We start from the raw sequence: 57671 nt of genomic DNA, 5'->3' as shown, positions 1-57671 counted from the left end.
CTGCTGGTGGTGCGCCGTGACGTCGAGCCGCACCGTGGCGGTCTCGCCCTGCCCGGCGGCTTCATCGACATGGGCGAGTCCTGGCAGCAGGCGGCCGTCCGGGAGCTCCGCGAGGAGACGGGCGTCGTCGTCGAGGCCGACGACATGCGGCTCTTCGACGTGCTCAGCGCTCCCGACGGCACGGTGCTGGTCTTCGCCCTCGGGCCGCGTACCGGCTCGGCCGGCCTCCCGCCGGTCGTCGCCACGGCCGAGACGTCGGAGTGGCTGCTGATCGACGGACCGCGGGAGCTGGCGTTCCCGCTGCACACCCGGATCGTCTCGGAGTTCTTCCGGTCGCGCCGAGAAGCGTGACCGCGAGCGGTCAGGACGGGGTCCAGTACTTCTGGAGGATCCTCTCCAGCCGCCGTACCACCGCAGTCCATGTGCCGGGCAGCGTGTAGCGGTCGGCGCGGTGGCCTCGGTACGCCAGCGTGTATTTGATGAAGTCGGCTCCCGGCGGCCGCGCCTCGGAGCGGCCGACGCGCAGATGCCTCAGGTCCGCGCGCAACCCGCGCATCTCACCGCCGGTGAGGCATCGGGCCACGGCCGGTCCCGTACGGCGGCTGAGCCGGACGCATCCGTCGGTGTACACGGTCACGCGGTCGTCGAGGCCCGCGAAGCCGCCCTGCTCGCGGAGCTGCACCAGGACCTTCTTCTGCGTGGTCACCGCCTGCGCCGACGACGTCATGGACGCCCCAAGAACCAGGACGAGTGCCGCCAGAAGCGCGATTCGCCACATCCTCATACTTCTATGACGTACCGGATCGGCGATCGGCTCACGCCCGCGTGTCACGGAACGCGAATCGGCCCACAAGTCAAAAGGTGGGGCTTGCCTCACCTTTTTCTGGGATGTCCTGGTCATGTCGTCGAGCGGTACCGATCTCTACGGTTGACGCATGACCACTCCCTGGGACCGGATCCGCGATCACTGGTCGGCGCGGACCTGGCTCCGCACCATCCACGTGACGACGGGTGTCCCGATGGCGCTCCTGACCGCGGGAGCGATCTCTGGACTGGCCGTGGCGTCGGTCGCGCTGATCTGGACGGTCGTCGTCCCCCTGGTCGCGCTGCTGGTTCTCACCCGGGTGGTCCCGCTGTTCACCTGGCTGCAGCGTTCCCGGTTCGCCGCCTTCCTCGACCTGGACATCCCCCCGATGCCGCGTATCCCCCGGAACAGGAACCCGCTCAGGAGGCTGCTCGCGGACGCGCGGTCGAGCGGCATGTGGCGGCAGATCGCCTATCACCTGGTGGTCGCACCGCTGGTCGGCGGAGTGGGGTTCCTCGGCGGTGTCGTCTCGTGGTCGGCGTGCCTGGTCGCGGCCGTCGTCGCCGTACAGCTCCAGATGGCGGGCGGAGGATGGATCGCCGCGCTGCCCGCGGCGGGCGCGCTGCTGCTGTTCGTGGTGGTGCCGTGGCTGCTCCGGGGCATCACCGCGCTCGACGCGGTCGCGGCCAGGTCACTGCTCGGCCCCAGCCGGAACGACGAGCTGGCCCGGCGGGTGGAGACGCTGCGGGAGAGCCGGGCCGAGGTGGTCGAGGCCGCCGACGCGGAACGCCGCCGGATCGAACGCGACCTGCACGACGGCACACAGCAGCGGCTCGTGTCACTCGCGCTGAACCTCGGCATGGCCCGTGCCACTCTCACCGACCTGCCCGAGCCCGCCCGCCAGGTGATCGTGCGGTCACACGAGGACGCCAAGCAGGCGTTGAAGGAGCTGCGCGACGTCGTCCAGGGGCTGCACCCGGCCGTACTGAACGACCAGGGCCTGGACGCGGCGCTGTCCGGTCTCGCGGCGCGGGCCCCCTTCCCCGTACGGCTCAGCGTCGACGTGTCCGAACGCGCCTCTCCCGTGATCGAGGCGGTGGCGTTCTTCGTCGTCTCCGAAGCGCTGACCAACATCGCCAAGCACGCGCGGGCCTCCGGCGCCGACGTCGCGGTACGGCGCGACGGCGACGTGCTCCGCCTCGTCGTACGCGACGACGGCCGCGGGGGTGCCGAGCCGTCCAAGGGGTCGGGCCTGCGCGGCCTCGCGCAACGGACAGGATCGGTGGACGGGACCCTGCGCATCGAGAGCCCGAGCGGTGGTCCGACGACGATAGAGGTGGAGCTGCCGTGCGTGTAGTGCTCGCCGAGGACTCGGTCCTCCTCAGGGAAGGGCTCGTCTGGGTCCTCGGGTCGGCCGGCATCGAGGTCGTGGCGGCGGTGGCCGACGCCGAAGGGCTGCTGCGTGCGGTGGACGACCACGAACCCGATCTCGTCGTCACCGACGTGCGGATGCCGCCGTCGCACACCGACGAGGGCCTGCGCGCGGCGCTGCTGCTGCGGCACCGGCGGCCCGAGCTGCCGATCCTCGTGCTCTCGCAGTACGTCGAGGAACGCTACGCCACCCGGTTGTTGTCCATGGCGACGACCGGCATCGGCTATCTGCTCAAGGACCGGGTGGCCGACGTCGCCGAGTTCCTGGACTCGCTCCGGCGGGTCGCCGCCGGCGGCACGGCCCTGGACCCCGAGGTGGTCGCCCAGCTGTTGCTGCGCCGGCACAGCGATCCGCTGGACCTGCTGACCCGCAGGGAGTACGAGGTGCTCGCGCTGATCGCGGAGGGACGGTCCAACGCCGGCATCGCCGAGGCCCTCGTCGTCTCCGAGAGCGCGGTCGGCAAGCACATCAACAACATCTTCGCCAAGCTCGGCCTCTCCGGCGTCGAGAAAGACCACCGCCGGGTGCTGGCCGTACTGCGATTCCTCAAGATTTGAGAAACGACATGATGCGAAGAAAGGTGCGTACCGGGTGGATCGCCGCCGGTGCGGCGCTGACCGTGTTCGCGGTGGCCGGGATGGCGCTGGCGGCCTGGTCGGAGATCCGCGTCCCCCGCGACTACGACTTCTCCTTTCCCGGCTCCTACGACTCGTCGGTCCTCGACGAGAGCAGGACCGAGACGAGGACCGTGACGTACGCGATCACGACGCACCGGATCACCGTGGACGTACGGGGGGCGGTCACCGTGCGGGTCGCTCCCGGCGACGCCGGGAGTCTCACCGTCCGGCGGGAGACCACCTGGCGCGGCGAGGCGCCCTCGACGCACGAGACCTGGGAGTCCGGGAAGACGCTGCGCCTCGCCGTCACGTGCGGGAAGAGCCTGTGGCAGGCCGAGTCCGACTGCCGGACCGACGTCGCCCTGAGCGTGCCGCCGGATGTCGACGTCCTGGTGACGACACCCGAATGGACCATGCCGTGCCCACCCGCCGCGGCCGTGCTGACCTGCGGACCCGCGTCACGCGACCCGTCTCCGGAAGCCACCCGATGAGGTCGGCGTTCACGCGAGATCGGCCTTCACGTGCGGGAACCGCGCCGTGCCACACCTCCACGCGGGTACGCGCTACCGCAATAGCGGTCATTCGTAATGATGGGCACCGGCCGGTCAGTAATGGGGTAAGTTACCCGATCATGGATCGGCCGTTCGTGCAGGCGCCGCCGTACCGGAGGGCGTCCGCGAGCCGTTGGGCTGGAGGTCGAAGGGCGTGAACGCGGACAGAGCCGCGTGGGAACAGCGCAGCGCACTACGGGTGGTCTCCCCTGTCGCGCCGCGCAAGCTGGCGAAGGTTCCCTTCGTCGAACTGGCGGACGGGCGGCTGCAGGGCGTCGTGTCGAGCGGTTCGGACATCGAGCGGGTGTACGTCTCGTCGTTCACCGCCGGGACCCACGCGTACAGCTGCAGCACCAACAACAACCGGCCGTGCGGCGCCCTGCCGTCGGGCAGCTCGCCGTGCAAGCACCTGCACCTGCTCGCCGCCGAGGCCGTGCTGCAGTACGGCCTCGATCGGGTGGCCCGCTACCTGCGCGTCGACGTCGGCGACGGCGCGTCGTCCGGCGCCGACCTGGTGAGCCGCATGGACGGCCAGGTCGAGCGCGCTCCGGCGGCCATGGTGTTCAGCCGCTTCCTGCGCCACCTGAACTACCTTGAGGTGCCCGACACGACCGTGCCCATCCCCGAAATGCACTGGTTCCCGGCGTTGGGGGCGGTCCGCTGATGATTGGCGTGCAACTCGCCGAACTGCTCGACGCTCCCCTGCCCGGGGTCGACGAGGCACTCGACCTGGTGGCGGGCTTCGACGACGCCCTCGTCCACGGATTCGCCCGGCTCGGTGAGGATCGCGCCATGGCGCTGTCCGCGCTGGCCGGCGCCCTGGCGGCCACGCCGCTCGGCGTGCGGGCGGGCGAGGCGGCCGAGAAGATCATCGCCGGTTCGGCCACCGACGAGCATCTGACCCCGCTGGCCGGCGGGCGCACCGCGTTGTTCGGCGCGGTGCACGACGCCCTGCTCACCCGCCTCGACACCGCGCTGGGACGGACCAGGGTGGCGTGGGAGGAGTCGCCGTCCACGACGGCGCCGAGCGCGGACAACCTGCTCAGCGGGTGCCGGTCCTGGCTGAACGAGCTGGCCATCACCGGGTGGCGGGGTGTCGGCCACGACCTCGTCTCCGCCGCGGACCAGACGATCGAGGCCCTGCTGGCCGTACCCGATCTGCGCCGGCAGGCGGTGCTGCTCGACGGCCTGGCGGCCGAGCTGCGGGCGTCGAGCCCGGTCGGGACGATGGATCGGCTGCCCGCCCGACGCTGGGCCGACCTGTGGACGCGCGCCCTGCTGCTGTCGCGGCCCGGCGGCGGGCACAGTGGTTCCGAGCCCTCGGGATCGGTGTCGGGACGGCTGCTGATCCTCGGCGTCGACGTCCACGAGCACGGCACCGCGGTGCAGATCCAGGTCCACGGCATCCTGGAGTCCGCCGGAACGCCGCCCCGGCTGGTACGCGCGAGCGTCGCCGCCCCGAAGGTGGACACCATCGTCGGTCCGGCCCTCTGGCGGCTGCCGCACCGGTACCCGGTGCTGCTCGGCGCGCTGGCCGAGCAGCGCAGCCTGGACATCACGGACATGCCCCTCCTGGACAGCGGCGATCTGGTGTGGCACGACGACCGGGCCGGCGCGGGCGAGCCCGCCGACCCGTTCGCCACCGCGCGGGTCCTGCTCGCCGGCGCGCTCGCCCCCGCGGTGCCTCCCCTGGACCGCCATCCGGTACGGATCTCCGAACCCGTGCTGGTGGAGGGCTACACGACGGCGACCGAAGGCGGGGCGGTCACGCTGGACCTCGGCGGGCACACCCTCGCCGTCGACGTCGACCGGCTGCCGACCTGCGGCCCGCTCACACCAGAACTGGTGGCCGCCTCCACGGCGTGCCTCGGCCTGATCCGCTGGGACGGCGGCTGGACTCTGCAGCCCCTCGCGGTGCAGGCGACGGTCAAGCGCAAGCCGGTGACGGCGCACAACGGCGACTGGGCGCTGGGCCCCACCGATCCCAAGGTGGTGAAGGCGGAGGCCAAGGCCGGTGACGCCGTCGCCGTACTGCGCGAGCGAGCCGGACGGCTCCTGAGACGATGAGCACCCCCCTGAACGACCCCCGGACCGACCCCCGGGTCAGTGCCGACGAGAACCGGCGTCAGGTGCTCTACTGGCGCCTGCTCGCGCGGCTGTTCGACCCCGAAGAGCAGCCCTCGTTGGAGACGGCCAGTGTGGCCATCGTCGACGACCTCGGGTTGCCGCCCGCGCTGCTCGATCCGTCCGTGTCGGTGGACAACCTCGTGCAGCGGTTCCCCGACCTGGGCGCCGAACTGCGGGGCCTGATGGTGCAGCAGGACGACGCCCCGGAAAGCACGCCCTCAGAAAGCGCCCCCGCGTCCCCCGAGGGTGTCGGTACGGACGAGGTACGCCGGGCGGCCCTGGTGTCGAAGCTGCTGCTCAACGTGTTCTCGACCGGGACGGGCTCCGTCACCGCCACCGAGCTGGCCCGCTGGCAGCAGGACGCCGGATGGTTCGAGCAGGCGCTCGGCTGCGAGCCGGGCCAGCTGCGCTCCCACCCCGGCGGGAACGAGCTGGCCGGTGTGCTCGCCGGGCTGGAGGGCGACCTCGTCCGCCGGATGCGGCTGCGCGAGGTGCTGGCCGACCCGGCGCTGGCGAAGCGGTTGACACCGAGCATGTCGCTCATCGAGCAGTTGCTACGGGACAAGGCCAACCTGTCGGGGATCGCGCTGGCCAACGCCAAGGCGCTGATCCGCAGGTTCGTCGACGAGGTCGCCGAGGTGCTGCGCACCCAGGTCGAGAAGACGAGCGTCGGCACCATCGACAGGTCGGTGCCGCCGAAGCGGGTGTTCCGCAACCTCGACATCGAACGCACGATCTGGAAGAACCTCACCAACTGGAGCCCCGAGGACGAGCGGCTCTACGTGGACCGGCTGTTCTACCGGCACACGGCCCGGCGGACCACCCCGGCCAAGATGATCGTGGTGGTCGACCAGTCGGGGTCGATGGTCGACTCGATGGTGAACTGCACCATCCTGGCGTCGATCTTCGCCGGGCTGCCCAAGGTGGACGTGCATCTGGTCGCGTACGACACCCGGGCGATCGACCTGACCCCGTGGGTGCACGACCCGTTCGAGGTGTTGCTCCGTACGACGCTCGGCGGCGGCACCGACGGCACCGTCGCGATGTCCGTCGCCCGGCCCAAGATCACCGATCCGCGCAACACCGTGATGGTGTGGATCTCCGACTTCTACGACAACCGATCGTTGCTGACCGACTTCCAGTCGGTGCACCGCTCTGGGGTGAAGTTCATCCCGGTCGGCTCGGTGAACAGCTCCGGGCACCAGAGCGTGGACCCGTGGTTCCGCCAGCACCTCAAGGACCTGGGCACGCCCGTGATCTCGGGCCACATCCGCAAACTCGTGTTCGAGCTGAAGAGCTTCCTCACCTAGGAGACCCGCAAGTGACCGATGACCTGCTGCGTGCCCCCGCCGAGGTCAAGTACGCCGAAGAGCTCGACTGGCTGGAGTCCGTCGACGACGGTCCCAAGCCGTTCTCGTGGCGGCTCAGCCCCCGCATGGTGCGGCTGTTCGTGCTCGGGTCCGAGCGCTCCGACGGGCTGGACCGCGAGATCTCGCAGAAGTGGTTCGGCGACCGCAGCTTCGTCGAACGCAGCATCGTGACCCTGGCGTCGGATCGCGGCCTGCTGCTGATCGGCGACCCGGGCACCGGGAAGAGCTGGCTCGCCGAGCTGCTCTCGGCCGCGATCTGCCGCACGTCGACCCTTGTCGTCCAGGGCACCGCGGGCACCACCGAGGACCACATCAAGTACTCGTGGAACGTCTCCATGGTGATCGCCCGCGGGCAGTCCCGCGAGTCGATGATCCCCTCACCGATCATGACCGCGATGGAGCAGGGCATGATCGGACGCTTCGAGGAGCTGACCCGGGCGACCAGCGACGTGCAGGACGCGCTGATCTCCATCCTCTCCGAGAAGTACGTGTCGATCCCCGAGCTGGACGACGACAGCATCGTGTTCGCCCAGCCCGGTTTCTCGATCATCGCAACGGCCAACAGCCGGGACCGGGGCGTGAACGACCTCTCGTCGGCTCTGAAGCGGCGGTTCAACTTCGTCCGGATCCCCGTGGTGACGAACCGGCGCAGCGAGGCGGAGATCGTCCGGTTCCGCACCACCGAGCTGCTGCGCCGCCACCAGATCGAGCTGGACCTGCCGCCCACGTTGCTGGACATCCTGCTGCAGAGTTTCGCCGACCTGCGCGCCGCGGCGGCGTCGGCCACCAGCGACGACGAGAAGCTGGAGTCGGCGCTGTCCACGGCCGAGCAGATCGGCGTGCTGGAGGACGCCATCCTGCACAGCCACTTCTTCGGCGACCGCACGCTGCGCGCGGAGACGCTGGCGGGATCCCTGGTGGGCTCGCTGGCCCGCCGCAGCCCGGAGGACCTGGCCATCCTGAACAAGTACTGGCACGGCGTCATCGAGCCCCGCAGCAAGCAGGACGGCGGCCCGTGGCAGGACTTCCTCGAAGGCGGCCGCCAGGCGATCGCCACACTCTCCTGACCATTCCTGGGAAGTCCCATCCGAACGGGTCGGGCTTCCCGCTCTCCTCCCCTGTCTGAACGCGGGGGTCTCCACGCTCAAGGAGATTCGATGAGCCAGGGCACCTTCGGCGCGCTGCGCGGGCAGTTGCTCGACGCCGCGGCCGCCTTCGCCGACGCTCCGAGCGCGCTGGCCGACATCCTGTCGGGCATGGTCGACGACGTCGACCGGGCGCTGGGCGAGGAACTCGAGATCTTCCCGGTGTGCCACCACTCACCGGCCTCCGCGCTGGCGATGGTGCGCCGCCTGCGCGAGAAGCAGCCCAAGGTCGTCTACCTGGAGCTGTGCGAGGACCTCAGGCCGCTGCTCGACGAACTGCGCAACTGCCGCCTTCCCGTGGCGTTGCAGGCGTTCGCGTCCGACCTCGACGGTTTCCCGCCGGGTTCCGGGCCGCTCAGCGTCGTGGCGCCCATCACCGAGGCGTCGGCCGAGTACCAGGCCATCGCGTACGCCCTCGACACGCCGGGCGTCGAGCTGGTCCTGGTGGACCGTTCGGCTGACCATGTCTTCCAGTGGCTGCCCGGCGAGCGACCCGCCGAGCCCCAGGCGGCCCCGGCCGACGACGACACCGCCGGACGCGACGAGGACGCGGCCCTGCACGGCGACGCCGTGGGCGTCGAGATCGGTGACCTGCGCCCCCGCTTCGCCGAACTCGAAGCGCACCTGCTGCACCACGGCAAGGTGCGGCACTGGTCCGAGTGGTGGGACCAGTACGTGGAGCAGCCCCTCGCAGGCGCGGACTACGACACCTACCGCCAGGTCATGGTGCTGATCGGCAGCCTGTTCCGGCGCCTTCGTCCGGCCGAGGACGACCGGTCGTCCCGTGACGAGGACCGCGAGCGCTACATGTGGACCCGGATGCGCGAGCACCTCGCCACGTCCGGCGCCGATCCGGCCGACTGCCTGTACGTGTGCGGCGCCTACCACGCGGCCAGCCGGGTCGAGCAGTTCGGGTTGTCGTCCGACGTGCCCTACGACATCAGCCCCCGGACCGGCACACGCTGGCTGTACGGACTCATCCCGTCCAGCCAGTCCGCCATCGAGGCGCAGTTCGGCCTCGCCTCCGGCTCGGTGTCGATCGCCGCGGCCACCTGGAGCAAGGCGCTGACCCGCTGGGGCGTCACGTCGTTCCGGCTCGACGGCCAGAAGGGAGCCGCGAAGCGGGCGAAGCGCGCGCCGCTGCCCGCGCCCGCCCCGCAGGGCCCGGTCACCGACCGGTTGTCCGGCTTCCTGGCGAACCCGCCCGCGCTGGACGGTCTCGACGAGGCCGAACTGCTGGGCTGGTGCGTCGACATCGTCCGCCTCGCCCGCCGCAACGGCTATCTGGCCAGCACGGCCGACGCCATCGCCGTGTTCGAGACGTCCATCCTGCTCGCCGGGATGCGCAACCGGGCCCGGCCCACGCCGTACGACTTCCAGGACGCGGCGGTCACCTGCATCGAGAAGGACGTGGTGCCCGGCCGCCGCGACGTGCGCCGCCTGTGCGAGATCCTCCTCGGCGGCGACCGGATCGGCCAGGTGGGGTACGAGGCCCTCCCGCCGCTGGCCCGCGACGTGTACGACCGGCTGGAGCCGCTCGGCGTCGACCTGGAGAAGCGCACGATCCAGCGGGCGCTGCTCGACCTCGCCGCGAACCCTGAGCTCGGCCCCTGCTCGCACCTGCTGTGGATGCTCCGCCGCCTGCTGCCGGAGGACGCGGTACGTCCCATCATGGGCGAGCGCCGGCTGGGTGAGCGGTCGATCCAGGAAAGCTGGGACCTGGCCATCGGCCGCCACCAGCGATCGATCATCGAGCTCGGCTACGAGGGCGTCACCGTCGAGCAGGTGCTGGAGCAGCGGCTGCGCCGTACCGTGTGGGCGCCCAAGGCGACCGCTGCCGTCGCGCTCGCGGCCGTGGAGGACTCCATCCTCTATCTGGGCAGCCGCCGGTTCACCGAGGAGCTCGGGGCGCGGGCCGTGGAACTGCTGTCCGCCGAGCGAACGGTGGACGACGCCCCCGACGTGCTGCGCCGGATCCGCCGCCTGTTGGCGCATTACCGGGCCACCGAGCCGGCGTTGCCGGAGTGGTGCGAGGCGTTCGTCACCGCCGGGTACGCGCATTACTGCACGCTGTTGCCGACCGCCTTCGTGGACGAGGAGACCGGGGTCCGCCAGGTGGCCGCGATGCTCGGCTTCCTGTTCTCCATGGAGAGCCTCGCGCTGGCTCTCGGCTGTGACCGCGCCCAGCTCGAACTCGCCGTACAGCAGTCGCATCCCGCGGCGCCCGCCAAGGTGGCGCTGCTGTGGGCCGCCCGGTTCCAGCTCGGCCTGATGCCGCTGGCCGAGCTGCGGGAACAGTGTGACGAGTTGCTGGCCAACCCGCTCGTGATCCCGGCGTTCCCGCTGTATCTGAGCGGGTTCGTGCAGGCGCTGGAACCGGCTCCGGCGCTGACGCCCTTCGTGGTCGAGCTGATGTCCAAGGCGTTCGGTCGGCTGCCCGACACCGTCCTGCTCCCGTGGCTGCCCAAGCTGATCACGACCCTGCGGGACCAGGCGCCCGAGCTGGTGCCGGTGCTCGTACGCGAGGCGGGCCGCACGTTCCCTGCCGCCCTGCCGGCCGTCGACGCGTGGGTGCCGCCGTGGGCGGCGCGGTCGGCGCGGCCGGCGCGGTCGGCGCGGCCGGCGCGTTCGGTCCCGGACGCGGCGCCGGGCCAGGCGCCCGCCCTGGCCGCCGGACCGGTGGCCGACCTGCTGGCCGGCAATCCGGCGGCGTGTGACGCCGTGGCCGCGCTGCTCGGGTGCGACGGCGAGTGGCGATCAACCGTCCAGGCCGGTGACGGGCCCGGTCACGGCGAGGTCGGCGCGCTGCTGGCCCTCCACCCGGAGACCGCCGACGCCGTCGCGGTCCTGTTCGATCGCCGGACGGTCACCGCGGCACGGTGACGCGGGCCCCCGGCCCGCGTTCCCCGAAATCCGGTTCCTGAGCGGCGGAAGTCGTCCGGGTCATCGTGAACCTGAGGGGTTCTCTTCCCGACTGTGCTGGGTGACGGGAGGACATGATGACCGACGAGTTGCTGGTGGTGCGCTGCCAGCTCGGCGAACGCGCGGCGTTCACCGAACTGGTGGCGGCCTGGCATGTGCCGGTGTGGACCTACGTACGGCGCATGCTCGACGCGGAGCGGGCCGACGACGTGGCCCAGGAGATCTGGCTGGCCGTGATCCGTGGGCTTCCCCGGCTGCGTGATCCGGGCAGGTTCGCGCCCTGGCTGTTCACCATCGCCCGCCGCGCGGTGACCGATCGGCTCCGTGAGGAGTACGCCAGGGCCGAGGCGCCGACGGGGGCCGGCGTCGCGGTCCTACTGGCCGGCCGTACCCACCTCGCCTTCACCGCTCTCACGGCGTTCTGCCTGGCATGGGCCGGTTACGGGGCCTGGGCGATCACCCGGCGGGCACCGCTGTTCGCCCTGGACCGGGTGATCGCCGCCTGGCTCGCGACGACCGCCTCGACCGTCATGACCGTGGTCCTGGCGGTGGCCGCCGTCCAGCGCGGGACCGGACTGGTGCCCTCACTGGTGACCGGCGCCGTCCTCGTCGTGATCGCGATCGTGCTGGCCGTACGGGCCCATGCCCACCGGGCGGCGTTGCTGCGCCGCAAGCGTGAGCTGACCGGCGGGGAATGAGCGACGGACCCCGGCGCCTCGACGTCCTTCCGCCGCCGAGCGCCGATTCAGTCGGCGAGACTCCGGCCGGCTCGCTCCGTGGTCGTGGTCAGCCGGCGCAAGGCCAGGAGTCCGCCGACGGCGGGCAGCAGGGCCAGTCCGACGGCCACGGGGGTGCGCTGCGGGTCGCGCGCCGTGGCGATGACGGTGAACAGGTAGGCGCAGCCGTGGATGGGTCCTGCCAGCGAGGAGATGGCGGGCAGGTGTGCGGTGGCGAGGTTGCCCAGCAGGACGAGGAGCGAAGCGAGTTCGACCGCGGCGGCGATGCGCAGGGGCTGTCTGGTGCGGTTCACGGTCACACTCCTGTGGTCGAGCCGGGGCGGATGATCATGAGGATCGTCACGACGGCCCAGAGCACGTTGAAGATGCCGGTGAACATGGCCAGGCGCGCCGTTGCGCCCCGCTCCACCGAGGTGCCGGCGCGGTCGAGTTCGACGAGTAGTCCCTCCTGGCCCGGGAGGACGAGCAGCGCGAGGACCCCGGCCGCGGCGGCGGTGAGCCCGATCGAGGTGATCAGCCACGCGTCGGTGAGGACGCCGAGGCTGCTGGCGGTGGCGAAGCCGAAGACCGGGACGACCAGGCCGACGACGGCGTACACGCGGCAGACGCGGTGCAGGAGCCGGGCGGAGACGAGGGAGGGGGCGTCCGGTCCGGCCGACTGGGCGCGGCGCACCGCCGCCGGGAACATGCTGGCCGCCACGGTCACCGGACCGATGGCGATGATGGCGGCCAGCACATGGACGGAGAGCAGGAACTTCGTCACCGGTCGGCTCCGGTCCCCGGGCCGCGGTCGGACCGCACGACGGCGGCCGTCCCCGCGCCGTGCGGAACCCCGTAGGGGGCGATGACATCCAGCGGGTCGAAGTCGTCGAACAAGACGAACTGCGCGCGCATCAGTGCGCTCCTCCTCAACATGCTCGGAAACGTGCAGCGCCAGGCTAGGGCGACCGGTCACCGGCTCCCATGGGCTGAATCGACAACTTCCACCGGGTTCTCGCCACCCGGTATGGTCGGTGAAAACGCCCACACCACTCCTTTGACCTGTCCGTTTGTGATTGGCGATTTCTCGCTTACCGTGTCCCCATGCACACGGTGGCGGTCCTGGCCCTGGACCATGTGGTGGCGGCCGACTTGGCGACCCCGATCGAGGTGTTCGGGCGTGCCCGCCTGGCGGACGGGCGCCGCCCGTACCGGGTCCAGGTCTGTGCGGCGACGCCGCGGGTGCCCGGCGACGCTTTCACGATCATCGCCCCGCACGGCCTCGAGGCGCTGCGCGAGGCGGACACGATCATCGTGCCGGGATGCTCGGAGCACGCCGCGCCGCCCGGCCAGGAGGTGCTCGACTCCCTGCGCGCGGCCGCGGCCGCCGGGACCCGGATCGCGTCCATCTGCGTCGGAGCGTTCACCCTCGCCGCGGCCGGACTGCTGGACGGGCTGAGCGCGACCACGCACTGGGTGGCGGCCCACCGGCTGGCCGAGATGTTCCCGCTGGTCGATGTGCGGCCTGATGTGCTGTACGTCGACAACGGCCAGATCCTGACATCGGCCGGGGCCGCCGCCGGCCTGGACCTGTGCCTGCACATCATCCGGCGGGACCTCGGCTCGGCGGTCGCCGCGGACTCGGCCCGGCTGTCGGTGATGCCGCTGGAACGGGAGGGCGGACAGGCGCAGTTCATCGTGCACGCGCAGCCGCCGATGCCCCGGGGTTCACTGCTGGAGCCGGTGCTGTCATGGATCGAGGACAACCTCGCGCAGGAGGTGACCCTGGCGGCGATGGCCGCGCGCAGCGGGCTGAGCGAGAGGACCTTCAGCCGCCGCTTCCGGGAGCAGACGGGCACCACGCCGCTGCAGTGGTTGTTGCGGGCCCGGGTACGGCGCGCGCAGTTCCTGCTGGAGACCACCGACCACGGCGTCGAGCGCATCGCCGCACAGGCCGGTTTCGGTTCGCCCACCGCCTTCCGTGAGCGCTTCAAGCGCGTCGTCGGCGTCACACCGCAGTCGTACCGCTCGTCCTTCCGGGCCGACGCCTCCTGACAGTGGCGATACGGACGCCCACGCCCCGTCGATTTATGTTCAGGCTCTTGACATAAACCGATCGCGACGCCCAAACTCGGGCGTTATCCCCGTAACCGGCGGGCCGAGCGTCGGCTCGGCATGCGTCGGCGACAACATCGGGCGTCGCGAAGGAGCCCCATGTCCGCATCCCCCCACCGTTCCCCCACCCGATCGAGGAGCCGCTCGATCGGGGTCGCCCTGTCGGCCGTACTCGCCGCGGCGATGCTCGCGCAGCCGGGCGTCGGCATGGCACGGGTGTCCCCGTCGGCCACCCCGTCCGCTACCCCGTCCGCCACACTGACGGCGACCGCCGCGGCGGCTCCGGCCAACCTCGCGCTCACGGGCACCGCCACCGCGTCGAGCGTCGAGCTCGACCGCCAGGACTTCGTCGCCGCGCACGTCAACGACGGCGACACCAATACGCGGTGGTCGTCGAAGTACCAGGACGACAACTGGGTGCAGGTCCAGCTCGCCCAACCCGCCAAGGTCGACCACGTCACGCTCACCTGGCCCAACGCCTGCGCCCGCGACTTCGCCCTGCAGACGTCGGCCGACGGCGTCACCTGGACCGACGTCACCCGGCTCCAGCGCGACACCTGCCCCCGCATCGACATCATCGACGTGAAGTCCCCCGCGCCGGTGTCCTACGTCCGCATGCGGGGCTACCAGCGGTGGGCCGCGTACGGGTACTCGATCTCCGAGTTCGAGATCTGGGACGGCCCGCCCGCGCCGCCACAGCCGACCCTCGGCCTGCTCCCGCAGCCGGTGTCGGTCCAGACGCACGACGGCACGCCGTTCACCCTGCACAAGAACACCCGCATCGTCGCGATCGGCCAGGGCGCCGACGGCCCGGCGCGGTACCTGGCCGGGATCCTGCGGCCGTCCACCGGTTACCGCCTGAACGTGGTGGGCCAGGGATGGGGTCCCGCGCCGATCGTCGTCGAGGTCGGCGCGGGCAAGGCGCCCGCAGGCCACGCGGACGAGGGATACACGCTCACCGTCGAGGCCGATCGGGTCCGGATCGGCGCCGACACGCCCAACGGCGCGCTGAACGGCGTGCAGACGCTGCGCCAGCTGTTCCCGCAGTGGGTGGAGTCCGACACCGTCGTGTCCACCGCGTGGACGGTGCCCCAGGTGACGATCAGCGACTATCCCCGCTTCGCGTACCGGGGGATGATGCTCGACGTCGCCCGCAGCTTCTACCCGATGGACGAGGTCAAGGCGTACATCGACGCGGCGGCCCAGTTCAAGGTCAACCGTCTGCACCTGCACCTGACCGACGACCAGGGCTGGCGCATCGCGATCGGCACACCGGACGACAACCCGTCCGGCATCGACTACGGCCTGCTCACCGGGATCAGCGGCGGCACCGCGATGACGTACAACGGCAACGGCCAGCAGATGGGCACCGAGCTCGGCGTCACCGGCTTCTACACCAGGGCCGACTACGCCGAGATCGTCCGCTACGCCGGCGAGAACGGCATGACGGTGGTCCCCGAGATCGACATGCCGGGCCACACCAACGCCGCGCTGCACGCGATCCCGCAGCTCAACTCCGCGGGCGCTCAGCCCCGGCCGCAGCCGGGGGAGACGACCGTGCCGCACAACGGCACCGGCTCCGTCGGCTACTCGTCGCTCGACGCCGGCAGCGACGTGACCTACGAGTTCGTACGGAACGTCCTGGCCGACATCGCCGAGATGACCCCGGGGCCGTACCTGCACATCGGCGGTGACGAGGCACATGTCACCAGCCACGCCGACTACACGAGGATGGTCGACGCCTTCACGGAGACCGTCGCGTCGCTGGGCAAGACCGTCGTCGGCTGGAACGAGTACGCCGGGACCGCGCTCCCGCGGGACGGCGCCGTCGTCCAGTTCTGGAACGGCGACAGGAACGCCGTGGCCGGCGCGGTGAACAACCGCGGCGCCAAGGTGATCCTCTCGCCGGCGGCCCACACGTACGTGCCGCAGAAGCAGGACTCGCGCCAGCCGCAGGGCGGCACCTGGGCGTGCGGCGGGGTGTGCGGGCTGGACCGCCACTACAACTGGGATCCCGGCACGTTCATCCCCAACATCACCGAGTCCAGCGTGCTGGGCGTCGAGTCGGCCCTGTGGGGCGAGTTCATCCGCCGGGTCGGCCAGGCGCAGTACTACAGCTACCCGAGGCTCATCGCCACCGCCGAGGCGGGATGGACCCCGCAGGCCCAGCGGAACTACGCCGACTTCACGACCCGCCTGTCCGCGATGGGCGGCCGGCTGACGGTCCAGGGGACGAACTTCTTCCCCACGGCCGATGTCCCCTGGCGTATGGCGGCGCTCGGTGCGCCGGTGACCGTGAAGGACGGCGCACCGGCCGGAGCCACCTGGACCGTCACCGCGCCCGGCGTCGCCTCCACCGCCCTCACGGCGATCGTCACCTGGAGCGACGGCGTGACGGAGCGGCTCACCCCGACGACCACCCGTGAGGCGAGCATCCCCGAGATGCGGATCAACGACGCGTTCACCGTGGTGTCCGACCGCGCCTTCGGCGGTCCGGGAACCTACACCGGCACGCTCTCGATCGGCGTACCCGGCCGGGCACCGGTCGAGGGGACGCTGACGGTCACCGTACGCGACGCCGCCTGACGCAAGTCGCTCTCCTCCGGTCACCCACCCCGATCGCCCGCCCCCGGTCACTCTCCCCGGGGGCGGGCGATCTCAGCGCTCGTCGACGACCTGGCCGTTCAGGGCGGTGCCGTCCTTGGTGAGGGCCATGGTCAGCGGCGCCTCCGGGAAGGTGGGGAGGGCGGCGAGCGCGGCGCCCAACTGCTCGGCGGTCTCCCAGTGCCAGGTGTCGGTGTAGGTGCCGTCTTCGAGCCGGATCAGCACGACGTGGGTGAGCCCGGGGTGCCCCTCCCGGACGGTCGCGATCAGCGAGCTCCGGCGGGCCAGGAACTCCTCCAGGTCGGCGTCGGCGACGGAGTAGCGGTGCGAGCGGACGACGGACATGTCGGTGTCTCCTTCTGCGCGTGGGGTTCGCGGCTTACCAGCTGCCGGCGATCTGCCGGATCGGGGCGTTCAGGCGGTTGAAGAGGTTGGTGACGGCGGTCATCAGCAGGATCGACGCGAGCTGCCGCTCGTCGAAGTGGTCGGCGGCGTTGTCCCAGACCTCGTCGGGGACGGCGTCGGCGCGGTCGGCCAGCCGGGTCGAGGCCTCGGCCAACTCCAGCGCGGCCCGCTCGGCGTCGGTGTAGTACGGAGCCTCGCGCCAGGCGGCGACCAGGCCGATGCGGTCGTCACTCTCGCCGAGCTTGCGCAGGTTCTTCAGGCCGGCGTCGACGCAGAAGCTGCAGCCGTTGATCTGGCTGACCCGCAGGTGGATCATCTCCATGAGCTCCTGGGGGAGCCCCTGCGACTGGGCGGCCTTCATCAACTCCATGATCGGCTTCATCGCGGCGGGGATGATCGTGGCGGGGTTCTTCATCCGGGCTTCCATCGTGTTTCCTCCGTCTCGGTTCGTGTGAGATCAGAGTGGCTGTCCGGATTGATACATTCGCTATGCGCGCACGATGCGACGGCGATGAGGAGACGATGCTGCGCTTCACCCTTCTCGGCCCGGTCCAGATGGTCGTCGACGGCGCACCGCTGACGGGTGTCGCCCCACGTCACCGGGCTGTGCTGGCCTACCTTCTGCTCAATGCCGGCCGGGTGATCAGCATCGAGCGGCTGATCGACGCGATGTGGGGCCACGACCAGCCGGACACCGCCCGATCGCAGATCCACGCCTCGATCACCGCGATCCGCAAGGCACTGCGTGGCGCGGGAGCCGGACACCTCCTTGAGACGCGGGCCGGCGGCTACGTCGCGCAGCCGGAGCCCGGCCAGGTCGACGCGCAGGAGTTCACCGAGCTGGCAGCCGCCGGTGAGCTGCGCGAAGCCCTGGATCTGTGGGGCGGCGAGGCGCTGGAGGATGTGCACGCGCATTACGCCAGCGGCGTCCGGGAGCTCTGGAACGACCGGCGGCTGTCGGCATACGAGCGCCTGGTGGAAGGCGAGCTGGCCGCAGGGCGGCACGGCGACCTGCTCGACGAGCTCGCCGCCCAGGTGACCGCCAACCCGCTCCGCGAGAAGCTCAACGGCCATCTCGTCCTGGCCCTGCACCGGGCGGGGCGGCAGGCCGACGCCCTGGCCGCGGCGCGTTCTTACCGTACGGCTCTCGCGGACGAACAGGGCCTTGACCCCGGACACGCCTTCACCGAGCTGGAGCGGGCGGTCCTGGTGGATGATCCGGCCCTGCGCCTGGTTGACGCGGCGCCAGTGGTTCCCGGGCCGCCGCGTCGCTCCACCTTCCTGCCCTACGACATCCCCGATTTCGCCGGACGCGCCGTCGAACTGGAGCAGCTGGGCGAGCACCACGGGTCGGCGGTCGTCACGATCGACGGCATGGCCGGGATCGGCAAGACCACGCTCGCCGTCCACGTGGCCCACCGGTTGGCCGCCCGCTATCCGGACGGCCGGCTCTTCATCGACCTGCGGGCCCACACCGCGGGCCGGGAGCCGGTCGACGCCGCCGCCGCGCTGGAGGCCCTCCTCCGCCAGCTCGGAGTGCCCGCCGACCGCATCCCGGTCACATCGGCCGAGCGGAGCGCCCTCTGGCGTGCCGAGCTGGCCGACCGCCGCGTGCTCGCCGTACTCGACAACGCGCTCGACGCCGAGCACGTGCGCCCCCTGCTGCCGGGCCACTCCGACACCCTCGTCCTGATCACCAGCAGGCGGCGGCTCGTCGATCTGGACGGCGCCCACGCGCTGTCGGTCGACGTGCTGGGCGAGGAGGACGCGGCCCGGCTGTTCGAGCGGATCGTGGGCGAACGCGCCCACCACGAGCCGGACGCCGTACGCGAGGTGCTGCGCCTGTGCGGGTACCTCCCCCTCGCCATCCGGATCTCCGCCGCCCGTCTCCAGCACCGCCCGCGCTGGACCGTGTCCTATCTGGCGGGGCGGCTGCGGGACCATCGCCGGCTCCTGGACGGGGTGTCGGCGGCCTTCGCCCTCTCCTACGAGCACCTCCATGAGGCCGAGCAGCACATGTTCCGCCTGCTCGGGCTGGTTCCCGGACGCGACATCGACGCCTGCGGCGCGGCCGCGCTGGCGGGGATCTCGGAGGACGAGGCGGAGGAGCTCCTCGAAGGCCTCCTCGACGCCCACATGCTCCTGCAGCTCGAACCGGGCAGATACACCTTCCACGACCTGCTCCGCGAGCACGCGCGCTCGATCGCCGAGGACGACGGCGCCGTCATGCGGCTGCTCGTCTACTACCTGCACCGCTCCCGCGCGGCGATGGACCGGCTCTTCCCGCACAGTGTCGGCCAGCGGGAGGGCATCCCCCAGCCGGCCGCCCCGATCGCGCCCGTCCGCGACGCCGCGGAGGCGATCGCCTGGCTCGACGCCGAGCGTTCCAACATCATCGCGACCGCCGTCCACGGACCGGAGATCTGCCTCGGCCTCCTGGCCCTGACGATGCGCCCCTACCTCGACCGGCAGGCGCACCACGACGACGCGCTCACGCTGCACACCCTGGCGCTCCAGCGCAGCCGCGAACTCGGCGACCGCGAGGTCCAGGCGCGAGCGCTCACCGACCTGGCGTGGACCTACTGGCGGCGCGGCGAGTACGAGCGAGCGGAGGAGCACGCCCACCAGGCCCTCGACGGGTGCGAGGAGGACCACGAACGGGCTCGGGCACTCCTCACCCTGGGGAACGTGGCCCTGCGCCGGCGGCAGGACAGTCAGGCGGAGCAGTACCTCAAGCAGGCCCTCGGCCTCACCCGGATCGGTGCCGACACCTGGGCCGAGGCGCACGTGCTCGGCCTCCTCGCCCTCGTCCTCGACCGGGCCGGCCGTCCGGAGGAGGCCCGGCGCCATCTCGACCTGGCACTGGCGCTCCACCGCAAGGTCGGCAACCCGGCCGGAGAGGCGGTGACCCTCAACCACCTCGGCGTCGTCCTCCGGCACCAAGGCGAACTCGTCCAGGCACGCACCCGCCATGAGCAGTCCGCGGCTCTCCACCGCACGCTCGGCAACACCACCGACGAGGCGGCCGCACTCAACGGGCTGGCCGAGGCGGCGGGCGACCCGGCTCTGGCGGTCGAGGAGCACACGGCCGCGCTCGCGCTCGCCGACCTGACGCGCAACCGGCCGGAGCAGGCGCGTGCTCACGATGGGCTGGCGCGCGCCCACCTCGCGCTCGGGCACTCAGAGCAGGCGTGTGCGCATGGGCGGCTGGCTCTCGGCCTTTACGGGGAGCTCGGTGTTCCGGAGGCCGAGGAGGTCCGCACCTTCCTGGAACATGCCGGAGCGTCCGCGAGGTAGAGCATCCCGACCCGGACAGATGATCAGTCGTCCTCGGCGTGCAACCGGAGGAAGTCGTCGAGGGAGGTGCGATAGTAGGCGAGGTCGTCCTCCATCCTGGCCCGGGTGAAGCGGGCAGGCTCCCGCTCGTACGCCTCCCGCCCCATCTCGGTCCAGAACGACGCCTCGGACAGCGCGTCGGCGTCGTCCGGAACGAACTTCAGCGCCTCCGTCACCGCGTCGGCCGCGAACCGCCAGTGCGTGACGATGTCCATGTACTGCTCGTCGGAGGACGGGTCGGCGGCGAAGAAGAGCGCCGCCTCCAGCGCCCTGCGCGCGTAGGTGGCGCCGACGAGCACCCACTGACCCGGGTCGACCAGCTCCGAGATGCCGGAGCCGAACGTGAGATCGTCCCGCCGCGCCTCGACCTCCGCGGCGTACGGGACGACGACCTCGGCGTCGTCCAGCGTGACCCGCCAGCCGTCCTCCTCCTCGGTCAGCACGGCGTGCTCGGCGGCGTTCCGCTCGCCGCCGAGAACGGTCAGGTCGAGATGGACGTACGCCTCGACCAGCGAGCGGGCCGGGCCCCCGCCGTACCCGCCGGTGCCGTCATCCGGCCAGGACGAGCCGCCCCGCTCCTCGGCGCCGTTCCCCTCCGGCTCAGGCATGCTGGGCCGCCAGGTCACGGTAGGTGTCCCGGACGATCAGCAGCCGGTCGAGCTGGAAGCGGCCCGGCTCGGCCGCCCGGACCGCACGCCCGCGCTCCGACCAGAAGCCGTCGTCGGGCACCTCCTCCTGGCCCGGCGGGATGAACTTGACGATCTCCTCGACCGCCGCGGCGGCCACCGACAGCGTGCGGTGCGCCTCGGCCCGGTCACCGACCGGCACGTTGCCCGCGGTCAGGTCGGCCACCCACATCCACTCGCCGGCATCGATGAGCTGGGAGGACTCCTTGCCGCCGAACGTCGGATAGCCCGCGGGCATGGCGGGCCGTTCCGGAAGGCCGAACAGGAACTCGCGCTCCGCGCCGCAGCCGTCGCAGGTGCCGGTGTAGCGGTCGGCGAGCTCGCCCTCCACATTGACCAGCCCCCTGGCCCACTCCGTCTCCACGGAACCGCACTGCTTGCACGGATGCAGGTCGAGGTAGAGATGCGCCTCGTCCCTGGTCCGCGCGACCGCGAACGTCATAACCGTCCTCTCCTTGGAATCCCCATCATGCCTCGGCCATGGACAGGTCCGATCCCTCGGCCACGGAGGGGTCCTGCCCCTCGGCCCTGAGGGGCAGGTCTCGCCGGCCGCAGACGCACGGCTCGCCCTCCGGGCACGGGCACTCCTCGTCGTCCTCCGGCGGCTCCCAGCCGCCGGCGACGTCGCTGAGGTGGCGCCCCCGCTCCTGGAGCTCCCGTAGGCGGGAGAGCCAGGGGCGGTCCACCAGGGTGTCGGCGACGTTCGGCGCGGCGGGGGAGGGTAAGGCGTCGCCGCTGAGCAGCTCCGCGATCGAAGGCTTGGGTCTCGCCCCCGCCGTGGTCTCCGTCGTCTGCCAGGGCGGGGCGGGCGGGGTGTGCCCGCGTCTCTTGATATCGGCGGCGACGGCGTCGATCGCCTCGGCGAGACGGGTCTTGAGCGCGGGGTCGGTGGCCGCACCCCACTTGCGGGAAAGATGCGCGTGCTCGTTGAGGCGCGGGGTGAGGCACTGGTCGGTGCCCTCCTCCTGCGCGTGCTCCGGCAGAGACTTCCGGATCACCCCCTGCGGCGCGCCCGCCGCCGCCGCCGCGTGCTGACCGGCGACGTGCGAGATCTCGTGCACCAGGACCGAGGAGACCACGGCCGGGTCCGTACGCGGGGCGATCGTGATGACGTGCGGGTCAGCGGGCGTCCCGGAACGGTACGACGTGTAGCCGATCCGGCCCTCCCCCGGATCGCCGACGACGACGCGGGCGTGCTGCACGCCGTTCGCCCGCGTGGTGACCGCGACGACGGCGCCGTCGAGGTCGGCGGGCGGGGCGTCCGGTGTGATCGGCACGCCCTGGTCGGTCCTCCAGTCGAGCGCGGTGACCCCGCCGCGGAAGTCGGCGACCGAGATGTCCTGGCCGACCAACTCCGCCACGGTCAGGTCGGGCACCCCCGCCTGCCGGGCCTGGGTGTCGAGCGGCGTGCCCGGCAGCGCCGGCGACGGCGCCCCGCCGGCGTTGACCCCTATCGCGCTCTGCCCCGCGCCGGCGCCCTGAGTGCTGGAGGCGGCGCCCGCCTCGGACGGCCAGACCGGTTCTTCCGTGGCAATCGTGACGTTCTTCGCGGTCAGGGCGGCCTCCACCTGCTCAGTGAAGGTCGTCGTGGCCCCCGGCGAGTTCTTGAAGACCGAGAGCAGGTCGATGTCGTGCTCGGCCGCCGCGTTCAGCATGTGGGGCGGCAGCGTGGCGAGGGCCTGGGCGAAGCCGCCGTCCGGCTTCTCACTGTGCAGCGAGCCGTCCGGGGCGGCCAGGTAGACGTCGGCGTGCCGCCCGTCTCTCACCGCGAACCGGACGACATGGCCCTCGTCCCTGGCCTGCTGTCTCGCCCTGGCGACATGCCCGAGCAGATCCTTGGGATCCAGTTTCTGGTGGGGGCCTTTGGGCGGTCTGAGCGGGGACCTCGGCTGCGACTCGTCGGTGAAATCCCATCCGGGGCGCGCCTGGGTCCCGGCCTCCATCCGGGCGTTCAGCTCCTTGAGGTCGGACTCGAAGACGACGAGGTACGCCTCGCCCCTGGCCGCGGCGGGCAGGCGGACCGGATCCTTGATGGCCTTCTCACCACCGTCGGGCAGCCTCGCCTTGTGCTGGAAGGTGAGGTCGTAGTCCATCCGGACCCGGACGACCACCACCTTTCCCTTCTCGAACTTGCTGGCCTCGTTGCGCAGGCCGTTGACCACGGAGACGGCCGCCGAGGGCTGGTCACTGGACGACACGCCGCCCGAAAGACCGGCCACGCCCGACGATCCACCCGCGTTGCCGCTCCCCGGCCACAGGTGCGAACGCGACATCGACAGGTTCAGCGTGCGCATGACGCGGTCGACCTCGCCGATCTCCGCATCGAACGGAGTCGACACGACCTGCAGATCGGACAGGTGGGCCTCGACCCGCACGTCCACTCCCTGACTGCGGAAATGCTTCCTCACCGTACGGACCAGCTCGTGCCCGCCCGGTCCGACCATCCTGGCGAACGCCGCGGAAATGGACACCGGCGACAGCCGGGCCTCCAGCTCGCCCATCCGTTCCCGTACGGAGTCGGCGCCCATCATCTCGGACAGCTTCTTCTCGATCACGGTGAAGAGATTGTGATCGGGGTCCGCGTCCTGCTGGACCGAGTTCACGAAATGGGCCGGTGGCAGTTCCACCCTCCGGTGGTCGACCACGCGGTTCGGCTCGGGCTTCGATTCACTGCGCGCGCGTGTCATGCCGGCCGGGACCCGCCGGACCAGATCGGCGTCGTACGTGAATTTGGCGGACGCGGTGGGCCGCCGCCTGAACCGGTCGACCTTCTCACGCACCGGTGTGCGGACCGGCCCCCGCCGCAGCGGCGTACGCTCGACCTCGATCTCCAGCCGGAAGCTCTGCTTGACCCGGTCCAAGCCGTTGAACTGGGAGAAGCGCTGCATCTTGGTGTGCTGCTCGACCTGGCTCTCGTTGAACGACCCTCCGCGGTGGGTCGAGCCTCCCCCGTTTTCCCCGAAGTCGGCGGCGTTGTGCGAGTATCCCCCGCTGAGGTTCCCCGAGCGGCCGGCGGAGTGGGAGTCGCCGACCTCCCGGTAGCCGTAGTCCTGCACGATGAAGCCGCCGTCGGCGACCTGACCGAGCAACTTCGCCTCGTTCGCGGTGTCCGGGTCCACCGGCACCAGCCGCGCCTTCACCGTGACCAGTTCGGCCCGTCCGGTGGCCGGGTCGGCCAGCGTCGTATAGCTCTTGACGAATCCCCGTGCGCTGTACATCGCGTCGAGGTGTCCCTCGGCCCGCGTCCCGGCGAGGTCGCCCATGAGGCTCCGGTTCATGACCGGGCTTCGCTGGAGTGCCCGGGGCGCGACCTCCTCGACGGCGGCGCGCACCGCGTCGAGCACGCTGATGGGATTGCCGTTGTCCTCCGGGTTGGTGACCGTGAAGGACTCGACCACGCTCAGGCCCATCGCCCCGACGTACTGCGGGGCCAGGTAGACGTCGCTCAGCCGCTGGACCACATCGCGCGCCCGGCTCAGAGCGGCGTCGATGCGCTCGTCGGGTGTCATGCTCTGCGGCGTGGCCTGCTGGCCACTCTGGGGATTACCGCCTTGTGCGGCGTTGCCCTGCGTGCCGCTCTGCCGGCTGCTCTGCTGGCTGCTCTGCTGGCTGCTCTGCTGGCTGCTCTGCTGGCTGCTCTGGGAAGTGCCTCCCTGAGTGGCGGCGGGCTGCGGCGCGCCCTGGGCGGCATTCTGGGGGCCGAGTCCCTCCGCGACCTGCTCCAGGCCCTTCACCTTCGTGAGTGCCTTCAGGAGGACGTCCGGGGTGTGGTCGGCGGCGAGCCCGAGGGGCTTGTTGTCCTGCACGGCCTGACGCCTGTCGGTCAGATACCGCTGGAGCAGGCCGGTGGCCAGCGTTCTGTCCAGGTTCAGGTTGCCGTCGCGGAACCTCTCCACCGCGTCGGCGACCGTGTGCAACGGCAACGTCAACGTGCCTTCGGCGTACATGGTCAGGACGTCGTACTCGGGAACGGAGAAGAGAACGGGCCGCCCCGCGTGCTGCTTCTCCTGGGGATCGCCCTGCATGACGCTGCCCGCCACGACCGGGTTGGGATGCCCCTCCCTGCCCGTGAGCGTGAAATCCACCGTGCCGTCGAAGATGTACTGCCTGCCGAAGATCTCCAGGCGCTCTCTACCCCAGATGTCGAGCTCGCTGTGGGACCCGGACATGCTCCCTGAGCGGCTGCGGTTCAGGCTGCCGCCATGGCTCCATGAGCCGTCGCCCTCGGAGGTGGACTCGCCGTACGACCCGCCGAGTGACCCACTCCTGGCGCCGCCCCACGTCCCGCCCCACGACACGCCGGCGCTGCCCAGCGTGAGGTTGATGCGGCCGCCGACCAGGTCGGCCACGCCGAGCAGCCTGGCCTCGCCGAACTCACCGTTGACCCGCAGGGACGACTCGGACGGCAACGCGCCCTTCGGCCGGACGGCCGCGCTGGTGCTGTAGTCCCCCTCCTTGGAGCCGCCCTGAGGACGCCACTCCGGGTGGGCGAGGAGGCTGCGCACGTCGAGGAACGCGGCGAGGTGGCCACGGGCGGGCGAGTCCGCGGTCATACCGTTCGGCAGCAGCTCTTCGGCCAGGGCCAGCATGCCCGTCGTGTCCATGTGCAGCAGCGTCGCCCTGCCCATGAGCTCGTCGGTGGGGCGGCCGATCGGATGGGGGGCCTCGCCGGTGCTGGACGGCAGCAGGTCGACCGGGAACACCAGCCGGGCCTTGCCCCGCTGGCTCAGGGGATCCATCTTGACCCCGTCGTACGTGATGGTGGCTTCTATGACGTGATCGACCTCTCCGATCGCGACATGGTCGGCTTCGGCGAGGGTCACGACGTTTCCGGTGCCGGCGGTGCTCGACCCCACCGTGAGGGTCCGGTTCCCGTCGAGGCCGGGTTGGTGGCTCTCGGTCCGCCCCTCCACGTCTTTGGGCGGCCCATTGGTGAAACCGGCGGAGCCGCCCGCGCTGTACGTCCACGTGATGCCGTTGGCGCGACCCCCGGTGTCAGAGCCGATGTAGAGGGTGGGCATGGCCTCGCTGTCGGTGTGGCCGATGTAGTTCCATGAGTCGAAGTCCTGCGTGAGATTGAGCTCGACGACGCAGGTCTTCGGGGACGCGAGGCCTTTGAAGTGCATCAGGGTGAATTCGAGACCGTCCTGGGCCAGCAGGTTGTAGTGCGTCCCGACGCTCCGCGCCGAGAGCTGTTTGTTCACCTCGTGCAGGTTGAGTATCTGGGAGGTCCGCTCCAGCGGATCGCTGGAGTACGTGACCTTGCCGTTCGTATCGATCTCGGGCAGCACGCCCAGCTCGGCGAGTTGCTTGTAGATCTTCTTCTTGAACGGTGTCAGGCCCTCCACCTGTTGTACGAGGGCCGGTCCCGCACCCCGCATCAACAGTTGCGCGGTGGTCGATCCGGTAGGGTTCCCGTGCCAGAGGGGGAGCTCGGGCTTCCTCCCCGGCGGCGGCGCCGGATCCGGGTCGCTCCTGAGCATCTGCACACCGTTCCGCTTGGGCAGTGGCTTGCCGTCGGGGGATCGCAGCGCGGCCTCGTCGACCGAAAGGCCGTAGCGGTAGGCCTCCGTCTCGGGCATCCGGATCAGCGCGGTGCCCTCGCCGGTCAGCTTTTCGAGCGGCTCCGAGTCTCGCGCCATCTGGACGGTGACCTCGTGGGACAGATTGAGCCGGTACCCCTGCGTGTATCCCGTGTAGCGCTGCACGCTGGGATGGATCGCCTGGGCGTTGGCGAACGCGGACGCCGACCGGGACTTCGACCGCCCTCCCTTGCCGGTCGCTCCGACCGCGTAGTCGTGGTCCCCATACGTGTGGACGTCGCCGGTGGGGATGCCGAGAGCGCTGGACACCCCTCCGCCACGCGAGCCGCCGTACGACTCGCCGCCGTTGGCGGTGGAGAAGCCGACCCTCAACCGCTCCTGCCAATGGTCGCGGCTGGGGTGCCCGACCAGCTCGGCCGAGTCCATGTCCACTGTGGTCTTGACGGTCACGGTCATCAGTGGCCGGCCGTGCGAATCCATGATCAGAGCCGTCAGCGTTTCGTTGACGGCTTCGTGCAGTTCGCCGCGCAGCGTCTCGGTGATGAAGGTGTGGATCTGCTGGCGCACGTTCTCGTCCAGGGTGGGCGGCGAACCGGCGGCCTCGCGGACCGCCCTCCCGGCATCGCCGAGGAGATCTTCGGTCACCCTGGCGCGGGCCCGTCCACCCACTGAGAGATCGGCCTTCTGCCGCTCCTTCGAGACCTGGTCCACGATCTTGTCGGCCAGTGCCCTCAGCCCGGTCAGATCGCTGTCGACAGGCTCGGGCATCACGTTGTTCCGCTCCGCCTCCGGGAGATCGGTCGTGTTCACCGGAGCCTGGTCCGCGTAGACGTGCGAGACCCAGAACCGCAGGGAGGTCGCGTCCCCCCGAGCGCCCTGATCGACGACGGCCACCTGCCGCCAGGGGTGCCGCTGCGATTCACGCACGCTGATCTTCCACTTGGCGGCGGCGTCGAACAGCATGGACTCGCCCCTGTTGTCCTCGACTCCGCCGCCCACGAAGAGTTCGGCGCCGCTGGAACTACGCGACCAGTTACGTCCGGCGTCGTAGTTGACTGCGACGCCGGCGGACGTCAGCACCAGCTGCGCCATGCCGCCCGGCGGCAGGAACTGCCCGAGCGTCCGGGTGTCGAACCCCAGCGAGATCCCCGCCTTGCCCGCTTCCACGCCCTGGACGGTCATACCGCCCTGGGGCAGGGTGCCGAGCATGATCTCCGACGCCTTGACATCGGGATCGATGATCTCGATCATGTCGGAGACCTCGAGCTGGATCTTCAGTTCGACGCTCTTCTTCCCGGTGGGGACGCGCAGCACCATTCCGTCATCGGAGACGACTCTGCGGAAGTCGGCGCGCAGGGTGTGTTCGAGCTCCTTCGGCGTGTACCGGCGGCGTGCGCCCTGGTCGGCCAGCACCTGGTTCACCGAGTCGGTCAGCGCCATGAGATGCGGCAACACCCCCGTCGGCAGTGCCGCCGACATGGTGTCCATCTTGGGGAGCGCCTGCTCCACCGCCTTCAGATAATTGTCGTGCCGCTGGCGCGCGGTGCTGACCGCGTCGGCGATCCGCCCGCGCGCCAAAATCGCCTCATCGGGGTTCGTCCCCGCCGCCATTTGCATGAAAGCGAGAGCGCGCGCGTACGCGAGCCGCGTGGCCTCGGCCTGTTTGTGCGCCTCGGAGTACATCCGGCCGATCCGCAGGTGCCGGTCCCGCTTGGCCCGATGCTGCTCGCGCTCCCTGTTCTTCTTGCGGGCGCGCGCCGCGCTGCCCTGGTCGCGCCTCCCACCCGTTTCCCGGCTCTCACGACCGGCCACTCCGGCATCGACAGCGGCCTGTCTCGCGGTCGCCTTGTGCACTTTCGCGGCCACCTCGAGCTTGCCCTCGGCGCGGCGGAGCTCTTCGATCACGCGTTCCAGTTCGGTCGCCGTCGCGTTCTCGGCCACTGCGAGGGGCGTGTGGACCCCGCGTACGGGAGGTGTCGCCCCCCAGGGCGCCTGCGGGGGCGTCTGCCCGTGCCGGCGGAGGTCGCGGGCGACGCCGTCGAGATCGACCTGGATGTGCCACCGCCTGCGCGTGTCCGTCTCGGCCTGCCACTTGCGGGCGAGATACGCGTGCTCGTTGAGCCGGGCCTGCACACATCCGTCGACATGGTTCCGCTGCGCGCCCCGGCGGAAGAGCGTCCTGCGGATGACGCCCTGCTCGGGCCGGCTCAGCGCGTGCAGGGTGTCGGTGATCTCGTGCAGCCAGACGCGCGGGAGCTGGTCCGGGGCGATGTGCGGTGCGAAGTGGACGACATGGTCGCCGCCCTCGCGGTTCACTTCGGTCTCGGCCATGAGGCGGGAGTCGAGGCCGCCGACCTCGAACCGGAAGCGCTGCACCCCGTGGTTCCTGGTTTCCACCACCAGAGTCGTCTCGTCAGGGGACCAGGTCCAGCTCGTCACCTCATCACCCTGGAAGTCGGTGTCGATGAGTCCGTCGGTCGCGGTGCGGATCTCGTCGGGGGTGAGGCGCTGGTTCGGGCGGCCGTCCGTGACGTACCGGGTGTCGGCGATCGGCCGGGACGTGACGGTGCCGGGGCGGCTGGTGGCGGGCTCGGGGGCAGGCGAGGTCTCCTGGCTGACCGCCATCGCCTGGGACAGGACGAGGATCGCGCGACTCCGCAGCGCGGCGGCGTCCTGGTCGCTCGCCGCGGCGGCCTCCAGGACGGAGCGGACAGCGCGCAACATCCTCGGTGTGATCACATAGTGGCCGGACTCGTCGGACACGAGATGCCCGCCGTCCGGCAGCTCGACGGCCCCCGGCGCCATGCGGTTCAGCGCGTAGTCGAGCGCCGCGTTCGCCCGCAGACCGATGGGCTGCCCGAAGGCGAGGTCGGCCGCGTACGCGTCCTCCGGAGTGGTGTCGGCGGCGAACTGCTCGTCGAGCAGGGTCAGCGCCTCCGCCTGCAGCGCCTCGTTGTCCTCCACCTGCGCCGAACGTTGCCCGACACGACTGACGATCCGAGCCATGGCGGCGGGTGAGACGACGATGTCGGCCGTCGGAAGCGGGACGATGAGGCCACCATCAGGGAGGAGCACGGTGCCGGGGTGTGCGTCGAGCAGCGCCCGGACGACGGCTTCCCTGGCGCGCGCGGTGTGGAGCGCGGCTTCGTCCTGGGCGGGCGTGCTCGGCGCGCCTTCCTGCGTTGAGTCCTGCGTTGAGTCCTGCGTTGAGTCCTGCGTTGAGTCCTGCGTTGAGTCGGGCGTTGAGTCGGGCGCGGGCCGGGCGTCCGGCGTGCTGTCCGGAGCCACCGCCGCGTCAGTGTCCGGGGCCGTGCCACCGTCCGGGACCGTGCCACTGTCCGGGGCCGGAGCGGTGTCCTGGGTCGCGTCGGCGTCGGTGGCGGGCGCGCCGTCGGGCGAGGTGTCCGGCCGAGTCTCCCCCGGGCTGGTACCCGTGTCGGACGCCGCCGGAGCCGGGTCGGTCCCCTGGTCGGGGGCGGCGTCCGGCCGGGTCTCGGGCGCGGCGGTCGCGTCCGGCCCGGTGTCCGGCGAGGGCGAAGCGTCCTGCTGCCGGTCCGGCGTGGTCGCCTGATCCTCCGGCACCGCGACCCGAGAACGCGTCTCCTGCTCGTCGGGGTTGTCCCGCGCCTGCTCGTCCGGTGTGGTCACCGCCGCCTGGTCGGTGTCGGCGCTCGTGCCGGGGTTGGGATCGGCGTCGTTCCGGGTCTCGTTCTCAGGCTGGCTACTCCGGTTGCCACGCCCCTCCGTGTCGGCGGCGGACGGCGAGGCGGCACGACGGCCGCCGTCCGCCGCGTCGGCGGTGACCGTGCCCGTACGCGAGGCCGTACCGCCTCCGGAGGGGGTGGACACGGAGGCCCCGCCGCGCGTCGCACCGCCGGAGGTCCGGCCGCCACTCCCCGCGCCCGCGACGGCCGCGCCCGCGACGGGGCCGCCACCGGTGCCTCCCGGAGCGCCTCCGGTGCCGGTGGCGTCGCCGCCCGGCCCGCCCAGGTTCGGGTCGATGGTGAGGCCCATCCGGAGGGCGTCCGACTGGGCCGCCATGTTGTACGCGGAGGCGAGGGTCGTGCTCGGATGGGCGAGCGCGGTGACGACCTGGGGGTTGAAGGGGCTGATGGAGCCGGTGCGCCCGACACCGCCGAAGAACGCGCCGGTCATCGACTCCATCGTGAACGGGTTGCCCCACTGGTCGTAGACCAGGCCGTTGGCGAGGAAGCTGCCGGCCGGTGAGGCGAGGACGTTGCTGAGGCCGGTGTTCAGCGCCCGCCCCCCGAAGCCGGGTACGTCTCTGGTGATCCGGGAGATCGGGCCCGCGGCGTGCACTCCGACCACCGCGCCGGCGCCGGCGCCGATGAGCGCGGCCTTGGACTTGTCCCAGTCCCACTCCTTACGGGTGCCCATCTGGATCTGCTGGTACTGGGCGACAGCGTCGATGAAGAACTCCTCGCCCATCTCCTCGATGAGCTCATGGGTGAGCCCGGAGGCGAGCAGGCGGGCGATCAGGCTACGTCCCGTCGGCCCGCTGAGCACGGCGATCCTGGCCGCGCCGGTGGCCTCGATCTGCCGGCCCGCGATGGCGGCCAGCCGGGCGAGGATACGGCTGATCGCCGCGCGGCCCGCCGACGCGTACGGGCCGATGAGCGGCGCGGTCGAGCCGGCGGTGAAGAAGGCGACGTAGATGGCGATGGCGATGGCGACGGCGGTGACCCAGAACGCCACGTTGACGGAGAGCTTGGAGTACTGCGTCTCGAGGGCGAAGTTGCTGGCCTTCGCGGAGTAGCCGAGCGCGCCCCGGGAGATCGCGGGCAGGCCGGCCTGCTTGCCGAAGACGTTCTGCGCCCGGCTGATGAAGTCGGCCGTCGCCGGGGCCTGCCAGCCGGCCACGATGGTGCGGGTCGCCTTGCCCGCGGGCTCGTTGTACGGCGTGAGCCCGACGGCCAGCGCGTCCCATGCCTGGGCCAGCTCCGACAGCCCGCTCTCGCTGGCCTCCGGCCACTTCTGCCCGGCCGACAGCAGCGGGATCAGCGTGTGGACCACCCAGTCGGGCAGCTTGTCGGTCTCCCAGGCGGGCGTGACGTCCCTGTCGATGCGGATCGCCGCACCCTGCCCGTTCGCCCCCCCGCTCTGGTTGACAGTGCTGGGGCCCGTGTTCGTGTTCGTGGCCATGCCGCTCCCGCTCCGCCGCTCCGCCCCTGGTCCGCGCCCGGCGCACCCCGCTCAGGGCCCTCGGGCAGTCGCGCGTCAGACCTCGCGCACCGTGCCCCGGGCCAGGTCCCGCTCGTGCGCGTCCTCGACGGCGTGCGTGTTCTCGAACGTCGTGCGCAGCCTCGGGCCCATGTCCACGACCTCTTTGACGACGGCCTTGCCCTTGTCGATGAGGGCTGCGGGGCCACCGCCCTGGATGTAGGAGTCCCGGAACGAGCGGCCCTCGCTGCCGCCTCCCCAGGGTGCGGTGGCGTGAAGTTCCTTGATCCGCGCGATGAGCCCCGGGAGGGCCTTCTCCAGATCGCCCGCCATGGTGGCCCACTGCGACAGGCCGCTGTCCACCGCGGACCTGTTGATGGCGAGGCCGTCGTAGGTGTTGGTCATAGCCTTCCGCCCATCTGGTCGGCGAGCTGGGTCATCACGGTTTCGAGGTCGCCGTCGAGGTGGGCCTTCATCTGGTCGGCCGGGATCAGCGGCTCGAAGACCTCGATGATCTGCTCCTGCACCCTGGCCGCCGCCCGATGGACGGTCTCGGTGATCGCGTCGGCCAGGCCGCGGGCGTCGGGACGCCGGTAGATACGGGGATCGATGTCGAGGCGGATCAGCTCACCGCGCGAGCCGACCGTGACGGACACCAGGCCGTCGCGGGACTTCTCGGTCACCTGGATGTTCCTGGCCTTGGCATGCAGCTCGGCGCCCTCGTCCTGCAGTTGCATGAAGGTCGTGCGCAGCTGCTCCGTGTAGGCCCGCAGACCGGCGGCATGCGTCTCGGCGTCGGACTCCATGGCACCCCCTGAGCCAGGTCACACGCATGTCTGTGGCATCACACACGTTTCTCGCTAGTTTCCGACAAGTGAACATCATTCGACAAGACTGCGGCTGAAATCGTTGATCTTCGGCAACAGTTCACAAATCCAGCGAGACCATGCGTTCCCGGAGCTCGCCGACCTCGGCGCGCGGGACCCACGCGCGGTAGACGCCGCGCTCGATCCGCTCCAGGCCGAGCGCCACCGCCTCGGGCGCCGAGCCACCGAGATACTCCAGCAGCAGCTCGCCCTCGCGTTCGGCGTGCACGTGGAACTCGGTGTCACGCCACCGGCAGACCGTCGTCACGAAATGCACGGACTCGCACTCCGCGGCCGGAACGGTACGGACGTGGCACCCGGGCTCGACCTCCTCGAAACCTTCGGCCGGCTCGTCACGGCGCAGCCGTACCCATGTCTCCAGGGCCGACGCGTCGGGGCTGCACGGGTAGTCGGCGCCCCGCCAGCGCGCGCGGTAGGAGTGCCAGGTCACGCCGTTTCCTCCCGGGTCCCGACCAGGAGCCAGCGCCGCAGATCACCGTGATAGTAGGCGCGCCGATGCTCGGTCCCCTCGACTGTCAGCTCCCAGATCTCGGCGCCGTGAGTCAGCCCGACGCCGTACACCTTGTACTCGCGGATGACCTGGTCGACGTTGGGCACCAGGCCGAGCCCGACGAACGGCGGCTCCTCCACGACCCAGCCGGCCACCGCGTCGCGCCCCTCCTCGTCCACCCCGCCGTACGGCGTGCGGTACAGGCCGAGCCCGGCCGGGCGCCAGCGCAGCAGGGTGAGCCCGCCGCCCGCGGTGAACGCGTCGGTCCGGCCGAGCGCCTCGGCGAGTACGGCGGGCGTGGCGATGTGCGAGACGTCGAAGGCGTGGTGGCAGTAGCCGGAGATCCGCGGCTCCCCGCCGGACAGCAGCTCGGGGACCTCGGCCGGGCGCAGCAGCTTCTGCATCACGGGAACGCCGGCCTCGGGGGCGAGCGCGAGATCCTGGGCCAGCGTGGGAACGGCGAGCCTGGCCACCGTCCCCGACTCCAGCAGGAACCCCACCGGCAGCCCGGGGTTGATCGCCAGGCCCCAGCGGGGATCGGGCCAGCCGGCGGCCAGTTCCGCCATCGAGACGATCCGGTGGTACTCGGTGACACCCCCTGTGGCCAGCACCATCGTCTCGGCCGACGTGTAGGCCAGCAGCCAGGTCCGCTCGGTGTCCGTGGCCGTCGGCCAGGCGGCCGGCTCTGTGCCCTCGGCCGCGGCCCGGCTGATCGGCAGCACGAAGTCCGCGTCCTTGAGCATGCTCAGGCACAGTGCCGTACGGCCCGCCTCGAACGCCGCCCAGAGCTCCTCCTCGAACGGGCTGGACGGCGGCACGGAAGGCACGCCGTCGCCGGAGTCGTCGGCTCGCTGCACGCTGATCACAGTAAGCCAAACCCCCTCAATCACCCCCATCTCGCGGGTTCCTCGGGCCAGCGGGTGGCCACAACCGGCGACCGATCCGGTCCCAGACCCGGGCGACCGGAGCCGCGACCGGATCTGACAAGGTGGACGGATGACGGTCCGCGGGGTGCTTTTCGACATCGACGACACGCTGTTCGACTACTCCACCTCGGAGCGGGTCGGACTGCTCAAGCATCTGGCGGCCGAGGAGCTGCTCGGGTTGTTCCCGTCCCCCGCCGACGCGGTGGCGATCTGGCGGGAGATCATGGAGGAGGAGTACGCCCGGTTCCTCGCCGGCGAGCTGACGTTCGCCGGGCAGCAGCTCGCGCGGGCCAGGCGGCTGCTGGCGCATGTCGGGCAGCTTCCCGCCGACGGCATGGACGACGACGCGGTCTCCGTCTGGTTCGCGCGATACACCGAGTTCCGCAAGTCCGCCTGGGCCGCCTTCCCGGACGCGGGCCCCGCGCTCGCCTCGCTCGCGACGCGGTACCGGCTCGGCGTCGTCTCCAACTCGTCGCTGGCCCACCAGCGTGACAAGCTGCGCGCGATCGGGCTGCTCGACCACTTCGGCGACGCGATCCTCTGCTCCGACGATCACGGAGCGCCCAAGCCGGACCCCGGCATCTTCCTGGCCGGGTGCGCGCTCCTCGGCCTGCCGCCGCACCAGGTCGCGTACATCGGCGACAAGTACGACATCGACGCGTGCGGCGCCAGGGACGCGGGCCTGCGCGCCTACTGGATCGACAGGGCCGTCACCGGAGCCGTGCCCGGCGGCGAGATCACGGACGGCGTCACGGTGATCGGGTCGCTCGACGAGCTGGTGACCATCCTGACCACCGTCTGAGCGCGGACGGATCACGCCCGGGTGGGCCGCCGGAAGCCGGTGTCCTGCATGGACAGCCGGTGGGCCGGGGCGCGTCCGGGCGGCTGCGTGGGCGGCTCTCCGGGGGAGATCGGAGGGATCCGGTGACTGACCGGCGCGGCCGTGGAGACGGTGTCCGGCCGCCCGTGATGGACGATCGTGAGCGGTTCACCGGCGAGCAGGGTGTAGGTGGCGGTGTCCCGGTTCACCTTCACCGTCAGCCGCCGTCCCAGCAGGGACACGGTGAAGGAGAGCTCGGTGAGTCCCGACGGAAGCCGGGGCGCGAAGCACATGGTGCCGTCGTGGTGGCGCATGCCCGCGAGCCCTTCGACCAGGGCGATCCAACTCCCGACCAGGGACGCGATGTGCAGCCCGTCACGGGTGTTGTGCTCGACGTCCTCGAGGTCCATCAGCGCCGCCTCGGCGAGATAGTCGTAGGCGAGGTCCATGTGGCCGACCTCCGCCGCGATCACCGCCTGGGTGCAGGCCGACAACGACGAGTCCCGTACGGTGATCCGCTCGTAGTAGGCGAAGTTACGGGCCTTCTGCTCGGGCGTGAACGCGTCGCCCCTGCGGTGCATGGCCAGGACGAGATCGGCCTGCTTGACGACCTGCTTGCGGTACAGGTCGAAGTACGGGAAGTGCAGCAGCAGAGGGTACTGGTCGGGCTTGGTCGCGGCGAAGTCCCACATCTGGTGGTTGGTGAAGTCGTCGGCCTGCGGGTGGATCCCGAGCGTCTCGTCATAGGGGACGTACATCGCCTGGGCCGCGTCCCGCCAGCCCGCCGCCTCCTCCTCGTCGACGTGCAGTTTCCTGGCTTCCTCGGGGTGGCGCTTGCACGACTCGGCCGCGGCGAGCAGGTTCCGCTGGGCCATCAGGTTCGTGTAGACGTTGTTGTCGGAGACGGCGCTGTACTCGTCGGGGCCGGTGACCCCGGCGATGCGGAAGGCGCCGTCGGCGTCGTGGTGTCCCAGGGAGCGCCACAGCCGTGCGGTCTGGACGAGGAGTTCCAGGCCGACGGAGGTCTCGAACGCCTCGTCCCTGGTGATGTCGAGATAGCGGTTGACGGCGTCGGCGATGGCGGCGTTGACATGGAAGGCCGCGGTCCCGGCGGGCCAGTATCCGGAGCATTCCTCCCCGTGGATGGTCCGCCAGGGGAAGGTCGCCCCTTCCATCCCGAGCTGCCGGGCCCGAGCCTCGGCCATCGGCAGGGTGCTGTGCCTCCAGCTCAGCGCGTGGGCGACGGCCTCGGGGAGGAGATAGGTGAGCACCGGCAGCACGAACGCCTCGCTGTCCCAGAAGCAGTGCCCGTCGTAGCCGCTGCCGGTCAGCCCCTTGGCCGGGATGCCCCTCCCCTCGCCGCGCGCGGTGGCCTGGAGCATGTGGAACAGCCCGAACCGCACCGCCTGCTGGATCTCGGCGTCCCCTTCCACCCGGACGTCGGCACGGGCCCAGAAGTCGTCCAGGTAGCTCCGCTGCTCGGCGACCAGCCCGTCCCAGCCGGTCTGGCGCGCGCCGGCGAGCGCGGCGTCGGCCTGGTCACGGACCGCGGGGCGCGACCGCGCGCCCGACCAGCCGTACGAGACGAACTTGACCAGCCGCAACGGATTCCCGGGCGAGATCGAGGCCGTCACCGTCACCCGGCCGAGGTCGGGAGAGCTCTCCGCGACGACGCCGGTGCCGGGCGGCCCGTCGATGACGTGGTCCATCGACACCGCGACGCACAGGCCGCTCTGACGGGTGCGGTGCATCAGCACCGAGCGGGCGTCCCAGGCCGCGTTCTCGCAGGCGACCAGCGGCGCCTCCAGCGCGGTGGCGACCCTCGGATCGCCCGCCACGCGCGGAAGCTGCTCGTTGGCGACGAGCTCGGACTGCACCACCACCCGCAGCTCCTCGTCCACGGGCTCCACCTCGTACCAGACCGCCGCGATCGCCCGTTGGACCAGCGACACCAGCCGGATCGAGGACACCCGCACCGTGCACCCGTCCGGAGACTCCCATTCGGCGGTACGGCGCAGCACACCGGCCCGGAAGTCCAGCGACTGCTCGTGCGCGCGCAGCCGTCCGTAACGCACGTCGAACGGCTCGTCGTTGACGAGCAGGCGGATCACCTTGCCGTTGGTGACGTTGATGACCGTCTGCCCCGACTCGGGGTAGCCGTAACCGGCCTCGGCGTACGGCAGCGGTCGCAGCTCGTAGACACCGGACAGGTAGCTGCCGGGCAGGCCGTGCGGTTCCCCCTCGTCGAGGTTGCCGCGCCAGCCGATGTGCCCGTTGGACAGCGCGAACAACGACTCGGACTGGGCGAGCACGTCCAGGTCCAGCCCGGACACCCGCAGGCACCAGGGCTCGCAGGCGAACGCCGGATGCTTGATCATGATCGGTCCATCAGCTCGGAGAGGTCGGACACCACCACGTCGGCGCCGTGCTCGCGCAGCGCGTCGGCCTGCCCGGCCCGGTCCACCCCGACCACGAAGGCGAACCGCCCGGCCCGCCCGGCCTCGACCCCCGCCAGCGCGTCCTCGAAGACAGCCGCCTCGTCCGGCGCCACTCCGAGCGCCCGCGCGGCCGCCAGGTACGTGTCCGGCGCCGGTTTGCCCGCCAGGTGGTCGCGGATCACGGTGCGGCCGTCGACGCGTTCCTCGAAGAGGTCCTCGATCCCGGCCCCGGCGAGCATCTCGCGGCAGTTGGCGCTCGACGACACCACCGCCCGGTGCAGCCCGGCGTCCCGCACCGCGCGGACGTAGCGGACCGACCCCTCGTACACGTCCACGCCGTCCTTCTTGACCCGGCTCAGCACCAGCTGGTTCTTGCGGTTGCCCAGGCCGTTCACGGTCTCGGCGTCCGGCGGGTCGTCGGGGGTGCCGTCGGGCAGGTGGATGCCGCGCGAGGCCAGGAACGCCCTGGTGCCGTCGGCCCTGGTCTTGCCGTCCACGTAGGTGTCGTAGTCGGCGACCCGGTCGAAGGGGACCATGGGCTCGCCGGTCCGCTCGGCCCGCGCGCGCAGGAACGCGTCGAACATCTCCTTCCACGCGGCGGCGTGCAGCCCTGCCGTACGGGTCAGGACGCCGTCCAGATCGAACAGGCAGGCCCGCACCCGGTCCGGCAGGCCCAGCGTCTTCGCGGCAGACAGCTCCATCCTTGGGTGACCTCCTCGACCGGCCCGAACTCGACCGTCCGGAACTCGGCTCATCCGGAAAGCGGTTTTCCTCCCCCTACCCGCAAAGAGACCGATCATCGGATTCACCGCCACGGCCTATGGCAAAGGGTCCGGCTCCGTCCCCCGGGGCAGCCGGACGCTGACGATCAGGCCGCCTTCCGGGCGGGGCCGGGCGGTGACCGTACCGCCGTGGGCGTCCACGATGGCGCGGACGATGGACAGGCCGAGCCCGGCGCCGCGCGCCGAGCGGATCCGTTCCCCGTGCAACCGGCGGAACGGCTCGAACAGGTCGTCCACGTCGTACGGCGGCACCTGGGGCCCGGTGTTCTCCACCGTGACGACCACCCCGTCACCGTCGTCGCCACGGTGGTCGGCACGGTGGTCATGATCATCGCGGACCGTGAGCCAGACCTCGCCGTCCCTGACGTTGTACTTGACGGCGTTCTCCAGCAGGTTGAACAGGCAGCGTTCCAGGAAGAGCGGGTCCCCCTGGACGACCGCCGGGCGCAGATCCTGATGCACGGTGACCGCTCTCTTCCGCGGCGCGAGGTCGAGCTCGTCCAGCACGGTATGAGCGATATAGCGGAGATCGACCGGTTTGCGCACGGTGAGTTCCTGCTCCGACTGGGCGAGCAGTAACAGGCCGTCGATCAGCCGCTCGTACCGGGCGTTCGTGCCGAGCAGCGCGCGGGCCAGCGCCTTGAGGTCCTCGGAGGCGGCGGGCTCCTCCAGCGAGACCTCCAGAACCGTACGGTTGATCGCCAGCGGGGTGCGCAGCTCATGCGAGGCGTTCGCGATGAACCGGCGCTGGGCGTCGAACACCCGGTGCAGCCGGTCGAGCATCCCGTCGAAGGTGTCCGCCAGCCGCTTGACCTCGTCCTGCGGGCCGTCCAGCGCGATCCGCTCGTGCAGCGTGCTCTCCGAGAGCCGCCTCGCGGTCTCGGTCACGCGGTCGAGGGGCCGCAGCGCGCGGTCGGCCACCAGATAGCCGAGCACCAGCGCGACGATCCCGATCAGGATCATGATGAGGAGCGAGGACCGCAGCATCTCGGACAGCACGCCCGCTGCCCGCTGCTCCACCTCCGTCTTCACCGTGCTCGTGAAGATCTGGCCGCTGATCTTCGTCGGCACGACATCGGGCAGCGCGGGAGTGATGTCCGATTTCGCGAGGCGCATGACGAACTGCTGGTCCAGCGCCCTCGCGGTCAGCAGGTAGGTGGACCAGAGCAACGCCGAGCCCGCGACGAAGAACAGCCCGCCGTACAGCAGGGTGAGCCGCATGCGCAGCCCCAGCCTGTTCCAGAGGAACGCCGCGGTGAGGACGCGTCGCGGCCGCGAGGTGCCGGACGCGCTCACAACCGGTACCCCTTGCCGGGCACGTTCTCGATCAGCGGTGGCGTGCCGAGTTTCCTGCGCAGCGAGGTCAGCGTCACGCGCAGCACACCCGTCCCGGTGTCGGCGTACTCGTCCCAGACGGACCTGCGCAGCTCGGCCGAGGAGACCAGGTTCCCGCCCGCGCGTAGCAGCGCGAGCAGCACGTCGAACTCCTTGCGGTTCAGCGTGACCTCCCGCCCGTCCCTGGTGACCGTACGGCGTGCGGGGTCGAGCCGTACGCCGGCCCGTTCGAGCGCGGGCGGCGCCGCCCGGGGCGAGCGGCGGGCCAGCGTCCGCACCCGGGCCACCAACTCGGCGAACACGAACGGCTTGACCAGGTAGTCGTCGGCGCCGATGGACAGCCCGTCCACCCGGTCGCGTACCTGCCCGGCCGCGGTCAGCATGAGGATCCGGCTCGCCCCGCTCGCCGCCGTCAGCTCCCGGCAGACGTCGTCCCCGTGCACCTCCGGGAGGTCACGATCGAGGACGATGACGTCGTAGTCGATGTACGCGGCCAGCTCCAGCGCCTCCTGACCGTCGTACGCGACGTCGACGGCGAGAGCGTGCAGCCGCAGCCCACGCGCGACGGCGTCGGCCAGTTGTTCCTCGTCCTCGACGACGAGCACGCGCATCCGCACCTCCCGGGACTCGCCTGAAGCGGCACACCGAGATTGACCGACCACGTGTTAGCCGCGGGTAAGGCGAGCCACCCCCAGATCCACGCCCATCCCGTGCCTGTCCGGGCTTATCCACGTTTAGCACCGGTCCCGCTGAAGTTGGGCCGCGCCCCGGGCGAAGGCCCCGCGGCGTGAAGGAGTGAACCATGAACATCCGGCTACTCGCGGCCGTCGCCCCCATGGCGCTGGCCCTGGCCGCCTGCGGCACCGCCGCGGAAGGAGACGGCATCGCCTCGGCGGCCGGCGGAACGTCCGCCGCCAAGCCCTCCGCGTCCGCCTCTGCCTCGCTCGACCCGCGCGAGGCCCAGCTGAAGTTCGCCCAGTGCATGCGGGAGCACGGCGTCGACATGGCCGACCCGACCGACGGCAAGATCCGCGTCCAGATTCCCAAGGGCATGGACAAGGGCAAGGCGGACTCGGCGATGAAGGAGTGCCAGCCCATCATGGAGCAGGCCGTCGGCGACAAGGTGAGAGCGGACGATCCGGAGATGCGCGACCGGATGGTGAAGCTCGCCCAGTGCATGCGGGAGCACGGCATCGACATGCCCGACCCGACCGACGGCCGGCTCGAGATGAAGATCCCCGAGGGAGGAGAGCAGAAGCTCAAGGAGGCGGAGGAGGCGTGCAAGGAGTTCTCGCCGAAGTTCGGGGAGAAGCAGTGAGAAAGCTCCTCGCCGCCACCGCCGGCCTCCTCGCGATCGCCGCCGCCTGGACGGTGGTGTCCCTGCTCGACGGCGGCGGTACGGAGGCGGCGGCCCCGGCCACACCTCCCACGACCGCCACGGCGGCGATCACCCGGCAGGACCTGGTGGACACCAAGACCGTCGACGGTGCGCTCACCTACGCTGGCGAGCGTCAACTCGGCACGGAAGCGTCCGGCACAGTGACGTGGGTGGCCGCCGAGGGCGCGGTGATCCGCCGCGGACGGCCGCTTCTCAAGGTCGACCGCAAACCTGTCGTGCTCATGTACGGCACGCTCCCGCTTTATCGCCCGCTGCAGCAGGGCGTCTCTGACGGCCCGGACGTCGAGCAACTGGAGCGCAACCTCAAGGCCCTCGGCTACGGGGACGACCTGACGGTGGACGACCACTTCAGCTACGCGACGTACCTGGCCGTCAAGGCGTGGCAGGACGACCGCGGGCTGCCGGAGACCGGCCGGGTGGACGCCACTCAGGTGGTGTTCCTGCCGTCGGCGGTCCGGGTGACCGACGCCAAGGCCGAGGTGGGCGCGAAGACCGGCCCCGGCCGGTCGGTCCTCACGGTCAGCGGCCTGCGGCGGCTGGTGCACGTCGATCTGGACACCGGTGACCAGACGCTGGCCAGGAAGGGGGCCAAGGTCACCGTGGAGCTGCCCGGCGGCGAGCGGATCGGCGGAAAGATCACCTCGGTCGGCACGGTGGCCAGGTCCAGCGGATCCGGCCAGGGGGAGGGCGACGGGACCACGACCGTCGACGTCGACATCACCCTGGACAAAACCCCCAAGACCAGGCTGGACCAGGCGCCGGTCGAGGTCGAGCTGGTGAGCGAGCGGCACAAGAACGTGCTGGCCGTACCCGTGGAGGCGCTGCTCGCGCTGCGCGAGGGCGGCTTCGGCGTCGAAGTCGTCGAGAACGGCGCCACCCGCCTCGTGGCGGTCGAGACCGGCGCGTTCGGCGGAGGCATGGTGGAGATCACCGGCACCGGCCTGGCCGAGGGCATGCGGGTGGGGGTGCCCGCGTCATGACCGAGCCGTACGTCGTGGAACTGCGTGACGTGACCAAGGTCTACGCCGGGAACGTGCAGGCGTTGCGCGGGGTGGACCTGGCGGTGGGGGGTGGCGAACTGCTGGCCATCGTCGGCCCCTCGGGGTCGGGCAAGTCCACCATGCTCCACATGATCGGGACCCTGGACCGGCCCACCAGCGGCACCGTACGCATCGCCGGGCACGACGTCGCCGACCTGTCCGACCGCGAACTGTCCGCGCTGCGCGCGCACCACCTGGGGTTCGTCTTCCAGCGTTTCCACCTGGCTCCCGGCATGACCGCGCTGGACAACGTGGCCGACGGCCTCCTCTACACCGGTATCCCGCTGCGGGCCCGGCGCGAGCGGGCCGCCGCCGCCCTGGAACGGGTACGCCTCGGCCACCGGCTCGGGCACCGGCCGGAGCAGCTGTCGGGCGGCGAGCAGCAGCGGGTGGCGGTGGCCCGCGCGGTCGCCGGCGACCCGCCGCTGCTGCTCGCCGACGAGCCCACCGGCAACCTGGACTCGGCCGCCGGCGCCGAGGTGCTGCGGGTCCTGCGCGACCTGCACGCCGCCGGGACGACGATCGCGGTCATCACGCACGACATGGAGATCGCCGGATGGTGCCCGCGCCAGGTCCGGGTCCGCGACGGCCGGATCGTCGCCGACGAGGGTTCCGGTCGCCGGGCCCCCGCGGAGATCACGATCGGAGCCCGCGAATGACCCGCCGGCCGGCGCCCGCCCGGCTCAGCCCCTCCGACGTGCTGCGGGTCGGCGCGGTCGGGTTGCGCACCCGCCCGACCCGGGTGATCCTGTCCGCGCTCGGGATCGCCATCGGCATCGCCACGATGATCGCGGTGATCGGCATCTCCTCGTCCTCGCGGGAGGAACTGCTCCGCCAGCTCGACCGGCTCGGCACCAACATGCTCACCGTCTCGGCCGGCCAGACCCTCTTCGGGGAGGAAGCCAAGCTGCCCGTCGACGCGGCCGCCATGGTCAGGCGCGTCGGCCCGGTCCGTACCGCCGCCGCCACCGGCTCCGTCGACGCGACCATACGGCGTACCGACCGCATCCCCGAAGCGGTGACCGGCGGCATCGCCGTCCAGGCCGCGACCATCGACCTGCTCACCACACTGGAAGGACGCGTCGTCAAGGGAACCTGGCTGAACACCGCCACCGAACAGCGGCCCGCCGTCGTCCTCGGTTCCAAGGCGGCAGAACGGCTCGGCGTCACCAGGACCGGCGTCCAGGTGTGGATGGGCGACCGATGGTTCACCGTCATCGGCATCCTGGGTCCGATGCCGCTCGCCCCCGAGATCGAACGGTCGGCACTCGTCGGATTCCCCGCCGCCGAGAAACACCTGGACTTCGACGGTCACCCCACGACGATCTACGAACGATCGGCCGAGGAGTCCGTGGAAGCCGTCCGTGCCGTGCTCCCCCGTACGGTGAACCCGGAGAACCCGGAGGAGGTCAACGTCAGCAGGCCGTCCGACGCCCTGGCCGCGCGCGCCGCCGCGGCGGGCGCCTTCACCAACCTGCTACTCGGGCTCGGCGGCGTCGCGCTGCTGGTCGGCGGCGTCGGCGTGGCCAACACGATGGTGATCTCAGTGCTGGAACGCCGCAAGGAGATCGGCCTGCGCCGTTCCCTCGGCGCCACCAGAGGGCAGGTACGCGTCCAGTTCCTGGCGGAGTCCCTGCTGTTGTCGGCGCTGGGCGGCATCGCGGGGTCGGTGCTCGGCGCCCTGGCCACGATCGGGTACGCGCTGTCCCGGGACTGGCCACCGGTCGTGCCGCCATGGGCGATCGGCGGGGCGATCGGCGCCACACTCCTCGTGGGCACCGTCGCCGGCCTCTATCCCGCGATGCGCGCCGCCCGCCTGTCCCCGACCGTCGCGCTGGCCACCACCTGACGGTCACGCGCGTCAGCGCCCGGCCCCGGACCTGGACCCGGGGGCGGGTTCACCACAGATCGCCGAAGCCCGGTCCCAGCGAGGCACGGACCGGGTCGGACAGGTCGTCCCGGTACCAGAACAGGGCCGTGTCGAGCGTGTCCGGCACGCCCACGCCGTCGGACGTCGGGTCCGGTTCCGGCGCGGACGTGCCGGACTGCCGCATGGCGTCGGTGTCCGCCGGCGGCGGATCGCCCTTTCCGGCTTCGGCCGGGAGAACCACCGTGACGTTCTGCGTTATCGTGCACACCTTGGCATCACGGCACAGGGCGTTCTGAACGCTGGTGGCTCCGCCGATATCACTGGTCGACGTGTGCTGGAAGCCGCGATTCTTCGTCGGGCTCCTCACCGCGGAGATGTTCTTGTTACGGCTGCCGTTTCCGGTGTTGTTCTCGTCCCCGCCACCGCCATCGCGCCCGGAACTCCGGTCAGCCGGGGAACGCTCCGCTTTCGCATACGCGGGAAGCGGCGCGATGCCGGCGATGAATGCCGTCGAAACGGAAGCGCCGACGAGAAAGAGAACGGCAAGGCTCTTCTTTCCACTGAGCGTCCGGCCGGCCTGCTGACAAATCATCGATGTCGCCCTCTGCTGATTTCGGACGAGTTCGGGCCGTCTTCAGGGCCGGAACCGTTTCGCCAGCGTACTGAAAAGGGCGTAGCCCGATCCGGGCGCAGATGACGAGGAGGACGGTTATTACCGCATCATTACCGTGCGCTCCGGCGGACGATGAGCGTCGTCATCGCCTGTGGAACGCCTTGATCCTCTGGAAGATCTTGCAGCCGCGGCCCCGCTTCCTGCAGAGGGCCGACTGCGTGTTGTTGCTCTCGCCGGTGTTCGATACCTGCTGCACTCCGCGCTGGATGGTGGGGCTGTTGATCGAGACCGAAATGTTCTTGTTGCACTTGCCGTTGCCGGTGCGCACGATGGGACCATGGTCGTCGGCGATCGTCGTCACCCAGGCGGCGGGACGGATCGCCGTCGCGTTCGCCCCCTCGTGCGGCCACGCGACGGCCCCGAACATCGCGACGGCCGTCACCGCCAATGCCGGTGCCCAAATCCTGCGCCCCGAATTGGCGTGCGTTTCTCCCACGCGGCGGCGGATCATCTCGTCGCACACCTGCCTTTCATTCATCGGCACGACGGAGACGTTCTTCTCCGGAATAGGCGACGTCAGCCTGTTTACCCCGGGGCCGGGCACCGACCACGCGCGCGATGACCTTAAAACCGGGATGATTACCGTCCCTTTCCACGACGACGAGATACGACCCGACACCGAATAACGAAATATCGCGAAATTTCGGCCATCCGGCGGTCGGCACGTCAGTGGCCGTACCCGGCCTTCCTGGCCTGGACGATGGCCTGGGCCCGGTCGGCGACCCGCATCTTGGCGAAGACGTTCGACACGTTGTTGCGCACCGTCTTCGGCGACAGATGCAGGCGCTCGGCGATCATCCCGTTGGACAGCCCGGCGGCGATGAGGTCGAGCACCTCCCGCTCACGCACCGTGAGCTCGGGAAACGCCTCCTCCCGGGACGGCCGGGAGGAGGCGAGCCTGGCGAAGTAGCGGGTGACCCGCCCGGCCAGCGCGGGACCGAAGATCACCTCTCCGCTCGCGACCGCCGTGATGGCGCGCATGATCTCCGTCTGGTCGGCGCCCTTCAGGAGGTATCCGCGGGCTCCCGCCAACATGGCGGCGAAGACGCTCTCGTCGTCCTCGTGCATCGTGAGGACGAGCACGCCGGTCTCCGGGCACGCGGCCACGATCCGCTCGGTGGCCTGCACGCCGTCCAGGCGGGGCATCCGCAGGTCCATCACGACGACCCGCGGGCGCAGCTCGACGGCGAGGGCGACCGCCTCGTCCCCGTCGGCGGCGGTGCCGACCACGTCGACGTCGCCGGTGGAGGCCAGCATCATCCGCAGGCCCTCGCGGTACACGGGGTGGTCGTCGGCGAGCAGCACCCGAGGCGTCACAGCGACGCTCCCGTCCGCGCCGGGAGCACCGCGTGAACGCGGGTCCCGCCCCCCTCCGGGGTGCTGACCGCGCACCGGCCGCCGAGTTCCTCGGCGCGCTCCCGCATGCCGACCAGGCCCACCCCCACCAGGGCGCCCGGCCGGATCCCCCGCCCGTCGTCGACCACCTCGACCTCCAGTTCGTCGCCGCTCGCGGTCAGGCGCACCTCGCAGGTCGCGGCGCCCGCGTGCCTGGCGACGTTGACCAGAGCTTCGCAGACGATCCGATAGGCCGCCACCTCGGCCGCGGCGGGCAACCCGTCCATGTCCCCCAGTGCCTCGACCCGTACGGCGAGCCCTCCGGCGCGGAACCTGGCCCCCTCCTGCCGCAGCGCCCCGGCCAGGCCGAACTGGTCGAGGGCCGGTGGGCGCAGGTCGTGCACGAGGCGCCGCACGTCTCCGATGACCGTCGCCAGGTCCCGCCGCACCTGGTCCAGCGCGTCCCGGGCCGCGCCGACATCGCGTACGGCCAGGTTGCGCGCGGCCTCGACCTTCAGCGCCGCGGCGGCGAGCGTCGGGCCCAGCCCGTCGTGGAGATCCCTGCGCAGCCTGCGGCGTTCCTCGGCCACACCGGTGACCAGGCGCTCGCGGCTGTGCTGCAGCTCCTCCGTCAGCGCGGTCGCCCGTACGGCCGCGGCGGCCTGCCGTACGACGTCGGCGAGGAGCCGCTGGTCGGCCTCGGCCAGGGGCGCCCCCCTGCGCGGGGCCAGCGCGAGCCGCCCGATCGGGATCTCCCGGTAGGCGAACGGCAGCACGAGCATGCCGTCGCGGGGCGTCCCGTGCTCGACCACGACGGTCTGGCCGTCCGCCCGGTCCAGCTCGACCCGGACGTACGGCGAGCGGAACGACGCCGACACCGCCCTGGCCACCTCGAGCAGCAGCTCGTCGGGGCCCACGGAGTCCTCCAGCCGCCGGGCGAGCACGGAGACCACGTCGTACGGCTCGCTCCCCCCGGCGAGTACGCGGTTCACCCACCGGCGGGCGCGGGTGCGCAGCGGCGCGTAGACGACCGCCACCACGGCCGCCGCGAGTACGGCCGCGACCGGCTCGTCGATGAGCGCGCCCAGCCCCACGAAGACCGGGACGTCGATCACCACCACCGCGACCGCGAGACCGCCGTACAGGAGGGTCCAGTTGAGCACCGGGTCGATGTCGTACAGCCGGTACCGGCCGACCGCCACCAGGACGGCCGCCGCGATCGCGACCAGGGAGGCGACGAACGCGAGATCCTGCGGCAGCCCCCGGACCAGCATGGGTATCAGGGTGAGGACCCCGTTCAGCAGCGCGGCGAGCAGCATCCAGCGGAGCTGCGCGCGGCGCACACCCGAGGACCCTCTGAACCGCCACGCGAACGCCGCGACCGGTACGAGGAGGCTCGGCACGAGCAGGACGGGCGCGACGGCCATGGCCGCCCGCCAGATGTCGTCCGGGATCGGGGGGAGCGGGAGGTCGATCCCCGGCCACGTCCTCGCTGTGGACTCGATCCGCCAGGGGAACGTGAGGAAGACGAGGATCGCCAGACCGATGGAGCCGAGCGAGAGCGACGCGGCCCATCTCCAGCGCGGCGACGGCAGGCGGCCGTCGGGGAAGAACAGCAGCACGAGCGGCGGGACCAGGTTCAGCAGCGGCCCCAGCCGCGCCGCGGCGTACACGGCCACCGGGGTCAGCGGCAGCGTCCCTCCGTGCCCGGTCAGGGAAAGCACCGCGTACGCGGCGGCGAGACCGTTGGCGCACGCCACGGCGCCTCCGCCGATCAGGAGCCAGGTCATGAGATGGCGGGGCAGCCGGAGGGCGAGCACGCCACCGGCGGCCGCGAGGGCCACGCCGGGGACCGTGGAGGACCAGACGGCCCAGTCGAACGGCTCGGGTCGCGGTCCGGGACCGGCCGCCATGTCGGCCCATGTGGCGAGCGCGGCGGCGACGACGGACAGCGCCGCGACCACGATCGCGGCCGACGCGGTACGGCGGGGCGCTCGGGAGCTCTCGTGGTGGATCGCCGGGGGAAGCGCGCGGGGAGGGCCGGACACGACGCTCAGCGTGCCACGCGACCCGCCGCGCCGTCACGGGAGCGGTGTCCCCGTCGATCCGGGACACGGGTCCCTGACCGGGGCGGGCCGGCCGGGGACGCGGCGCGTGGCGCTGCTCACTGGCCGCCCGGGACAGGTCGCGGGGACGGTGGGAACCCCAGCGATCGAGGAGGACGACCATGTCCGTGCACATCCAGCCCAGCAACGTCAACCCGGAGGACAGCTCCAGCCGCCCCTCGGCTGTGGCGCCCGCGATCTCCCCGGGGCGGGTTCGCCTCGCCGGGGTGCTGCTCGCCGTGGGCGCGGCCGCCTGGGCCGCCGGCACCGTCATCGTCGGAGACAAGATCCAGGAGGGCATCCAGACGCTCGACAGCATCACCGGCATGCTGTTCGTCGTGGGAGTCTTCGCCCTGGTCGAGGTGGTGCTGCGGACCCGGGGGACGGGCGACCGCTGGGGCCGGGTGATCCCGGCCGGTCTGCTCGTGCTGCTGCCCGTCGCGTTCCTCGTGAACGCGTTGTCCTTCGGGTACGCCACCTACGACGACTTTCCGCTCGCGCTGCTGATCCTCGACGCCAGCTGGCCGCTCAGCCAGATCGGCATGCTCGTCCTGGGCGTCGCGGTCGCGGTGACCCGGCGCTACCAGGGGGCGCTGCGCTGGCTGCCGCTGCTCGCGGGGATGTGGTTCCCCGTGTCGATGGTGGCCCAGATCGTCGGCGGCTCCACGGTGTCGGTCTACGTGAGCGCGGCGTGGCTGCTGGGCACCCACAGCCACATCGGGATCCGGCTCGCGGCGTCCCCGCGGATCGTGTGACGCCCTCGGAGGGCAAGGGCCGGCTCTGATCACGCCTTCCGTCGCGGGTGAGCCCCCTACGCCTCCTCGACGTCATACCAGGATATAATTCGCTTGTTGCCTAATAAGGGAAACAGCGATGAATCTCGTCTATGAGGCGTTGGCGCACCCCACGCGCCGGCAGATCATCGCGCTGCTGAGGCAGGGAGACCGGCCGGCGGGAGAGATCGCCACCCACTTCGACATCGCCAAGCCCACGCTCTCCGGCCACCTGAGGGTGCTGCGCGAGGCCGGCCTGGTCATCGGAGAGCGGCACGGGACCTCGATCGTCTACAGCCTCCAACTCTCCCTGCTGGAGGAGTCACTGGCCGCGCTCCTCGACCTCTTCAAGATCGACTCATCCAAGCCCCCAGAACCGGACCGGTCATAAGGAGCGCTCCCCAGACACACCCCGGCCCCCCTCACGACGAGGAAAGGACCCCCATGACCGAGAACGCCGTGACCGAGGACCGGCTGAACATCCGCCCCGGCGTCATCGCCACCGCCGCCGCCCTGCTGCTGTCGGCCGGGATCTCCGTCTGGGGCTGGACCACCCTCCCCGACGACGCGCGGATCCCGATGCACTGGGGGATCTCCGGCGAGGCCGACCGTTTCGGCGGGAAGACGGAGGCCCTGCTGACAGTCCCCCTGATCACCCTCGCACTCGGGCTGTTCTTCGTCATCTCCCCCCGCCTGATGCCGAGGCGGGGGAACATGGCGCGATCCCGGCACGTGTACCTCGCCTCCTGGATCGGCACGCTGGTCCTGCTCACCGTCCTGCACGCCGTGAGCGTCGTCAACGCGGCCGGCGGAGACCTTCCCGTGGCCCGGATCGTCGTGGCCCTGGTCGGCGCGCTCTTCCTGGTGCTGGGCAACTACCTGCCCAAGTCGCGCAGCAACTGGATCGCGGGCGTGCGCACGCCGTGGACCCTCGACAGCGACCTGGCTTGGAGGCGCGCCAACCGCCTGGCGGGATTCCTCTTCGCCGGGGTCGGCGTGGTACTCCTGGCCACGGCCTTCGTCCTCCCGCTCCCCGCGCTGTTCGCGATCCTCCTCACCGGAGCTGCGGTCTCCGGGTTCGGCCCGATCGTCTACTCCTGGTGGGCGTGGCGCACCGACACCGGCCGCTGAACGGTCCTGCATCTGGATTCGACAATCGCGACACGCCCACGGATATCCCGAACGCGGAAAGTCTGGCGAATTCCAACAGCTCGGGCAAAAGACCTACACATCAATAAAGAGCCGGATAACCTCAGCCAAACCGATACATCCGGACATCAGAGGTAACCCGTGGCGTGGTCGTGGGGAGAGCTGCCCATAGGCCGCGTCGCGCGCCTCCAAGGGGCCGGCATGGAGGCCCTCTCCCTGTCGATCGACCCGTTGCCCGACGACGCCCCGGCGATCGTCACGTACATCGCGCACGAGGCCCCGTCCACAGCCGACCTGGTGGCCTCGATGCTGGACGAGCTGGAAACAGCGGCCGTCGGTCTGTTCCCTGTGTGGCTGCCGGGGGCGGACGGCATCGACGGCCCCGGAGGCGCGGGCGTGCCCGCCGTACGGGCCCTCGCCCTGCGCGCGGCGTCGGCGACCGGCCACTTCGGTCCCTTCCTCGCCGACCTGGCCGAGATCTCCCTCCGCGGGGCCGCCGCCCCTCCCGCCGATTTGTCCACAGGTTGTGGACTCCCCAGGGGCGGCAGGCCGTCCGCGCCTCGTGGCTCAGCCCTCAACGGCGCCGCCCGGACCGGTGACACCCTGGCGCCCGCCCCTTCCGGGACAAGCGTCCGCCCGGGAGGCCGGACGAGGTTCGCTCCCGAGACGCGGGCCGCCGGGCTCGCCCGAGTGCTCGCCGCCAGCTTCCACCGGGCGCACGCGTCGATCCTCATGGGCGTGCCGCCTGGCCTTTCCCCGATCGCGGAGGAGATCCTCGTCGGCGCCTGCGAGTGGCTCGCGCACCGTGGCGGCCTCGGCGTCTGGCTGACCGGTGCCCCGCTGAACTCCGTCGATCGCGTCGAGACGCGAGCCGTGCGACTGCCCGCCGACCTGGCGGCCGTCACCGGCGACCTACAGGAATCGACCGATGCGCTGGTCACACGGACACTCGGATTCCCCGCCGTCGCCGGGAGACCGCACCCGGGAAGCGCCGTCGAGCAGGCACTCGAAAAGGCGCTCGCCCCCTGCGAATGGGCGATCGGGCGCGCGTGGAACCAGACCTACCAGTCGCATCCGCTCGCCAATCCCATCCGGTTGGACCTGCTCTGGCGCGACGAACGATGCGTCGTAGAGATCGACGGGCCGGAGCACCTCCGCCCCATGAAGTACGCGCTGGACCGGCAACGGGACGTGCGGCTGCAGATCGACGGCTACGCCGTTCTGCGATTCACCAACGACCAGATCATGAATGACACGAAATCCGCGATTCACCAGATAGAGCGGTTCCTCCAGGACCGTCGCCTGGGAGCCCCGAAAGGATAAGACATGCCGGAAAAGGCGCTGACGTTCCCCGATATCGCCATGTTGCTGCTGCTGATGGCCGAGGCCGAGGAGATTTCCAACCCGGAACTCGAAGCGCGCTATCACGTGACGCTCAGTGGCAAGGAACGGCGGAAACTGAACGATCTCAAGCTGGTCGAGAGCTGGAAGCAGGGCCGTTCCTACGTCCATGTGCTGACCGATCAGGGCTGGGCCCGCGTCGCCGAGGAGGTGCGGGCGGGCATCGAAATGCCGCCCAAGGGTGGCGGGAAGCTGGCGGCCGCCACCGCGCTCGCTCTGGCCGCCGGCCTGCAGCGGTTCCTGGACCGGACCGACCAGAGGTATTCGGACATCTTCCCGCCCCGGAACGACGCGGAGCCCGCCTCGGCGGAGCATGGCGACGTTCTCACTCCTACGGGGAACCACGGGAGCGCGCCCGTATCTCCGAACGGGACGTCCTCCGCCGCGCACGACGCGTCCATCACCACCTCCGGCGGCCTGGCCTCCTCCGACCGGCAGGCGACGCCGACCTCTTCCACGCCGAAGGAAGTGCCGTCCGCGGTCTCCCCGATCACGACCGCATCGGGCTCGGAGACCGACCTTGTGACCCGCATCCGGGCCGCGTACGCCGACCTGGCCAGGGAGCCCGGCGCCTGGGTGAGCCTCACCAAGCTCCGCCCACTGCTCGGCGACGCGCCGAGAGCGGACGTCGACGAGGCACTCAGGCAGATGAATCGCATGCCGGACGTGCACATCGACCCGGAAGCCAACCAGAAGGCGCTCACCCAGCAAGATCGAGAGGCGGCGGTGGTCATCGGCAACCAGAGCAAGCACTCTCTTTCGATCGGAACACGATGACGAACCGCGAGTTGAGCGCCCTTGGCGCCCTCAGGTTCAACTACGCGCACGTCCCCGATGACGTATGGCGCCCGTCACCGTTCCACGTCGAGGGCCTGCACCGGCGCACCGCCCGGATTCTTCTCAACGGAGTGGCCGAAGCCAGGGACAGCCGGGACGCCAACCCCATCGGCGTTGTCGTCCAGGGGCAGCGCGGCAGCGGCAAAACGCACATGCTCGGTTGGCTCCGGGAGAAGGTGCAACAAGACGGCGGCTACTTCTTCCTGGTCAGCCTGCTGGACGCCAAGGGGTTCTGGGAGAGCGTCGTCGTATCCATGCTGGACAGCCTGTCGCGTGAGCGAAGCGAAGGGGAGAGCCAGCTCACGATCTTCCTGGAGCGGCTGACGTCGCTGATCGATGTCCCCTCCCGGATGGTCCGGCGCGCCCTCGCCGGGAAGACGGCCCTCTCGAAGGAGAACCTCGACATATTCATCGAGGCGCTACGCCGCCATGACAAGCAACTCGGCCGGGAAACCCAGGACACCGCGAGAGCGCTCGTGCTGCTCGCTTCCCAAGATCTGAACGCACAGGACATCGGGGACTCCTTCCTGTCCTCCGCTCCGGAGGAGGAGCCGGGCGAGCGCGCGCAGTGGGGCATCCGCCAGATCCACAAGGCACCCGAGCAGATCGTCCGTGATCTGTCGCACCTCATGGCCGTCGTCGGGCCATCCGTCATCGCGGTCGACCAGATCGACATGCTCATGTCGCAGGCATCGATCTCCGCCAGCGGCGAGATGGTCCCGGACTGGCGCGAGATGATGACGATCGAGCAGGTCGCAGGCGGGCTGATGGCGTTGCGGGAGATCACCCGCCGGACACTGACCGTGGTGTCCTGCATCCCCACCACGTGGGTGCTCATCGAGACATTCGCCACCAACACGGTCCAGGACCGGTTCAGGCAGGCCGTCCAGCTCAAGACGATCCCTGACGCCGAGACCGGCCGACTCCTGGTCGCGAAACGGTTCGAGGCGCAGTTCGGGGCGGTCGGCTTCGAGCCGCCCCACCCCACCTGGCCCGTCGCGTCGAGCGCGTTCGAGGACGCACCGGACTTCACCCCGCGCCAGTTGCTGATCGAGATCGACAACCACATCCGGTCCTGCCTGATCGACGAGGAGATCAGGGAACTGGAGCACTTCGGCCGGTCCGTCACGCCTGTGCCGCACCCCAAGCCGATCACGCCGCCAGAGGATCTCGCCGTACTCGACACCCGGTTCGCGGAGCTGAGGAAGGTCGTGGACATCCGCACGGCGCAGTCGCCCGCGACGGAGGATGTGGCGATGCCCGCGCTCCTGTCGGCCGGGCTCACCGCCTGGATCGCGGGGCTCGGCGACGCCGGGCGGGAGTTCACCCAGGATCCCCCGCCGAGCTCGAAGCCTCCGCTGCACGCGCGCCTGCGCCGGACGCTGGACGAGAACACCGAGGACGAGGCGCACTGGGCCTTCCGCGCGATCGCCTCGGAGAACGCCATCGCCGCGCTGAACCGGCTTCGCAACGCCTGTGTGAAGGCGGGCCTGGACGCCGAGGTGCCCAAGCGGCGGTTGTTCGTCCTGCGCAACGCCGCGTGGGCGAGCGGACCCCGCACCCGTGAGGCGCTCGCCGCATTCGAGCGGGCGGGTGGCAGGACCCTCGCTCTCGACACCGAGGACCTCAGGATGATGGCCGCGCTCCGGACCCTGATCGACGAGGATCCTCCCGGCCTGCGCCCCTGGCTCGCCTCCCGGAAACCGGCCTCGGACATCAAGCTGTTCAACGAGGCACTGGGGGACGTGTGGACCGTTCCTGATGGTCCCACCGCCACCGCCGTCCCCGTGGCCCCCATTCTCGCCGCGCCGACGGTGACGACCGCCTCCGGGACGGCCCCGGCACCCTCTGGCACATCGGAACCGACAAGCGCATCGGAACGCCGCGCTACGGCCCGAAGTGACCGGGCCGAGGGGGTGCCCCAGTCCGGCCAGTCCGGCCAGACCGGGCAGGCCACCCAGTCCGGGCACTCCGGGCAGGCCGCTCCGGAAGTCCACACCGGCCCGGACGCTCCCGAAGAGCCCGCCCCGCCGAGCGCCCGCTCCGCCGCGTCCCCGCGTACGGAATCGGGCCCGGCCACCGTGCCGTACGTCACGATCGGCAGGGCCACGGCCGGTGGCGCACCGATGCGCGTGGACCTTGAGGCGCTCAGGAAGCACACCGCGATCTTCGCGGGATCCGGGTCGGGGAAGACGGTACTCATCCGCCGCCTGATCGAGGAATGCGCGCTCCAGGGCGTGTCCGCGATCGTGCTCGATCCGAACAACGACCTGGCCCGCCTGGGCGACCCGTGGCCGGAGCATCCGCCGTACTGGGACGAAGGGGACGCGGCACGGGCCGAGGACTACCTGGCGAACACCGACGTGGTGGTCTGGACTCCGCGCAGGAAGCTGGGCCGTCCGCTCAGCTTCCAGCCGCTGCCGGACTTCGCGAGCGTCGCCGACGACCCGGACGAGTTCGACGCGGCCCTGGACGTCGCGGTCGCCTCCATCGTGCCGCGCGCCAGGCTGGGCGCGAACACGCACAAGGCCCAGCGCGGCCAGGCCGTACTGCGGGAGGCGCTCAGATACTACGGACGGCGGGGTTCGACCGGCCTGAAAGGTCTCGTCGAGTTGCTGTCGGCGCTGCCCGAAGGAGCGAGCGAGCTCGACGGCGCGACACGGATCGCGGCCGATCTGGCCCAGACCCTGACGGCCGCCATGGTCCTTGACCCGATGTTCGGCGGCCAGGGGACACCGGTGGACCCCGGTCTACTGCTGACGCCCCCCGAAGGCAAGCGGGCCCGGATCTCCGTGATCAGTTTCGTCGGCCTGCAGGGCGACGAGCAACGGCAGAGCTTCGTCAACCAGCTCCAGATGGCACTGTTCGCCTGGATCAAGCGGAACCCGGCCGGCGACCGGCCGCTCGGCGGGCTGTTCGTGATGGACGAGGCGCAGACGTTCGCCCCCTCCAGCGTCCTGACCCCGTGCACCCGGAGCACGCTGGCGCTCGCGTCCCAGGCCCGCAAGTACGGCCTCGGCCTGGTGTTCGCCACCCAGGCGCCCAAGGGGCTGCACAACCAGATCCCCGGAAACGCGGCCACCCAGTTCTTCGGCCTGCTGAACAGCCCGGTCCAGATCGCCGCCGCGAAGGAGATCGCCCAGGCCAAGGGCAGCGGCGTGGACGAGATCTCGCGGCTCGGCTCCGGACAGTTCTACGCGGCCGCCGAGGGAGCGCCGTTCGTGAAGGTACGGGTGCCGATGTGCCTGAGCCACCACCCCAGAGCGGCGCTCACCACCGAGGAGGTGATCGAAAGGGCGAACAGCCCCCGCCGGCAGCTGACCGAACATTTGTGACGATCTTCCTCGGTTCGGAGCAACCTGACTATTGTGATCTCCACCTGTTCGAGGGGGAAGGCAGACCATGGCTACGGGTGGGTCCGACGCGTCTCTGGGCAGCCGGTACGTGCTTCTCGACGAGATCGGCGCCGGTGCTATGGGCACCGTCTGGCGAGCGCGGCACCGGGAGACCGGCGAGACCGTGGCCGTGAAGATGCTGCGCGACAGCCTCACCGGCGACCAGGACCTGGTCCTGCGGTTCGTGCAGGAACGCAACGTGATGCGGACTCTGCGCCATCCCAACATCGTCACCGTACGCGACTTCGTCATCGAGGGAGAGCGCCTCGCCCTCGTGATGGACCTCGTCGAGGGCGGAGACCTCCGCACCCTGCTCCGCCAGTACGGCACGCTGCCGCCGGCCGAAGCGTCCCGGCTGATGGCCCAGGTCGCCGACGCGCTGGCGGCCGCGCACGCCGAGGGCGTCGTGCACCGCGACATCAAGCCAGGAAACATCCTGCTCGACGGGACCACCGGACAGGTACGGCTGACGGACTTCGGCGTGGCCCGCATCATCCATGGCCCGGGTCTCACCCAGACCACCTCGATCATCGGCACGCCCGCGTACCTGCCTCCCGAGGTGGCCGACGGCAGCGCCCCCACCCCCGCGGTGGACGTGTACGCCGTCGGCCTGATCCTCTACGAGCTGCTCGCCGGACGCCCGCCGTTCGTCGGCGACCACCCCATGGCCCTGCTCAGGCAACACGCGACCGCCATGCCACGGCGGCTGCCCGGCATGCCCGACGCCCTGTGGTCGGCCATCTGGGCCTGCGCCGCGAAGGATCCGGCCGAACGCCCCGCCATCGGGGACGTGGCGACGATGCTGCACCGGGCCACCCCCTCGCTGGCGGGGCTGCCCGCCCTGCCTCCGGTCACTCGGGGGGAGGCCCCGTCCGCCACCTCCGAACCCCTCCCGTCCGCGGGCTTCCCCGTACAGGCCTCCCGTACGGACCCGGCCGCTGTGGACGCCTCCCGCCCCGCTGCCCGTACGGCCGACGCCCCACGCGCGGACGGGATCTCCCCCGCCGGTCCGGATTCCCGTACCGGCGAGCGATCCCGGCCGGGCGAGGAGACCGTGTCCTCGGCACTGCGCGGGCGCTCCCGGCGACGGCTGATCGTCACCGCGGCGACCGCCACGGCCCTCGGGCTCAGCGCGGCGGTGGTGACCGTCATCGCTCCATGGCGGGCCCCGGACGCCGGGGCCACGGGGAATGCCGGCGCATCGACGGAATCGGTCGACAGTGCGCTCGGCGCGGCCGGGACCCCGACCCCATCCGATTCGACGGAAGACTCGCCCACGCCGACCCCGAAGCCACGGCCCGCGCGAAGTCGTACTCCGGAACCGGCTGTCACCGAACCACCCACCAAGCCGAGCCCCACGAAACCCGCGACACGGCGTAACCGGACACCCCAACCCCACCGATCGGCGACCGTGGCGGCCGATCCGGAGGCAGACGAGAAGACCACCGTCGACGCCACGGGCCAGGACACCAAGCCGAACTGGCGATGCCGGTCGTGGATCTCCACAGGCACCGGCACGGGCACGGAGATGTCGCCCTGCATGGCCATGGTGGGAGACGTCTTCTACCTGCTCGGGCGGATCAGAGGAGCCAGTTCGGTCCAGTCGGACATCCACATCCAGCTGTACGACACCGACGCCGATGCCAACGTCTCACAACCCTTCATCTGCTCGGGTGTCTCCCCCTCGAACGACGGCGCGATCGTCACCTGCGGCCCGTTCACCACCACGGCCCCGCGTACCGGAGCAAAGCACGACGTCCGCCAACGCTGGAGGAAAACCGGAACGGCCGCCTTCGGCGGCGGTGCGGAAAGCCCCTGGATCGCCTGGTAATCCCTGGATCGCCTGGCGAATCGCCCGTCCCACCGCCTCAAGCACATGCGGTGATCGAGGCGTCGGCGGCACTACGGCTCAGAGCGAGAACGTCGGTAGGCCGGGCACTGCCGCTACTCTGACTGGGCCACCCCGAGGCCAGGGTCCGCATTGTTTGTCGGCGGCATCGAGTGGTTCCTGGGCCGTGCCGAAATCTGATCCGTCACCGGCCTCCGTCGTTCCTATGCGCGTGTCTCGCATCGTCGTGACCCGTGAACTGAGCCTTCGCATCCGCGAATGAGCCAAGACTCCCGGTGAGCGTACAAGGCGCGTCGCCGGCCAGATCATCGATGCGTTCTGGGCGGCCAATCCGGACGTACACGTGACAGCGCCCACAATCGACTTGGCGCGCGCCACTTCACGCACGCCTGGACGTGTCGGACCCGACGACTAAGGATGGCAAGCCGAGAGCCCACGCGGCCCCATCTACACGATCACCTTTGTCCGGGGCCTAACGCCCCGGGATCGCCGTCACCCTTCCCGCAAAATGCGCTTATTCACTAGATTTCACGGGGTGGAACTGTGCCGGGTAGCCGGGAGGAATCGCACCTCCCGGCCCCCACAGATCCGTACGTGACCGTCTCCGGTCAT

46 protein-coding genes (1 of these 46 running past the window's edge) are annotated in these 57671 nt (G+C 71.0%); 26 read left to right on the top strand and 20 right to left on the bottom strand.

Annotation, left to right across the window (positions count from 1 at the left end):
* Nucleotides 1-351, top strand: the 3' portion of a protein-coding gene (locus IMZ11_RS12980; protein WP_228641107.1) for an NUDIX domain-containing protein. It extends 147 nt beyond the left edge of the window; the window shows 351 of its 498 coding nt (coding positions 148-498); its start codon lies beyond the left edge, outside the window; the stop codon is at nt 349-351.
* A gap of 10 nt (nt 352-361) precedes the next feature.
* On the opposite strand, the gene IMZ11_RS12975 is transcribed toward IMZ11_RS12980, so the two are convergent.
* Entirely contained in the window at nt 362-784 is a 423-nt protein-coding gene (locus tag IMZ11_RS12975; RefSeq protein ID WP_228641105.1) for a hypothetical protein, read from the bottom strand.
* A 151-nt stretch (nt 785-935) separates the two neighbouring features.
* Here IMZ11_RS12975 and IMZ11_RS12970 point away from each other — a divergent pair, with 151 nt between their 5' ends.
* The 9 genes from IMZ11_RS12970 to IMZ11_RS45920 all read left to right on the top strand — a co-directional run bounded on the left by IMZ11_RS12970 (nt 936) and on the right by IMZ11_RS45920 (nt 11667).
* Nucleotides 936-2162: a sensor histidine kinase gene (locus tag IMZ11_RS12970; protein WP_228641103.1), complete on the top strand. Its 1227-nt coding sequence runs from the start codon at nt 936-938 to the stop codon at nt 2160-2162.
* Nucleotides 2153-2794 (top strand): response regulator transcription factor, encoded by a 642-nt coding sequence (locus tag IMZ11_RS12965; protein ID WP_228641101.1) that lies wholly within the window; start codon nt 2153-2155, stop codon nt 2792-2794. The genes IMZ11_RS12970 and IMZ11_RS12965 overlap by 10 nt, the downstream gene beginning before the upstream one ends.
* Before the next feature lie 8 nt (nt 2795-2802).
* Nucleotides 2803-3345: a hypothetical protein gene (locus tag IMZ11_RS12960; protein WP_228641100.1), complete on the top strand. Its 543-nt coding sequence runs from the start codon at nt 2803-2805 to the stop codon at nt 3343-3345.
* Nucleotides 3346-3559: 214 nt separating this feature from the next.
* On the top strand, nt 3560-4069 hold the full coding sequence (locus IMZ11_RS12955) for a hypothetical protein (RefSeq protein ID WP_228641098.1): 510 nt from the start codon (nt 3560-3562) through the stop codon (nt 4067-4069).
* Nucleotides 4069-5472: a hypothetical protein gene (locus IMZ11_RS12950; protein WP_228641096.1), complete on the top strand. Its 1404-nt coding sequence runs from the start codon at nt 4069-4071 to the stop codon at nt 5470-5472. Before IMZ11_RS12955 ends, IMZ11_RS12950 begins: the two co-directional genes overlap by 1 nt.
* Nucleotides 5469-6842, top strand: a complete 1374-nt coding sequence (locus IMZ11_RS12945; protein WP_228641094.1) for a VWA domain-containing protein — start codon at nt 5469-5471, stop codon at nt 6840-6842. Before IMZ11_RS12950 ends, IMZ11_RS12945 begins: the two co-directional genes overlap by 4 nt.
* Nucleotides 6843-6853: 11 nt before the next feature.
* The gene (locus tag IMZ11_RS12940) at nt 6854-7969 is read left to right on the top strand and encodes an AAA family ATPase (protein ID WP_061259844.1); all 1116 of its coding nucleotides are present in this window, start codon (nt 6854-6856) and stop codon (nt 7967-7969) included.
* A gap of 90 nt (nt 7970-8059) precedes the next feature.
* The gene (locus IMZ11_RS12935; RefSeq protein ID WP_228641092.1) at nt 8060-10930 is read left to right on the top strand and encodes a DUF5682 family protein; all 2871 of its coding nucleotides are present in this window, start codon (nt 8060-8062) and stop codon (nt 10928-10930) included.
* 116 nt (nt 10931-11046) lie between these two features.
* Nucleotides 11047-11667, top strand: coding sequence for an RNA polymerase sigma factor (locus tag IMZ11_RS45920; protein WP_305075870.1), 621 nt, complete (start codon nt 11047-11049; stop codon nt 11665-11667).
* Nucleotides 11668-11714: 47 nt separating this feature from the next.
* On the opposite strand, the gene IMZ11_RS12925 is transcribed toward IMZ11_RS45920, so the two are convergent.
* Genes IMZ11_RS12925 through IMZ11_RS45215 form a run of 3 tightly spaced genes read right to left on the bottom strand, consistent with a single transcriptional unit; the run spans nt 11715 to nt 12600 of the window.
* Nucleotides 11715-11999, bottom strand: a complete 285-nt coding sequence (locus IMZ11_RS12925) for a hypothetical protein (protein WP_061259840.1) — start codon at nt 11997-11999, stop codon at nt 11715-11717.
* Nucleotides 12000-12001: 2 nt separating this feature from the next.
* Nucleotides 12002-12469: a hypothetical protein gene (locus tag IMZ11_RS12920; RefSeq protein WP_228641090.1), complete on the bottom strand. Its 468-nt coding sequence runs from the start codon at nt 12467-12469 to the stop codon at nt 12002-12004.
* Nucleotides 12466-12600, bottom strand: coding sequence for a hypothetical protein (locus IMZ11_RS45215; RefSeq protein WP_255706371.1), 135 nt, complete (start codon nt 12598-12600; stop codon nt 12466-12468). The genes IMZ11_RS12920 and IMZ11_RS45215 overlap by 4 nt, the downstream gene beginning before the upstream one ends.
* Nucleotides 12601-12789: 189 nt before the next feature.
* Between IMZ11_RS45215 and IMZ11_RS12915 the strand changes: the two genes are divergently transcribed.
* Nucleotides 12790-13740, top strand: a complete 951-nt coding sequence (locus IMZ11_RS12915; RefSeq protein ID WP_228641088.1) for a GlxA family transcriptional regulator — start codon at nt 12790-12792, stop codon at nt 13738-13740.
* A gap of 159 nt (nt 13741-13899) precedes the next feature.
* Nucleotides 13900-16386 (top strand): family 20 glycosylhydrolase, encoded by a 2487-nt coding sequence (locus IMZ11_RS12910; RefSeq protein WP_228641086.1) that lies wholly within the window; start codon nt 13900-13902, stop codon nt 16384-16386.
* A 72-nt stretch (nt 16387-16458) separates the two neighbouring features.
* On the opposite strand, the gene IMZ11_RS12905 is transcribed toward IMZ11_RS12910, so the two are convergent.
* Nucleotides 16459-16749: a hypothetical protein gene (locus tag IMZ11_RS12905; RefSeq protein WP_228641084.1), complete on the bottom strand. Its 291-nt coding sequence runs from the start codon at nt 16747-16749 to the stop codon at nt 16459-16461.
* 34 nt (nt 16750-16783) lie between these two features.
* A complete protein-coding gene (locus IMZ11_RS12900) occupies nt 16784-17236 on the bottom strand; it encodes a carboxymuconolactone decarboxylase family protein (RefSeq protein ID WP_228641082.1) in 453 nt (150 codons plus the stop codon).
* A gap of 62 nt (nt 17237-17298) precedes the next feature.
* On the opposite strand from IMZ11_RS12900, the gene IMZ11_RS12895 reads away from it, so the two are divergent.
* Nucleotides 17299-20106, top strand: a complete 2808-nt coding sequence (locus IMZ11_RS12895) for a BTAD domain-containing putative transcriptional regulator (protein WP_228641080.1) — start codon at nt 17299-17301, stop codon at nt 20104-20106.
* Between the two features lie 23 nt (nt 20107-20129).
* Here IMZ11_RS12895 and IMZ11_RS12890 read toward each other — a convergent pair whose 3' ends face one another.
* The 7 genes from IMZ11_RS12890 to IMZ11_RS12860 form a co-directional block, all read right to left on the bottom strand.
* Nucleotides 20130-20753, bottom strand: coding sequence for a hypothetical protein (locus tag IMZ11_RS12890; protein ID WP_228641078.1), 624 nt, complete (start codon nt 20751-20753; stop codon nt 20130-20132).
* Nucleotides 20746-21273 carry a hypothetical protein gene (locus IMZ11_RS12885; protein ID WP_228641076.1) on the bottom strand — a complete coding sequence of 176 codons (528 nt, stop codon included), beginning with the start codon at nt 21271-21273 and terminating at the stop codon, nt 20746-20748. The genes IMZ11_RS12890 and IMZ11_RS12885 overlap by 8 nt, the downstream gene beginning before the upstream one ends.
* 25 nt (nt 21274-21298) lie before the next feature.
* The gene (locus IMZ11_RS12880; RefSeq protein WP_228641074.1) at nt 21299-31537 is read right to left on the bottom strand and encodes a hypothetical protein; all 10239 of its coding nucleotides are present in this window, start codon (nt 31535-31537) and stop codon (nt 21299-21301) included.
* Nucleotides 31538-31612: 75 nt separating this feature from the next.
* On the bottom strand, nt 31613-31960 hold the full coding sequence (locus tag IMZ11_RS12875; RefSeq protein WP_228641072.1) for a hypothetical protein: 348 nt from the start codon (nt 31958-31960) through the stop codon (nt 31613-31615).
* Nucleotides 31957-32361 (bottom strand): YbaB/EbfC family nucleoid-associated protein, encoded by a 405-nt coding sequence (locus IMZ11_RS12870; protein WP_228641070.1) that lies wholly within the window; start codon nt 32359-32361, stop codon nt 31957-31959. The genes IMZ11_RS12875 and IMZ11_RS12870 overlap by 4 nt, the downstream gene beginning before the upstream one ends.
* 121 nt (nt 32362-32482) lie before the next feature.
* A complete protein-coding gene (locus IMZ11_RS12865) occupies nt 32483-32872 on the bottom strand; it encodes a hypothetical protein (RefSeq protein ID WP_228641068.1) in 390 nt (129 codons plus the stop codon).
* Nucleotides 32869-33789, bottom strand: coding sequence for an SseB family protein (locus tag IMZ11_RS12860; protein ID WP_228641066.1), 921 nt, complete (start codon nt 33787-33789; stop codon nt 32869-32871). The genes IMZ11_RS12865 and IMZ11_RS12860 overlap by 4 nt, the downstream gene beginning before the upstream one ends.
* Before the next feature lie 139 nt (nt 33790-33928).
* Here IMZ11_RS12860 and IMZ11_RS12855 point away from each other — a divergent pair, with 139 nt between their 5' ends.
* A complete protein-coding gene (locus IMZ11_RS12855) occupies nt 33929-34660 on the top strand; it encodes an HAD family hydrolase (RefSeq protein WP_228641064.1) in 732 nt (243 codons plus the stop codon).
* Nucleotides 34661-34671: 11 nt separating this feature from the next.
* Here the strand turns inward: IMZ11_RS12855 and IMZ11_RS12850 are convergent, their stop codons facing one another.
* The 4 genes from IMZ11_RS12850 to IMZ11_RS12835 form a co-directional block, all read right to left on the bottom strand.
* A complete protein-coding gene (locus IMZ11_RS12850; protein WP_228641062.1) occupies nt 34672-37056 on the bottom strand; it encodes a glycoside hydrolase family 65 protein in 2385 nt (794 codons plus the stop codon).
* Nucleotides 37053-37817: an HAD family phosphatase gene (locus IMZ11_RS12845; protein WP_228641060.1), complete on the bottom strand. Its 765-nt coding sequence runs from the start codon at nt 37815-37817 to the stop codon at nt 37053-37055. Before IMZ11_RS12845 ends, IMZ11_RS12850 begins: the two co-directional genes overlap by 4 nt.
* 117 nt (nt 37818-37934) lie before the next feature.
* Entirely contained in the window at nt 37935-39194 is a 1260-nt protein-coding gene (locus tag IMZ11_RS12840; RefSeq protein WP_228641058.1) for a cell wall metabolism sensor histidine kinase WalK, read from the bottom strand.
* Nucleotides 39191-39844, bottom strand: a complete 654-nt coding sequence (locus IMZ11_RS12835) for a response regulator transcription factor (RefSeq protein ID WP_228641056.1) — start codon at nt 39842-39844, stop codon at nt 39191-39193. Before IMZ11_RS12835 ends, IMZ11_RS12840 begins: the two co-directional genes overlap by 4 nt.
* Before the next feature lie 191 nt (nt 39845-40035).
* Here IMZ11_RS12835 and IMZ11_RS12830 point away from each other — a divergent pair, with 191 nt between their 5' ends.
* Genes IMZ11_RS12830 through IMZ11_RS12815 form a run of 4 tightly spaced genes read left to right on the top strand, consistent with a single transcriptional unit; the run spans nt 40036 to nt 43521 of the window.
* Complete coding sequence (locus tag IMZ11_RS12830) at nt 40036-40551, top strand: hypothetical protein (RefSeq protein ID WP_228641054.1); 516 nt, start codon at nt 40036-40038, stop codon at nt 40549-40551.
* Nucleotides 40548-41612 carry a peptidoglycan-binding protein gene (locus tag IMZ11_RS12825; protein ID WP_228641052.1) on the top strand — a complete coding sequence of 355 codons (1065 nt, stop codon included), beginning with the start codon at nt 40548-40550 and terminating at the stop codon, nt 41610-41612. Before IMZ11_RS12830 ends, IMZ11_RS12825 begins: the two co-directional genes overlap by 4 nt.
* Entirely contained in the window at nt 41609-42331 is a 723-nt protein-coding gene (locus IMZ11_RS12820; protein ID WP_061259822.1) for an ABC transporter ATP-binding protein, read from the top strand. The genes IMZ11_RS12825 and IMZ11_RS12820 overlap by 4 nt, the downstream gene beginning before the upstream one ends.
* Nucleotides 42328-43521, top strand: a complete 1194-nt coding sequence (locus IMZ11_RS12815; protein WP_228641050.1) for an ABC transporter permease — start codon at nt 42328-42330, stop codon at nt 43519-43521. Before IMZ11_RS12820 ends, IMZ11_RS12815 begins: the two co-directional genes overlap by 4 nt.
* A gap of 49 nt (nt 43522-43570) precedes the next feature.
* Here IMZ11_RS12815 and IMZ11_RS12810 read toward each other — a convergent pair whose 3' ends face one another.
* On the bottom strand, nt 43571-44134 hold the full coding sequence (locus IMZ11_RS12810) for a hypothetical protein (RefSeq protein ID WP_228641048.1): 564 nt from the start codon (nt 44132-44134) through the stop codon (nt 43571-43573).
* Between the two features lie 182 nt (nt 44135-44316).
* Between IMZ11_RS12810 and IMZ11_RS12805 the strand changes: the two genes are divergently transcribed.
* Nucleotides 44317-44841 carry a hypothetical protein gene (locus IMZ11_RS12805; protein ID WP_228641046.1) on the top strand — a complete coding sequence of 175 codons (525 nt, stop codon included), beginning with the start codon at nt 44317-44319 and terminating at the stop codon, nt 44839-44841.
* Between the two features lie 40 nt (nt 44842-44881).
* Here IMZ11_RS12805 and IMZ11_RS12800 read toward each other — a convergent pair whose 3' ends face one another.
* Both IMZ11_RS12800 and IMZ11_RS46185 read right to left on the bottom strand, forming a co-directional pair.
* Nucleotides 44882-45532: a response regulator transcription factor gene (locus IMZ11_RS12800; RefSeq protein WP_228641045.1), complete on the bottom strand. Its 651-nt coding sequence runs from the start codon at nt 45530-45532 to the stop codon at nt 44882-44884.
* Complete coding sequence (locus IMZ11_RS46185) at nt 45529-47598, bottom strand: sensor histidine kinase (protein WP_228641043.1); 2070 nt, start codon at nt 47596-47598, stop codon at nt 45529-45531. Before IMZ11_RS46185 ends, IMZ11_RS12800 begins: the two co-directional genes overlap by 4 nt.
* A 179-nt stretch (nt 47599-47777) precedes the next feature.
* On the opposite strand from IMZ11_RS46185, the gene IMZ11_RS12790 reads away from it, so the two are divergent.
* The 7 genes from IMZ11_RS12790 (at nt 47778) to IMZ11_RS12760 (ending at nt 57041) form a co-directional block, all read left to right on the top strand.
* Nucleotides 47778-48410: a hypothetical protein gene (locus IMZ11_RS12790; protein ID WP_228641041.1), complete on the top strand. Its 633-nt coding sequence runs from the start codon at nt 47778-47780 to the stop codon at nt 48408-48410.
* 118 nt (nt 48411-48528) lie between these two features.
* Nucleotides 48529-48819 carry a metalloregulator ArsR/SmtB family transcription factor gene (locus IMZ11_RS12785; protein WP_228641039.1) on the top strand — a complete coding sequence of 97 codons (291 nt, stop codon included), beginning with the start codon at nt 48529-48531 and terminating at the stop codon, nt 48817-48819.
* A 53-nt stretch (nt 48820-48872) separates the two neighbouring features.
* Complete coding sequence (locus IMZ11_RS12780) at nt 48873-49559, top strand: SdpI family protein (RefSeq protein WP_228641037.1); 687 nt, start codon at nt 48873-48875, stop codon at nt 49557-49559.
* Between the two features lie 219 nt (nt 49560-49778).
* Nucleotides 49779-50900: an endonuclease domain-containing protein gene (locus IMZ11_RS12775; protein WP_228641034.1), complete on the top strand. Its 1122-nt coding sequence runs from the start codon at nt 49779-49781 to the stop codon at nt 50898-50900.
* A 3-nt stretch (nt 50901-50903) separates the two neighbouring features.
* Nucleotides 50904-51755 carry a hypothetical protein gene (locus IMZ11_RS12770; RefSeq protein WP_228641032.1) on the top strand — a complete coding sequence of 284 codons (852 nt, stop codon included), beginning with the start codon at nt 50904-50906 and terminating at the stop codon, nt 51753-51755.
* Nucleotides 51752-55150 (top strand): ATP-binding protein, encoded by a 3399-nt coding sequence (locus tag IMZ11_RS12765; protein WP_228641030.1) that lies wholly within the window; start codon nt 51752-51754, stop codon nt 55148-55150. The genes IMZ11_RS12770 and IMZ11_RS12765 overlap by 4 nt, the downstream gene beginning before the upstream one ends.
* A 67-nt stretch (nt 55151-55217) precedes the next feature.
* Nucleotides 55218-57041, top strand: coding sequence for a serine/threonine-protein kinase (locus IMZ11_RS12760; protein ID WP_228641028.1), 1824 nt, complete (start codon nt 55218-55220; stop codon nt 57039-57041).
* The last annotated feature ends 630 nt before the right edge of the window (nt 57042-57671 follow it).

It is taken from the genome of Microtetraspora sp. AC03309, from assembly GCF_020826795.1.
Classification (GTDB): domain Bacteria; phylum Actinomycetota; class Actinomycetes; order Streptosporangiales; family Streptosporangiaceae; genus Microtetraspora; species Microtetraspora glauca.
Note: the sequence above shows the minus strand (reverse complement) of the source record. Positions and strands in the feature narration are given on the sequence as shown.

Coding starts and splice junctions, on each gene's coding strand:
- IMZ11_RS12815 (WP_228641050.1), top strand. CDS start 42,328: ATGACCCGCCGGCCGGCGCCCGCCCGGCTCAGCCCCTCCGACGTGCTG.
- IMZ11_RS12915 (WP_228641088.1), top strand. CDS start 12,790: ATGCACACGGTGGCGGTCCTGGCCCTGGACCATGTGGTGGCGGCCGAC.
- IMZ11_RS12760 (WP_228641028.1), top strand. CDS start 55,218: ATGGCTACGGGTGGGTCCGACGCGTCTCTGGGCAGCCGGTACGTGCTT.
- IMZ11_RS12785 (WP_228641039.1), top strand. CDS start 48,529: ATGAATCTCGTCTATGAGGCGTTGGCGCACCCCACGCGCCGGCAGATC.
- IMZ11_RS12970 (WP_228641103.1), top strand. CDS start 936: ATGACCACTCCCTGGGACCGGATCCGCGATCACTGGTCGGCGCGGACC.
- IMZ11_RS12875 (WP_228641072.1), bottom strand. CDS start 31,960: ATGACCAACACCTACGACGGCCTCGCCATCAACAGGTCCGCGGTGGAC.
- IMZ11_RS12850 (WP_228641062.1), bottom strand. CDS start 37,056: ATGATCAAGCATCCGGCGTTCGCCTGCGAGCCCTGGTGCCTGCGGGTG.
- IMZ11_RS12910 (WP_228641086.1), top strand. CDS start 13,900: ATGTCCGCATCCCCCCACCGTTCCCCCACCCGATCGAGGAGCCGCTCG.
- IMZ11_RS12935 (WP_228641092.1), top strand. CDS start 8,060: ATGAGCCAGGGCACCTTCGGCGCGCTGCGCGGGCAGTTGCTCGACGCC.
- IMZ11_RS12975 (WP_228641105.1), bottom strand. CDS start 784: ATGAGGATGTGGCGAATCGCGCTTCTGGCGGCACTCGTCCTGGTTCTT.
- IMZ11_RS12870 (WP_228641070.1), bottom strand. CDS start 32,361: ATGGAGTCCGACGCCGAGACGCATGCCGCCGGTCTGCGGGCCTACACG.
- IMZ11_RS12880 (WP_228641074.1), bottom strand. CDS start 31,537: ATGGCCACGAACACGAACACGGGCCCCAGCACTGTCAACCAGAGCGGG.
- IMZ11_RS12780 (WP_228641037.1), top strand. CDS start 48,873: ATGACCGAGAACGCCGTGACCGAGGACCGGCTGAACATCCGCCCCGGC.
- IMZ11_RS12960 (WP_228641100.1), top strand. CDS start 2,803: ATGATGCGAAGAAAGGTGCGTACCGGGTGGATCGCCGCCGGTGCGGCG.
- IMZ11_RS12835 (WP_228641056.1), bottom strand. CDS start 39,844: ATGCGCGTGCTCGTCGTCGAGGACGAGGAACAACTGGCCGACGCCGTC.
- IMZ11_RS12855 (WP_228641064.1), top strand. CDS start 33,929: ATGACGGTCCGCGGGGTGCTTTTCGACATCGACGACACGCTGTTCGAC.
- IMZ11_RS12765 (WP_228641030.1), top strand. CDS start 51,752: ATGACGAACCGCGAGTTGAGCGCCCTTGGCGCCCTCAGGTTCAACTAC.
- IMZ11_RS12820 (WP_061259822.1), top strand. CDS start 41,609: ATGACCGAGCCGTACGTCGTGGAACTGCGTGACGTGACCAAGGTCTAC.
- IMZ11_RS12905 (WP_228641084.1), bottom strand. CDS start 16,749: ATGTCCGTCGTCCGCTCGCACCGCTACTCCGTCGCCGACGCCGACCTG.
- IMZ11_RS12890 (WP_228641078.1), bottom strand. CDS start 20,753: ATGCCTGAGCCGGAGGGGAACGGCGCCGAGGAGCGGGGCGGCTCGTCC.
- IMZ11_RS12810 (WP_228641048.1), bottom strand. CDS start 44,134: ATGATTTGTCAGCAGGCCGGCCGGACGCTCAGTGGAAAGAAGAGCCTT.
- IMZ11_RS12775 (WP_228641034.1), top strand. CDS start 49,779: ATGGAGGCCCTCTCCCTGTCGATCGACCCGTTGCCCGACGACGCCCCG.
- IMZ11_RS12900 (WP_228641082.1), bottom strand. CDS start 17,236: ATGGAAGCCCGGATGAAGAACCCCGCCACGATCATCCCCGCCGCGATG.
- IMZ11_RS12950 (WP_228641096.1), top strand. CDS start 4,069: ATGATTGGCGTGCAACTCGCCGAACTGCTCGACGCTCCCCTGCCCGGG.
- IMZ11_RS45920 (WP_305075870.1), top strand. CDS start 11,047: ATGACCGACGAGTTGCTGGTGGTGCGCTGCCAGCTCGGCGAACGCGCG.
- IMZ11_RS12845 (WP_228641060.1), bottom strand. CDS start 37,817: ATGGAGCTGTCTGCCGCGAAGACGCTGGGCCTGCCGGACCGGGTGCGG.
- IMZ11_RS45215 (WP_255706371.1), bottom strand. CDS start 12,600: ATGCGCGCGCAGTTCGTCTTGTTCGACGACTTCGACCCGCTGGATGTC.
- IMZ11_RS12945 (WP_228641094.1), top strand. CDS start 5,469: ATGAGCACCCCCCTGAACGACCCCCGGACCGACCCCCGGGTCAGTGCC.
- IMZ11_RS12830 (WP_228641054.1), top strand. CDS start 40,036: ATGAACATCCGGCTACTCGCGGCCGTCGCCCCCATGGCGCTGGCCCTG.
- IMZ11_RS12885 (WP_228641076.1), bottom strand. CDS start 21,273: ATGACGTTCGCGGTCGCGCGGACCAGGGACGAGGCGCATCTCTACCTC.
- IMZ11_RS12790 (WP_228641041.1), top strand. CDS start 47,778: ATGTCCGTGCACATCCAGCCCAGCAACGTCAACCCGGAGGACAGCTCC.
- IMZ11_RS12770 (WP_228641032.1), top strand. CDS start 50,904: ATGCCGGAAAAGGCGCTGACGTTCCCCGATATCGCCATGTTGCTGCTG.
- IMZ11_RS12895 (WP_228641080.1), top strand. CDS start 17,299: ATGCGCGCACGATGCGACGGCGATGAGGAGACGATGCTGCGCTTCACC.